Source organism: Lysinibacillus sphaericus OT4b.31 (assembly GCF_000392615.1).
In the GTDB taxonomy this organism is placed as follows: Bacteria; Bacillota; Bacilli; order Bacillales_A; family Planococcaceae; genus Lysinibacillus; species Lysinibacillus sphaericus_B.
On sequence record NZ_KB933398.1, the window covers coordinates 2,070,691 to 2,128,361 of the forward strand.

Genomic DNA, 57,671 nt, shown 5'->3' on the forward strand with positions numbered 1-57,671 from the left:
AAGAAGTGCATGCTTCTACAGCGCAAGTACTTGGTCTAAACAAAAACTAATCAAATAAAAAATAAAGAACCTTTCATCCGTCTTTGGATTGAAGGTTCTTTTTTACATTCATGGCAGGGGACTACTTATCTTGGGTCACCTGAACGATGGCTGGCACCACCCGAGCGTTCGCATGAGATACCAGAGCGAAAGTTGGCTTAACCTGAGCGTTCGCAGGGGTTACCCGAGGAGAAACCCAGATATGTTAGTGATTATATTTCTACAGGGATTATTGTGAGTTTAAAACACTGCAGTTGTAAACATTGTAGATATCCAGTATACTTTTTTCGGTATAGAAGAATTGAAATGATAGAGAAAAAGGATGAGTATAGATGACGTTTGAAGAGGTATTACCATGTTTAAAAGCGGGCGAAAAAGTAATTCGTGATGGTTGGGGCGGTGCTGAGTTGTATGTGAAGCTTGTTGGGCCAAGCGAACATAATGGCGAGAATTTGAATCCCTATTTTTTAATTAATGTACGTGGCGAGGGTTACACAATGTTCACACCAACTGTCTGCGATTTGTTAGCGGAAGATTGGATAATTGTAGGTTAATCGTTAGCGAAGTCATCTCAATAGTTAGTTGAGGTGGCTTCTTTCTGTTTCGTAAGCGTAGGCTAACGTGCTAGTTTTTGTTTACCGTATCCCGCAGTAACGTTCAGTAAGCCGCCGACCATGAGGAAGAGGTTGGCGAACAACTGCCCGTAACAGCCCGATTGGTTTAACTACCAATCAGTGGAGATGAAGATCCCTCACTGATTCGAGTTTCACTTTATAGATGAGGAGAGATGTTATGAAGTTTGAAGAATATGCAGGTAAGACAGTCTTTGTAACGGGCGCTGCCTCTGGTATCGGTCAGGCTCAAGCCATTGCATTTTTAGAGAATGGAGCGAATGTATTTGGCTTTGATTTGGATGAGCATGGGTTATTCAATTTACAACAACGATATCCCGAACGTTTTGCTTATAGGTCAGGTAGTGTCTGCAGTAAGGAAGACGTAGAGCAAGCGTGTGAACAAGCCGTTTCAACATATAAGCAAGTGGATATTTTATGTAATACTGCAGGCGTGTTAGATGGCTTCGCAAAAACACTCGATACGGATGAGGCGCTATGGGATAAAATTATGAATACCAATGTTAAAGGTACTTATTTTGTGACGAATACGCTATTACCACACATGTTAACGCGAAAATCAGGCATTATCGTAAATATGGCCTCTATTGCGGGGCTTGTTGCTGGCGGTGGAGGTGCGGCTTACACAGCCTCCAAACATGCGATTGTGGGGTATACAAAACAATTAGATTTAGATTATTGTCGTGAAGGGATTCGTGCCAATGCCATTGCACCTGGTGCCATCCAAACACCGATGAACAAAGCAGATTTTGAAGGGGATGGGGAAATGGCAAAATGGGTTGCCAATGAAACGCCTGCGGGTCGCTGGGCACAACCAAGCGAAGTGGCAAGTTTAACACTTTATTTGGCTAGTCAATCAGCTGATTATATGCATGGGGCCATCATACCGCTTGATGGCGGTTGGCTTACAAAATAACATTGTTCAATAGTAAATTCTTCTGTTATAATACGCAAGTAAGCAAAATTCAGCTTGCACTACGACACTTCAGATAGGGCGATAGGCTCTCTTCCTTTGGTCGTAGTTATGACTAAAATAGCGAATTAGCTATTTTACAAAGGAGAATAAAATTGAATAGTTCTATTTTAAAAGACTCATCCCGCACGTCTGTAAGTGAGCTTACAAAGACGGCACTTGTCGCGGCCCTTTATGTGGCTGTAACTGTTTTATTGTCAGTCATTAGTTTTGGGGCTGTACAGCTACGTTTGTCGGAAATGTTCAACTACCTGGCGTTATACAACAAGCGTTATGTAGTAGCAGTGACAATCGGCGTAATCTTGGCCAATTTTATGTCACCCACTTGGATTTTAGATGTACCCATCGGTGGGATTGCGACATTTCTTGTGTTACTTCTTTGCCGGAAAGTAACAAAAAATATATCAAATGATATAGTGAAAATGGTTGTGACCGCATTGATTTTTGCTTTATCAATGTTTACCGTTGCAGGTCAATTAACAATCCTCTATGATCTGCCGTTTTGGGCAACTTGGTTTACGGTTGGAGTTGGGGAGTTATTGTCCATGACTGTTGGTGGTGTGACGATTTATTTATTAAATAAAAAAATTGATTTATCGAAATAATATAAAGTACATTCGTAAGAGTGATAGTGTAAGACCGTAGTCAATCTCGAAAATATATCGAGATTGACTACGGTCTATTTCTTTTTCTAGCAATAGTTTGATGTAGTTTTATTCAACCGTAACGGAAAGCTCTTTCACAAGAAGGGATGAGGAGCCGTACCCGTTTGGAAGGAAATAAAGTTCTGTGCTGGTTTCTTCAATATTTTGCATGAAATCAAAGAAGTTCCCAGCGATTGTCATCTGCTTAACAGGTGAGACGATTTTGCCGTCTTTGATATGGAACCCTGTTGCTGCAACAGAAAAGTCGCCAGAGATGGTATTGGTACCAGAGTGAAGACCGGATAAGTCTGTAATAAGGAGTCCTTCCGAAATGGAAGCTATTAAGTCAAGTTGTGTTCGCTTGCCAGGTGTAACATATAAATTTTGAGGTGCAATTGTTAACGTACTTTTGTAAGAACTCTTATGCGCATGTCCGCTAGTTTCGCCGCCTTCTAGTTTTGCTGTTTTTCGGTTATGAAGAAGCGTTTGCAAAATTCCATTTAAAATAATCGCTTGTTGTTTTGTCGCAACACCTTCCCCGTCAAAATTTGACCCAGTCAAAGCACATGGATGAAATGGGTCATTAAACAATGTGAAAGCATCGGAAGCCACTTTCTGTCCAACTTTACCTTTTAATAAAGATTGATTCTTTTGGGCATTTTCAGCTGAGAATATAGGCATAAAGGTTGCAAGTAAAGAAGCTGTTGCGTCGTTGCGCAAAATAATTGGATATTTACCAGAAGGGATAGATTTCTCCCCAAGATTAGCAAGTGCTTCCTCGGCTGCTTCTTGTGCAATTTCATCGACATCTAAAGCATAAAAATCACGTGTCATTTTCAAGTAGCCAGCAGTTTTCAATTCGTCACCATCTTTGACAACTGTTGAAATAAAGATAACTAAGCCATTCTCTTTTTGCGATAAAGACAGGTGCTTACTATTTACTAAAGACCGTTCAGTTGAAAACTCTTGCAGTAAACAGTAATCAAGCGTGACCACTCGTGGATCATACGACCGTATTTTATCTTCAATAGCTTGTAGTAGTGCGATTTTATCTGAAAATTCGATTTGCGCTAGTTCTTCACTGTAGAATTGGTGACGTGCATATTCGCTACTCCCTTCGAAAATATCGATGCCTTCATCCTCTTCAAGTATATCTGCATTTGCTTTGGCACTATCGATTAAAAATGGAATGGAGTCTTCATCAAGTTTTTCTGTATAGGAATAGCCCATTTTCCCGTTAAAAAGCCCTCGTAGACTAAGACCCCCATCTTCAGATGTTTCGTAGCTATCAATTTGTCCTTCATAAAGCTTACATGCAAATGATTTCTTTCGTTCAAAATAGACTTCCGCTTCTTTAAAATCAGCGTCTATCGCTTGTTGTAGCAGTTTGTCTTGGAATTCAGCGATTCTCATAAATTATTCCCCCTTTGTTCCACCAACTGTAATTTCACTAACACGAATCATCGGTTGACCGACATTCACTGGAAGACTGCCACTGACTGATCCACACATGCCTGCACCATGCGCAAGATTATTTCTGACACGATCAACTCGTTGTAATGTTTTTGCACCATTTCCAATAAGTGTTGCACCGCGTACAGGACGATCAATTTTACCATCTTTTACGGTATAGGCTTCCATGACCGCGAAGTTATAGTCACCAGTAGACGGATTTACTTGTCCGCCACCCATATATTTTGCATATATACCATATTCGGTTGCAGCAATAATTTCTTCTGGTGTGGATGTACCTGGTGCAATATATGTGTTAGTCATACGCGATGTTGGACTGAAACGGTAAGATTGGCGACGTGAAGAGCCAGTGGATGCAGTATTCATGCGACGGGCATTAAATTTATCAATTAGATAACCTTTCAAAATACCCTTGTCGATTAAGATGTTTTTTTGCGATTTTTCCCCTTCATCATCAATATTGAGAGAACCCCATTCATTAGGAAGAGTGCCATCATCAATATATGTAACAATATCGGGTGCCACTTTTTCACCAATTCGATTGGCGAAAACGGAATTGTTTTTTGCGACTGCTGTAGCTTCAAGCCCATGACCACAAGCTTCGTGGAAAATAACGCCCCCAAACTCATTATCAATGATGACGGGGAATTTGCCGCTTGGACATTCATCAGCATGAAGCATCGTGACTGCAATACGTGCTGCTTCTCCTGCATAGTGTTGAAGATCAAGGTTTTCAATAAACTCAAAACCAGCATGTGCACCAGGACCGTAGAACCCGGTTTGCATTTCGTTACCCTCGCAAGCAGTTGCCTGAATGGAGAGTCTACTATAAATACGTGTATCTTCAACAAATTTACCTTCCGAATTGGCAATTAAAATATGCTGTGCTTCATCTAAATAGCGAATACCAACCTGACTGATGCGTTCATCATAATTTCGCGCGATGTCATTTGTCTGGCGCATGATGGCAGCTTTTCTTGCATGTTCGACACTGTTTGGGATTTTTAAGATTTTGTGAATAGGGGTAATGAGTTCTTTTTGGAGCGGGTGAATGGTACCAGCAGCCCCCCCTTGGATAGCTAGTGCAGCCCTTTTTGCCGCTGCTAGTAGGCCTTCTTCAGAAATATCGTTTGTATAAGTATAAATGCTTTGGAGACCACAAAAAATACGAATGCCAATGCCGAAATCACGCCCAGAAATACTTTGCTCCATTTTGTTGTCCCGTAACATAAGTGAATTCACATACTTATCTTCAATGAATAATTCTGAAAAATCACCACCTGTAGTAAGAGCTGCTTCAAGTACATTTTCAATGACTGACTGTTTAATCATGTATCTTCCCCCTTTGCTTAATTATAGCGTACTTATTATAGATATTTACAGAATAATAGAAAGATTCCGCATTCTGGTTTTTTAATTATAGGATGTTAGAGAAATATTTCATGAAAGAAGAGAGGATTTAAATCTCCATGATATTGCCATGTGCTTCAAGAAGTTCGGAAAAAGAACAAATAGAATATTATATATTTTAAGTTACTAAACAGGTAGTGAAGGATTCAGGTTTTGGGATGTTCGGAAATTTTTTAATGCAAAATATTGCAAAAACTAATATGATTAGTTAAAATGTGAATAACCTTAGTTTTAGAAGGAGAGTAAACAATGAAAATTACAAAGATGGATACAATTTATCAATTATCATTTATGCCAAGATTATTTCCTGTAAATTGTTATTTCGTAGAAGAAGAAAACGGGCTTACACTTATCGATGCTGCCCTACCATATAGTGCAAAAAGTATATTAAATGCGGCTAAGAATAGCGGAAAGCCGATTACAAAAATCATTATTACACACGCGCATAATGATCATATAGGGGCACTAGATACGTTAAAAGAATTATTGCCTGATTGTCAGGTGTACATTTCTTCTAGAGATGCGCTGCTATTGGAAGGAAACGCTATGTTGCTACCACATGAAAAAAACGTAACTATTCGTGGCGGTCTTCCGAAAAAAATTATAACCAAACCAGATGTATTACTAGAAGAAGGTGATTGTGTTGGTTCATTAGAAGTAATTGCTACTCCAGGTCATACACCGGGGTCTATCTCACTTTTCGATACACGTAATAGAAGCTTAATTGCTGGTGATGCACTCATAACTAGAGGGAAGCTGGTAGTATCGGGCATGATGAATCCGCTGTTCCCGTTCCCTGCTCTAGCTACGTGGGATAAAAACACAGCTCTAGAAAGTGCCAAAAAATTAAGTGAATATAAACCAAACTTACTCGCTGTTGGTCATGGAAAGATGTTACAGCAACCACAGCAACTTTTGGATAGGGCTATCGCACAAGCAGAAATAGCATTTTTACAATCGAAATAGGAAGTGAAAATAACATGGCTCGACGTATAAAATTAGATTTATCGATTATTTTACAACAGGCAACAGTGTTAGTAGATGAATATGGGGTAGACCAACTTTCAATCGGGTTATTAGCTGAAAAATTGACAGTGCGACCACCTTCTTTATATAACCATTTAGATAGTTTAGATGGATTAAAGCAAAAACTAGCTATTCAAGGACTAAAAAAGCTCAATGAAACCATGCTTCAATCTGCGGTGGGACGCTCAGGTGATGATGCCATCCGTGCAATTAGTCAAGCGTATATACAATTTGTAAGAATGCATCCGGGGCTTTATGATGCTAGCACGCGTTTTCCAGATGCAGATGATCTTGAGTTACAGCAAGCCCAGGAAGCTGTTGTGCAACTTGTAGTTCAAGTACTAGATGCCTATAAATTGCAAGAAGAAATGGCGATTCATATGGTTAGAGGATTACGAAGTATTTTACATGGATTCACTTCCATTGAACAGATGGGCGGATTTGGGATGCCACTTGATATTAATAAAAGTTTTTCAATCCTCATAAATACCTTTATTGAAGGCATTCATGCAGTTGGATCCAACGAAGAAGGCTAAGATTGTTTTGGTATGCGTTGTATTGAGTACTGACCTTACCGTTTAATGGGAGAAAGCGATGTTCACTGTGAAAGTAGCTACTGTTAATCTAGTTCTTTAAGTCATGACATAATTCTACTCATCTTTAGCCAAACTAATGGAAATGACATGGGAAGGTGAGTACATGCACAACGACTATAATGCAGGAGACATTGTCTATATTTTTTATCGGAATCCACATATTCAGGATGTAGCGAATATACAGGAAGCTGCGGTGGTAAATAGTCCAGATAATCCAAATGAATTAGCGCTTTTTCTGTTTGAAACGTATTATCCTTTAACGAATGATCTTGTGGTATTTGCAAGTGAAATGGATGCGGAACAGGCGTATCATCAGTATTTTCATTGATGGAGGGCCCACATGAAAAAACCATTTACACCCCAGCTTGTTTATTTTGAGCCAGATGCACTAGATTATCCGCTTGGTCAAGAGCTGAAAGAGAAATTCGACAACATGGGCGTGGAAATTCGCTATACGACTTCTCATAATCAGGTACGCAATCTGCCAGGTGACAATGATTTGCAAAAGTACCGGATTGCTAAGTCCACCCTTGTTATCGGCATTCGAAAAACGTTGAAGTTTGATACATCCAAACCTTCAGCGGAATATGCCATTCCCTTTGCGACAGGGTGCATGGGGCATTGTCATTATTGTTATTTGCAAACAACGATGGGGAGTAAGCCGTATATCCGCACGTATGTCAATGTAGATGAAATTCTTCAGGCAGCTGATCACTATATGGCTGAGCGAGCTCCTGAAATTACACGATTTGAAGCATCGTGTACGTCTGATATTGTGGGGATTGATCACTTAACACATACGTTGAAAAGGGCGATTGAGCATTTTGGTCAAAGTGAATTAGGCCAATTGCGCTTTGTGACAAAATTTCATCATGTGGACCATTTACTAGATGCCAAGCATAATGGCAAAACTAGATTTCGTTTTAGTGTCAATGCCGATTATGTCATCAACAACTTTGAGCCAGGCACCTCACCATTAGACAAACGTATAGAAGCTGCGGGAAAAGTAGCGAGGGCTGGTTATCCACTTGGTTTTATCGTAGCGCCAATTTATCTTCATGAAGGTTGGGAACAAGGCTATTATCATATGTTTGAGCGGCTGGATGCGGAATTACCGCAAGATGCACGGGATGATATCACGTTCGAATTTATTCAGCATCGATTTACAAAGCCTGCTAAAAGAGTGATTGAAAAAAACTACCCCATGACAAAGTTAGAGTTGGATGAGACTGTGCGAAGGTATAAGTGGGGCAAGTATGGGATTGGTAAATATATCTATCAAAAAGAGGAAGAAGCAGACATAAAAGAGCATCTCTACGGCTATATGAAAAAATTTTTTCCTAATGCGAAATTAGAATATTTTACTTGATGTGCTCACACTGTAGACAAACTCGGCAAAAAAATTGAGTTTGCCTACAGTCTTTTTAAGTAAAAATAATCAGGTCCGGAATAGGCCAATCGCTTTTCGCGGATGTACCAGCGAGCCTCTTCCTTCGCTACGCTTCTTAGCTAGTCGTTTTTTCGCAGGAGTCTCGCAGTCTTACAAAATGAACACGATTAATCGCTAATCCCTTAGGTCACTGCAGATACGCTCGAATGGCGAGAAACACAAACGGCGTAATTGCTCATAAGAGACACTGACTTTACTTGACCAACACACATTTTGAACGAAAAACCTCAGAAAAATCAAAAGGTCTCGGGAGTGCCCAGCATTTCTGAAACCTTTTGTCTTTAATCTGGTGATGTGCTTTTTCGCGGATTGCTGCTACATGCACTGTATAATCCTATTGTCGATGGTAAGCCTAAATGGATAAGGTCAAAAAAGGGGAGATTACACTTGTACTCATTTCAACCAAACTGTTGGTCAGAGCACGAGGAGCTTGAGGTTGTAATGCTTTGTGCGCCCTCTAAATTGGATGTGCCAGATTTAAAAACCGCAGAACATGTGCAATGGAGCGCTTCTGTACATCATGCAAAAGCAATGGAGAATTTCATGGAATTTAAAGGTGCTTTACAACATGCAGGGGTGAAGGTCATCGATTATTCAAAGGAACTAACAGCGGATGTACAGCAACTAAGTGATCAGCTCCTGAATCGGTATTTTGTTCGTGATTTAGCCTGTGTATTTGGCAACATGATGTTACCGGGAGAAGCGGGCATTTCCATGAGACGCCCTGAGTATGTTCAAGCGCAAGCACTACTGGAAAATTGGTTTCCTAAAAGCTTTACACACATCAAAGACCCGCGAAAAGCATTGGAGTTTGGGGATGTACTGATTCTCAATAAAGACGCTGTGCTTATGAATATCGGTGTACGAACTACAATAGAAGGAGTGGAGCGTGTAAAGGAGAAAATCTTCGAAGCGGGTTTTGCTGAAATCGGCATTATTGATTTGCCTCGAAGCTCGGATACACTCCATTTAGATATGAACTGCAATGTGGCACATGAGGATCTCGTCATGGCCAAGAGCTTTATGCGGTATTTTCCTATCCATGTATTGACGGCACAATCATCACGTTTTGATATGACAGCGACATTTCTCAAGCACCACGGCTTTGATGTCTATTGGCTTGACAAATATAATACGATTCCTGATATTAACTTTCTGAACCTTGATCCAGAAACACTATTGATTAGTAAGAAAGCAACCAAGCAATTATTTAAAAATCATCCAAAATTACAAAAGAAAAATATTATTGAAATTGAAGTGACGGAACTCGAAAAAGGCGGCGGCGGTATTCGCTGTATGACCCTACCATTATTGCGGAAGAAGTAATTTATCTTACAGGCATCGGAGTGATTCTAATGGCATCAAAAACAAGCAAAGGTCGTATGTCCTGGTGGCAACTGTCACTTCTCGGAGTGGGTTGCACATTAGGGACAGGCTTTTTTCTTGGGACAAGTATGGCTATCGAGAAAAGTGGTCCAGCAGTGTTAATTCCTTTTTTAGTAGCGGCAATTGGCACCTACCTCGTCTATGAAGCACTTGTGAAGATGTCTGTCGACAATCCGGATAAGGGATCTTTCCGTACTTATGCCAAACAAGCATTTGGCAAGTGGGCTGGATTTAGCAATGGATGGGTTTATTTGATATCTGAAATGCTGATTATGGGAAGTCAGCTGATGGCATTAGGAATCTTTACACAGTTTTGGTTTCCGAGCCTGCCGTTATGGATTGCGACGTCCATTTATGCCGTACTTGGATTATTTGTCATTCTTACGGGTATGAAGGGTTTTGAAAATTTTCAAAATATCTTTGGTGTGCTGAAAACCGCTGCCATTGTCGTGTTTATTGTTGTAGCTGTCATGCTCGTGATAAAAGGGTTCAACAGTGAACCAAGACAACTAGATGCTTTCATGGAAAACTATCAGAGCTTCTTTTCAGAGGGTGTCAAAGGAATATGGCTTGGATTATTGTATGCATTTTATGCTTTTGGTGGAATCGAAGTGATGGGGCTATTAGTCATTGATTTAAAAGATCCCAAACAAGCGCCTAAAGCTGGAAAAGTGATGATTGTTGTACTAACTACGATTTATGTTATGGCGATTGCCTTTGCACTTACGCTTGTTCCTTGGGGAGCGTTTCATGTGGATGAAAGTCCGTTTATTACGGCACTTGAAAATTATCACATTCCATATGTAACGGACATCATTAATGGCATTTTAATCATTGCAGGTTTCTCCACAATGGTGGCTTCCTTGTATGCTGTACTGACAATCATAACGACCCTTGCAGAAGATCAAGATGCACCAGCTTGTCTAGCCAAAAAAGGGAGAATGAATGTCCCGTTTCCTGCGTTTCTCTTTATAACAGGTGGTTTACTCTTCGCCATTGTCATCGGGTTTTTAATACCGGAAAAGATCTTTGAATATTTCATAACAGCTGCCGGCCTGATGCTGATTTATAATTGGCTCTTTATTTTAGTGACGTATGCAAAGCTTATGGATTTAACGACAGTGCAACACATGAAAAATGGCATAGGTATGGTATTGATAGTGGTCACTGTATCCGGCACGTTAGGCGAGAAAACAAGCAGACTCGGGTTTTTTGTGAGTCTGCTTTTCATAGTCATTATCGGAATCGCAACCATGTTCAAGATGAAAAAATGGCGAAATCATCAGCGTACTTGATGACGGCTGTTACTCCCGCGGTGGAAACTTGAGTTCCTGTTGCATCTTAAAAAATGGACATGTAGCTGGACTACGTTCATCATCACTGATAAAATATTGTTTCCATTCGTGATTGTCTGCTTGCCCATACCATTTTAAATCGGGATGACCTGGAATGGCATCATAGGCATCAATGCGCTTGCGTATTAATTTTTTTAATTTGCGTCCGAAGACAGTCGAGTCGTTCATGTCCGCAAACACCCAGCGTGGCTGAAATGCCATGAACAGAGTGGGAAAGGAACGGCTTTTACGTAATTGATGAGCCGGCGTAGCACAAAATACAAAATAAGGCTCACCGTTAAAGCAAAATTCCCATTCATAATGGGATGGGTCTGACGGAATATCTGCTGGCCAATCCTTGTCATCAAATGTGGTTAATCTGTTTAAAACAGACCAAAACAATTGTCGATAATCCTCTACCTCATAGCCTTTAAGTAGCTCTTCAGGTGTTTCAAAAAAAATAGCCAGTGAGGTAAATCTCCCTGAGGTTCGCGCGCATAGATCGTACGCCTTTAAGCAATCTGCTAATTCTTTTGCGCTATGAACCTCTCGTGGATCTCCAACAAAACCATATCGCAGCTCATTCGATAAATAGCCCTTTCTTGCTGGGATACAAGGGAACGTGTTGGCGTCATCAGCAATCATGGCAGAGAAGGCTTTATAAGCGGTCTGCTGCCATATGGGGAGGGTTTCCGAATGTTTGTCTAACCAATGCTTTTCTAAAACTGCACCCACTTGAGTCTCCTCCTTCTATACATCCTTAGACTATTAATGAAGAACTTATTGGGTGACGACTCACACGTAATTATTAAAAAAATAACTACATATGCTTGCTTATGGAAATCTTGAGCACAACACTACGCTCTACATTGCTTGTTTAACGAATGATTCAGTGATGTTAAAATTACACTAAGATGGTAGTAAATGATTATTTCGGTTTTACTTATCGTATCATGAACAGGGTAGAAGAAGGAATAATAGAAGAATAAAAGTTCAGGGTTACTCACTGGTTTGACAAAGTAAATAGCGAGATTGCTTGAAAGGGTGAAGGTAAAATTGACTCAATCGATTGTGAAAGTAACAAATCGTATGTTAAGCATCATGACAAGGGCAGAAAAGGAAGCGGAATTGTCAAAATATAAAATGTTACAACCGGTTCATTTACTGATTGCTTGTTTGGATGAAAAAGGCGGAGCACTTGGGGAAATTTCATTGAAGTGCACCTTAGAGGTAGCTTCTTTGAGGATTTTGGCAGATGAGCTGTGTAAGGATTCAAATCAAAATACCGCAAAATGTAACTTTTTCAATGTTCCAGTAACAGAAGAAGTGTTAACAGTCTTGGAAGTGGCTTTTCGATATATGAAGAGATATAAGCAAGTCTACATGAATGAAGGCCACTTACTCAAAGCATTAATGACGACTAACATGCTTGACCACCATTTTGTTTCAGAAGAAAACAAGAAATTACTATTAAGCCTTGGGGCGACCTCCAGAGATATGATTTCGCACCTTGGCAATTATACATTTCCACAAGTGAATTCGACCATAATTCGTAAAGTTAATCCGAACGATGCAAACGACCTTATTCATTTTGTGGAACATCAATTTTCAAAACAATGGTCAGAAACTATTAGAAATGCATTTTTGTTAGAAGAACCTTCTGTATATATAGCTTTCGATTGTAAAGGTGAAATAGTAGGGTTTGCTGCTTTTGATGTATTTGAAAATAGAAAATGTTATTTTGGTCCGATGGGTGTATCAGAATCTAATAGAGTTAAAGGAATCGGCTATTCTTTGCTGCATCATTGTTTAAAAGATATGCATGATATCGGCTATGAATATGCGATTATTGGAGGAGCAGGTCCGATAGAATTTTATGAAAAAGCGTGTAATGCAGTAGTAATACCTACAGCATAGTAAAGCCTGATAAAGTGAAACTTCAATCAGTGGGGGTTTTCTTCAGCCCCCACTGATTGTTAGTTGAACCAATCGGGCTTTTACGAACAGTTGATCGTCCACCTAGTTGACTCGTTCTCAACTTTCCACTTGATGTGGGCGTCTTACTGACCGTTAATTTTGGAAAAAGGTGATGAGTATTGATGATGAAAAAAGTTAATGCCGAGACAATTCCTCGGTCCATAAGCAACCTGCTATCTCTTGCGACCTCACATCATAAAGTTGAGCAAGAATATGAAAAATATGTAACTTCATCAAATCGAACATTATATAGTTTTGACATTGCAGGGGAAGTAGTGGGGTGTATCGGGATTGAACAAATAAGTTTAATTGCGTGCGAAATTAAACACATTGCAGTATTTGCCAATCGAAGAGGACATGGTATTGGCAGCAAAATGATACATTCTATTTCTGATAAATATTCACTGATTTCTGCAGAGACGGATCATGATGCCGTAGCATTCTATCGAAACTACGGTTTTACGATAACGAGTTTAGGAGAGAAGTATCCAGGTGTAGAACGATTTCTATGTGAATATAAAAAACCAATAATTATTACCTAGGAGGGTTGAGAATTTGAGAAAGACTGAAATTGTTCCTTGGACAAAAAATTGGGAAGAATCCTACAATCAAGAAGCGAAAATACTGAAAGAGATATTTCGCAATGAATTGCTTGAAATATTTCATATAGGTAGTACAGCAGTTCAATGCATTGGGTACGCAAAACCAATCATAGATATATTAATCGTAGTAAAAAAAATTGAAAATGTGGATGTATAAGCTGATAAAATGCAATCAATAGGGTATGTCGCAAGAGCGGAAAACGGAATAGCTGGTAGAAGATACTTCCCTAAAGGCCTAGATAAAAGGACGCATCATGTACATATTTATCAACAGGGGCATGAGAATATTGAAAAGCATCTAAACTTTAAAGCATACTTATTCAATAACCCTGACATAGCAAAAGAATACGATAATTTAAAAATTAAACTTGCCAATCAGTATCCGGAAGATACACATCTCTATCAGAAGGGCAAAGAAGATTTTGTCAATCAGCTTGTTGCTCAATCATTTAGATGAAAAAAAAGGAATTAACTAAAAATAATGTGGTTTTAAGAAATGTAGCAAATAACGGAGGACAAACAATGACGATTAGAAACTCAGCCAAGGCTATTATCATTAGTGGAGAAGGTAAAATATTATTAACAAAAAATCAGGATAATGAGGGGTATTTTTATCTTTTTCCTGGGGGAGGACAAGAACATGGCGAAACCATTCCACAGGCATTAGTAAGAGAATGTGTGGAAGAAATAGGACAGGAAGTAGCAATGGGTGAGCTACTTCATATTCGGGATTATATAGGAAAAAACCACGAGCATGCTTCCTTTGATTTTGATGTGCACCAAGTTGAGTATTATTTTCTGTGCAACCTAATTGATGACAGGGACCATACCAAAATACCAACAAATCCAGATAGCCATCAGGTTGGGGTAGAATGGTTACCTATTCATGATTTACTGCAATATCGGATCTATCCTAAAGAACTAAGAAAGTGCATAATACAGCATGTTAATAATCAAAAGTCTCCGATTTATTTAGGCGATGTAAATTAAGAAGCTGTTTTGTCATCAAGGCATCTGACCGTAAAAGTATTGTGAATTCGATACGATAGATCTGGATGTTTTGTATTGAGTGATATGTACGTAGTCAGTGGATTGGAACGGAAGGGGCAACGCTTCCGAATCCTATTGGCTACGAAAGCGTGAGTGGAACGTAGCGGGTAGAGCGGGACAGTTGAGTCCTGGACTGAGCAAAATGATGGAAGCGGCTTGGTTCCACCCGCAGTGAACATCAATGGTCTTATTCAACGATAACATAAAAGAATCCACTTTGATTTTTCAAAATGGATTCTTTTAATTTTTTTTAACGATAATTTTGAGGCATTGTGGTCTATTTTTGACGATTGAATACCTTACTTTGTAGTACATTTAATGCATGATGAATTTCCGCTAAATCTTCCTCCGAAACATTTTGCATAAGCTGTTGAAAACGTGCTTCAACACAGGCAAAAGCCTCATTCATCATATTTTCTCCATCATTCGTAAGACAAATATATTGTTTTCTGCGGTCCTCGGTATCAGTAATTTTTTGGATTAGATTTTTTTCTAGTAGTTTCTTGAGCTCACGGCTTGTATTAGGCAACGACATATGCTGGCAATCACTGATTTCAGTAGGCGTGACAGGCTGGCTTACTTTTATATATTCCAGAATTTTATATTGAACCGGCGTAACGGTGTCGATGTTAACGTTTTGTGTTAAATCATGTGTTACTTCATGAACGGCAGTTGTAAACGTGACAAATTGATTGAATAATGATTTCTTGTCCATAGTACTCACCTCTTATTGACAAGATAACAAATAACTTATCCTAAAACAATTATCATTTGACAACTAAATAAAAGGAGGGTATTATTTAGTTATCAAATGATAAGTAATGGAGGATGTTATGAAAACATTAATTATTTACACGTATCCCAATCATAAAAGCTTGAACTTCGCCTTTTTACAGGAGGTTATCAAAGGCTGTAACGAAAATCCGTACATAACCGAATTACAGGTCCTAGATTTATATGAAGAAAATTTTAATCCAATCTTAGAATTTAATGAACACAAGCGTCGCCGTGATATGTATCGTGATCCTAAGCTAGAAAAATATAGAGAACAACTTACGTGGGCCGACAAAATTGTCTTTGTGTATCCGATATGGTGGGGAAGACCCCCAGCAATGCTTCTGGGCTATATTGATCAATTATTTGCGGCCAATTTTGCTTACAGAGATAAGAAGGGACTATTACCAGAGGGGCTGCTAAAGGGAAAATCAGTCGTCTGCGTATCTACTATGAAGGGTCCTGCAAAATATCCGCTTTTATGGCTGAATAATGCCCATAAAGTTTTGATGAGAAAGGCTTTATTTAATTTCGTAGGGATTAAGAAAGTGAAGTTCTTTGAATTTGGCAATATGGAGAGTAAAAAAGGAGGTCAACACAAAAAATTAGAAAAAATCTATCAGTATTTTAGAAAAGTAGCTTCCTAGTAAGTGATGATAAAAGCAGACGATGCCAAAAGAATGTCGCAACGTCTGCTTTCATGTTCATTTTATACCTTCCAGGGGCAGTGTAATAGTAAATGTTGTATGTTCGGCAAGCTTACTTTGAACCGTGATGTTACCGTGATGCATATCGAGTATTTTTTTTACAATGGATAATCCGAGGCCGCTGCCGCCATTTGTAGCAACCCGCGATTGATCTGCTTTATAAAAACGTTCAAAAATATGCTTTTGTTGTTCTTCGGTCAGTCCGATACCATTATCCGCAATCATAACGGTCACAGTATTATTTTGAGAAGTCATTGAAATGTTAATCTGGCCATCATTCGGTGTGAATTTTATGCTATTGGTAAGCAAATTCATCCATACTTGATTCATCAAGTCCTCATCCGCCATAATCGATACGTTTTTCAATTGAATAGCCATGGTAATATTTTTGCCTAACCAACTGGGTTCAAGAGATAACACAACATTTCGGAGTTGCTTATCTAGCCGATAAAGCTTAGGTTCGAATGGGGGATGTTGAGATTCTAGTGACGTGAGCTTTAGTAAATTATCACTAATCTTCGATAACCGATGACTTTCCATTTCGATGATTTCTAAATAGTGATGCCGTTTGTCCTCCGATAAGTTCATGTTTTTCAATGCCTTGGCAAAGCCATTTATAGAGGTGAGGGGTGATTGAATTTCATGGGAAACATTCGAGATAAATTCTTGCCGCATTCGTTCTAATTCACCTAACTCTACAGCCATATTGTTAATACCACTAATGAGTTGGCCAAAATGATCATTATCCTCATCTGACTTGATATCTAATTGAACACTAAAATCCCCTTTGGCAATGCGCCCGATGGCATCGACAATAGTATCCCAATAATTACGCTGTTTTTTTAACCCCAGTAAAAAAATGACGGCAGCTGAGCAGGCGAAGAGCACAAATACAGCAATTACGGTATTTAACTGCAGCCAAAATCCCTGAGGGTGTTTTCCGAACCAACTGTAGATCCAAGAAGTGATATGAAAGGCCATAAACGCAAATAATATATTGGCCAATAGAAAAACAGTCAGTACCATGATCAGCTTGAGGACGAATTTCCAATATTTCATGATTGCAGTTCCAATCGATAACCGAGTCCACGAATCGTCTGTATGGCGAATCCACTTGTTTCTTCGGGAAAGCGTTCGCGCAGTCTTTTGATGTGAACGTCCACTGTCCGTTCATCACCCTCATAGTCAAATCCCCAAATCTCTTCTATTAACTGGTCTCGGGAGAATGTCTTCCCAGCATAACTTGCTAACGTAAATAAAAGGTCGAATTCCTTTAAGCGCAGTGTAATATGCTCGCCATCATACACGAGTTCGTACGTATTACGATTCATTTTAACGTTGCCAATTTCCACAGTTTGCGATAAGGAAATATGATAGCGCTTTAGAATGGATTTTACGCGAACGATTAACTCAGCTGGTTCAAATGGCTTAACAAGATAATCATCTGAGCCGAGGTTGAATCCTTTTACTTTTTGAGCGGTTTCGCCCTTTGCTGTCAACATTAAGATGGGTAAGTCGTTGTTATCGTGCCGTATTTCCTTGCATAGCTCCCAGCCGTCCATATTCGGCATCATAATGTCCATAATAACCATATCCACTTTTTCCGTTTCAAGCTTGGACAGTGCGTCTACACCGTCCACAGCTTCTACTATTTCTAAGCCTTCATTTTGTAAAAATACTTTGACTAATTCTCTAATGTGATTATCATCATCCACAACTAATAGTTTTGTCATGATAACAAATCCCTTCGTCTTTACTCTTTTATACGTAATTGCTGTTTGGCAAACTCTCTGTACATGTCGTGTGTTTTAAATAACGATTCATGGGTGCCACTACCGGTAATATGTCCTTTCTCAACAAATAGTATTTGATCGGCATCTACTACGGTAGAAAGGCGGTGCGCAATGACAACAGTCGTTCTGCCTTGCATTAAATTATCCAATGCTTTTTGAACATAAATTTCTGACTTACTATCAAGACTAGAGGTTGCTTCATCTAACATTAAAATTTGCGGATCACGCAGTAATGCGCGTGCTATGGCAATCCGTTGTCGTTGTCCACCGGATAGTTTAATGCCACGTTCGCCGACTTCTGTTTCATATTTATCGGGTAGTTCATCAATAAACTGATCGGCATAAGCCATTGTTATCACTTTCTGAAGTTCATCATCTGGAATGTCTCTGCCGATGCCATAGCAAATATTTTCGCGAATTGTTCCAGAAATCAGTGCACTTTCTTGTGCGACATAGCCAATCAGGCTTCTCCAAGAATGTAAGGAGAATGTTTCAATCGGTGTATCTCCAAGTGTAATGATTCCTTTAGTAGGGCGATAATATCGTTCTAATAGGGAGAAAGTCGTCGTCTTTCCTCCGCCACTAGGCCCAACAATAGCTGTTACTTTACCTGGCTCAATGGTGAAATTGATAGCAGATAATATGGCTTCCTCACCATAAGCAAAGTCTACATTTTTCACATGAATCGGGTCCTTGACTGTCGCTAATTGTTGCCCCTCATAAATATCTTCTTCTTCGTGTTCAAGTAAGGCACTGATGCGTTCTGTGGCACCCATCGCTTTTTGCAATTGTGTGAAGAACATTGTTAATTGCGTCATTGGCATGATGATTTGAATTAAATATAAAATAAACGCTACCATGTCGCCAGCTGTGAGCTCACCAGAAGAAACACGCACACCACCATAGCCGATTATCGCAACGAGTACAGACATCAGTACAAAGGAAATTAACGGTGAAATCAGTGCATGGATTTTTGCTTCTTTTAAGCCAAAGTTAAATAAATTGGTAATGCCTTTTTTACCACGTTCGTATTCAATGGTTTCGGCATTAGAAGCCTTCACTAAGCGTGTTTCTGGCAATACTTGATTTAATACCGCTGTAAACTTCGCCGTTTCGTCTTGCATACCTTTTGAAATCACAAACATGCGCTTCCCTAATAACATCAAAATAACCATTGCTACAGGAACAGCTATTAGCATGACTAATGTCATTTTCCAATCTAAAAATAATAGGATAATCACGGAACCAACAATAGAAATAACACCTGTTAAACAGTTGGCAAGATGTTCAGTAATGAGCTCCTTAACCACTGCTGTATCATTCGTTACGCGACTCAACGTTTCACCTGTATCATTATTATCATAATAAGGGATTGGTAAGTGCAGTAACTTTCGCCATAACTGATCTCTCAATTTCGCAACAACTTGGTGACCAACACGGTTTAAAAAATAGATAGAAAGTCCACTCGCGATGGCCTGTGTGATAAATGCGACACCTAATAAAATAATTTGCCAATAATTAAGGGACTCTAATGAAAAGCCATCCACCAGTTTTTTGGTGAATAATGGAACGATAAAGCCAACACCAGTAGTCGCTAAACTCATACATAAGGCAATGATTAAAAGCAGCTTGGGGGGTTCTGCTTGTTTTATAAGACGTATAAATCGTCGCCAATCTGTTGATTTAGCTTCCTTTTTTGTTTCTTTCATGATTCAAAATCCTCCTCGGTTTTCCTAAAGCAAACGTTTAGTACTGCTATGTTCATTACTATAACACTTGATTATGAACTGAATATGAAATGAAAAAGGAAAAAGCCACTCGCTTTCCGTGGGGGGCAGCTAGCTCGGTCCGCCACAGGAATCTCACAACTTTTCCCTCTCGATACGCAAATCAGGGGTATGTGGTGCAATTATGGTGAAAAACTTACAGAAAAATAGACTAACTCGCATTTGAACAAAAAATCAAAAGGTTTCGGAAATGTCCAGCATTCCCGAAACCTTTTGTCTTCAATCTGAGGCAAAACTAAATAATAATTTTTGCCTTTCATGTTGTAAATAATTGATACTAATTGTTAATAGCCATCATCAAGTAAAAATCCTAGTACGCCAAAGCCGACTATTAAGACTATGTATAAAGCAATCGCAATCAGCGCCCAAACTAAAGCTGATTTCGCCGCTTTAGGCTTATTGTCCTTCCATAAAAAATACATAATAAACCCTATAAGTGGGGTACAACAAACGGAAAGGATGTTAATCGCAACATTGGCTTCGTCAACTTCTGGTTGTGTTTTATGTACACGAACACCACATTTTGGACAAATTTCTGCTTGTACTGCAATTTCCTCACCACAGTGTGGACAAAACATAATTATTCCTCCTAAAGATAATTAAAAAAACTGCCATTTTCCTACTAGTTTTCCCTCGTAGTGCTTTTTCCCGACTAAATAAGCATCAATTATTATTAGTAAACCAACGATAACGAGTCCAATTCCAAATGGAATAAAAACTGAAAGTGCAAAAATAATCAAAAGAAGAAATCCTTTTCCTACTTGCTTATTAATGATTTGACCAACCCCAGGTATTAATAATGTAAGTAATGTAGGAATCATGGGATGAAAGTTCTCTGTAGATTTTCTGGTATTTTTTAAAATAATTCCACATGTAGTACACATTTCTTGAATAGCATTAGTGTCACTACCACAGTTATGACAGTGATTATGTACTGTGAAATTTCGAACACCACATGTTGGACAAATTTCTAATTGGTCTGATAGAGTAGCTGCACAGTATGTACAATACATTTTGATTGCTCCTTAACTAAAAAATAATGAACCTATATATTTTCCTATGTTGTAAAAATAAATTGTTAGATCCCAAAATAATAGAACGCCATGTATAAAGATATATACGATGCCTATACCACCGAGTATACCTGTCAAAAGACGCCGAAGATTATTGCTAATCCACTTTCTAAATAATTGTCCTGTCCCATCAATAATCATTGGAATTGTTAAGATAAGGGCATATACAAAAGGGGGAAGGGAGTAGAAACCTACGATGAAAATGCCAATGATATATCCTACATAAATTCCCGTACAGCGAGCACAGATAGGAAATTGAACCCCTTTATAAAAAAAGGAGCGACTAGGAATCCTATGGCAAAAGAACAGATATTGAAAATTTTGTTTCATGCAATCACCTAATTTAATCAATTTATTCAACAAAAGGAAACAAAATATATAATATACCAAAAAAAGAACAAATGGTAGTATTTTCAATGAAGAAGAGGTATTTATATGTATATATTGTTTAGGTAATAGAGATTTATACTTATAAAAAGTACTTGTATAGAATGAGTAAATGATATTTTATTGATAGGTTAGATATATTTATTACATTTAATGAAATTAAGGTTCTTATTTTGGAGCGTTTCATATAAAGCCATTTACTAATAAACCTAAATATTTTTGATAGCATCCTTTTATTAGCTTATTTAGCAAAAATCGTGAGTAGTCATCAGCAAATGAGCCACTGAATTGATGATGAGTGTTGCGGAATTATTTCTTCATGGCATCAGGCAGCCAATTACATAGAATCACCATTTGCCGAGTTCTTATTAACAACCCTGTGATTCTCTTTGGCGATGAGCTAACCGGTGCTTTAAATACAAAAGCAACAATTGACGTGATGAATATTTTAACAGATATCAATCAGTTAGGAACGACCATTATGCTGGTGACACAGGCTGCAAAGTTACTGTTAAAACAGAGGGTAGCCTTATGGCATTAAGCACATCAAAAAACCACCTTATATAGTAGTAGTGAAAGTATTCTACACTAAATAAAGGTGGTTGTTATTTGTTTGTAATGAAAAAAATCGTATTTTCTGTTATTAACGTCGTCTTCTGCGCCTTCTATTGGGCCTCGGACGAGGACGGTGCCTGTTGGACGGGAACATCGGTTGGGTTAGAGGACGAACCTGATCATCTTCTTGAGCATCCGTATCTTGCACGTCATCTTCATGTAGGACATCATCGTCTTGCATTGCAGAATGCTCTTCAGCAGAGTGTTGTGTTTGTTTGGTTGAGGACGCGATGTTGTGCGTATTATTTAATAGTGGGGTTGTTTGCTGGGGGGTGTTTGTGACAGTAGTCGTGCTTTGATGTTGTTCCGAAGTATGCTGTGTTTCGGCATGGGGCTGTTGAACAGAGTGAACATCTTTCATGACAAGTATTGGACGCATCATATCGTGATCTTCGTGCTCAAGGAAATGGCAATGCCACATGTAATTCCCGATATGATCTTTCCAGTGCATAATAATTTTTGTAACTTTGCCGGCGTCAGCCTTGACGGTATCTTTCCATCCTTGCTCATAGTCATGAGGCTCTTCGGGTGGCCCTGTAAATTCGAGTTTACCCTCGTTTTGATAGAGTTCAACATCAAATGGTCGTCGTTCTAGAATTTTAAATTGAATTAGATGAATATGGATTGGGTGGATGAAGGGCGTGGTATTAATAAAATTCCATACTTCTATACTGTCCAGAGCCGGTTTTTCAGTTGCTGGGTCGTGGAACATTCGATCGTTTAATAGTAACATCGGTCTGCCAAAATCATCTGTAGAAGCGCTAAGTGGCAGATTGCGCTCGATATGCGCATGATGAGGGTGCAAATCCATTGATACAGCGAGCCTCTCTGGTATATCACTGGTATCCTCACATTGCAGTGGTCGATTAACTTTAAATTGCATAATCATGTTAGTATGCTCATCAATAAAATCAGTATCGGCATTCAGTAACGTAATTTCCTGACCTGCACAATCTGAAAAATCAATGACGACATCTGTTCTTTCAGCAGGCAATAACGCAACGGATTGAATTTCACGAGGGGCTGTTAAAAAGCCGCCATCCGTACCTAGTTGAATCATCGGTTGGTCATTTGAAAGACTGACGACATAGCCTCTTCTATTGGAGCCATTTAGTAAACGGAATCTGTATTTTCGAGGCTCGACATTTAAGTAAGGCCATACCTTGCCATTGACAACGATGGTATTACCGACAAATCCTGGTGTAATGGAAGGGTGAACGGGCACAGGGAATGACGGCGCATCGGGATAGAAGAGCGAGCCATCCTGATTAAAGGATTTATCCTGTATCAATAGCGGGATTTCATAATCCCCACATGGTAAGTTTGAGCGTTCTTCAATAGTATCTCGAAGCAAGTAGAAACCGGCAAGACCAGCGTAAACGTTTAATCGTGTTAAAGCCATTGCGTGGTCGTGATACCACAATGTCGTTCCGGGTTGATGATTGGTATATTCATGGATTTCTTTATTGAATTTCGGTCCTGTGTGTATAAAATCTTTCGTGTACCATGCTTCGGGGTGCCCATCGCTTTCCCAATCTACATTTGCCCCGTGGAGATGCGTAACGGTTCTTACCTCCTGTGAGTCATTTGCGGCGTGAAGGGTGAAGTCCACCGGTAAAAAGTGTTTGTATGGCAGTTGGTTTTTATATTTGACGTATATGGTTTTATCTTTTGAAGCTTCGATGGTTGGTCCCGGATAGAGCCCATTGTATCCCCAAATAGTTGACAGTGGAAAACGCTTATGGAAACGATGCTCGGCTTCCATCATCTGTAATTCATAATATTCTCTTCTCGGTTGGCCACTACAGTATTTCGGCTTTGCGGTAACTGGCTTCGGTAGTTCATCTACAAATTTAGGAATAGTAGCTGGATCAGAAGGATTCACTTTTTTGTACAAATCATCACGTCCCTTAAGTTTTTACATAAAAAATACGCAAGCTACTACAGTATATGGGTGAAAATAATAAGAAACTAGGACAATAATGGAAGTAATTGTGCTACGATATAAAAAAATCGAAGTGCAAAAATTCTTGAAAATAGCGTAGGGAACTATTTATCTAGTTGAAACGTTTCTTTCGTACTAAAGAAGGGGTGTGCAATAAACAAATAATTTTTCATATATCGGCAAGATGAGAACATAGTGTCTTTTCATGTGGGAAATCAGATTGAGGAGGCAATTTTTTTGCATGTACAAAGCTTTGATGCCCTACACACTAATGTATTTCAGTACATATAGCGGAAACTGTGCCGTGCTATTATGGTGACTGCTCATGAAATTCCTATTACAAATGCGGCATGCGCGGAAAAATAGTGATGCTCCTGGTATCGTCACCTAGCTGTTTGTTAAATGGCAGCTAAAAAAGGCTACCGCGAAGGCAATTGCACGTGCGATGAGGGACGTGGATGAGCGTTTTCTTTCGGGCAGTGTTTAGACACGATTTGGAGAGGCAACGAGTTTACAAGTGGCATATGAAGCGGTTATTGATCGTACCTATACGGTAACAGGTTCTTTAACACCATGGCGAAAATGAAATTCAGCTTTAATGATTACTTTGCACAAGGAGCTTGCCAGTACGAGCGAACTAGTACCCTTACAGGCAGATACACTTTGCTTGCATAGTGATAACCAGCGCCTTATCCATAACGAGTTAAACGAGCAGGAAATCGAAATTTGAGCTATAACTAAGTCGTAATATGGTAAAGTTTTAGCGGTAATTTATGGGAAGTTTTAGAAAAGAAGGACGAGGCTAGGGGTCTTGGCTTATAATTGACATATAGTTTATCTGCTACGCTGAGGTGTGTATCGAATCTAAAGTAAATTCCGGGCATAGAGAAGTGGTGATTAGTTGGAATTAGCAGTAGATGAGTTAAATAAAACGATCCTGGAAATGCGCACGAAAGGGCTTTTGACAGAAGCCTTAGTGCTTGCTGAGCAAGGATTATTGGTCGCATTAGAGAACGGCAATTATAGGCATGGATTGGATTTATACTATCAAAAAATATTAATTCATCATGCTTTTGGTGACACATTAAGCATGGTGAAGCTAATTCAAGAATACGAAGCATGTTGTCAAAAGTATGGCACCACAAAAGACATCATGCATTTTTACCTTGTGATGTCCTTAATATATGATTTGGTTGGCGTCAGAGAAAAGACGGTAGAAATGACCAAAAAATCAATTGCGTATGCAACGGAGCTCAAGGATAGTATCATTCTTGTACGCTGTTATAGTAACCTATGTTATCTTGAAGTGGAAAAGGGAAGTTATGCGGAAGCTATGCAAGCGGGATTATTAGCAAAAGAATACAATAAAGTGCTTGTTAAGACACAGCCAGAGTTGGCGAAATTACATGAAATTCGCATCAATAACAATATAGCGGACGTTTATATACTAGAAGGGGAATTTGAGACTGCCCAAGCTTTGCTAGATAGTACGTTAAATTCAGAGCTTGTACAGAATCATAAACGTGAAAAGGTAGCCGCTTTGTTTGGTTACGGTTTTTTATATGAAAAACAGCAAAAACTTGATGAGGCAGTGACATATTATAAGCAGGCGATAGACCTTGCACAATCTTATGGAGATAATCCCATTAAAAAGAAAGTAATGCGCATGCTTTTAAATGTACTCTATGAATTGGATTGTCGTGATGAAATTTTTGAAGTGCAGCGAGCTTATATCGAGCTTACGGAAAAAATGAGTGCAGATAATTTGCTACAACAGGTGATGTATTTAGAATTTAATCAACAAAAGGAAAAGCTTGAGAAAAAGGCTCTATATGATCCGCTGACAGGTGTACTAAACCGTCACTTTATAGACTCAGACCTAAAGGAATGGATGCGGAGAGCGCAAAATTGTCAACTTTTCGTGGGAGTCATTGTGCTCGATATAGACTATTTTAAAACGTACAATGATCGACATGGTCACTTATTTGGCGATATGATTTTACAGCTACTTGCTGGGGGCCTAAGAGAATTTTTACGTAAACAGGACGCCGAAATTATTCGCTATGGTGGTGATGAATTCATCATCTGCGTTCGCAACAAAGACGGGGTGTCCATAAACAAGCTTGTGATGGATTTGCACGCTTACATTTTGACACTAACGCTTGCACACGAAAATGATAATTATCCAATCAAGGTTAGTATGGGTGCCTGTATTAATGATCAAAAAAATTATGACTTTAAAAAACTATTTGAGCAGGCCGATCGTAGCTTATATAGAGCTAAAAATGATGGACGTGCGAACTATGTTATTAGTGAGCTCTAATAATATTCATTTGACTGCTGGTTATTTATGTTAAGTTCCTATTTGCAAAGGTGAATAGGAATTTTTCATGTGTAAGGGCTGTCTTTTTTCGTGAAAAAGAAAAAAATGAAATTCATTGCTCGAATCATTTGAAAACGTTGGTCTATCAACGTACAATATATGAAATTAGGAAACACGACAGCGTAAAATTGGTGTATAATGTTGTGGTATGAGGAAAGAAAGCAGGTTGACAAAAATGGTAAGCAAAATGAAAGTAAATGCAGTTATAGAAACGCACAAACATCATGCACTCTTAGTGAGGAATATACTAGGTGTGGGACATAAGGTGAATACATGAAAAACTGGCTGATTTTCATTTCTGTCTTTATGGTTTCCTTGTCACTTGTTATAAGTATTTTAGTACTCTGGAAAGCCGAGGCTCCGTTCCGGTCAATTGAAGAGCAGGCTGAACAGTTGGCACTCGATGCCAAATCCCTTGCAGTTGTTTCGGAGTCCTACACATATAATGGCAAAAATTCGTATGTCACTGTGTTCGGGGTAGACGAATATGGTGAAAAAAAAGCTGTCTTTGTTCCGACGAATCTAGAAGAAGATTCAATTCAGGAAGTGTTTTTGAAAGATGGTATTACGGAAAAGCAAGCATTATCGGTTTTTAAAAATGAAGGAAATGTACAAAAGGTTCTACATATGAAATTAGGCTATGAAGAGCCCGGGGTTGTTTGGGAGATTACGTACGTCAACGATCACGATAATCTTAACTATGTCTATATTTTGTTTGAGAACGGCGACTGGGTGAAGCGCATCAAGAACTTATAAGAGGAGTAGATTCCGAATGAAAAAACTATTAGCAAACCGTGTAAATACTTTAACGCCATCTTCAACTTTAGCAATTACTGCGAAAGCTAAAGAATTAAAAGAACAAGGCATCGACGTTATTGGCTTAGGCGCTGGTGAACCAGATTTCAACACACCACGCAATATTTTAGATGCTGCTATTGATTCAATGGAAAAGGGCTTGACAAAATATACACCAGCTGGCGGTCTTCCGGTGCTTAAAAAAGCGATCATTGACAAACTACAACGCGACAACAGCCTTACATACAAACCGAACGAAGTCATCGTAGGCGTTGGTGCAAAACATATTCTGTACACTTTGTTCCAAGTTATTTTAAACGAAGGCGATGAAGTTATTATCCCAATTCCATACTGGGTTTCTTACCCTGAGCAAGTCAAATTAGCAGGCGGTGTACCAGTTTATGTTGAAGGTACTCGTGAACAAGGCTATAAAATTACTGCAGCTCAATTACGTGCGGCTGTAACAGATAAAACAAAAGCGGTCATCATTAACTCACCAAGCAATCCATCTGGTATGATTTATTCACGTGAAGAGCTAGCAGAATTAGCTGCTGTTGCAGAAGAAAAAGATATTTTAATCGTGTCAGATGAAATTTATGAGAAGCTTGTATACAATGGTATAGAGCATTTTTCTATTGCTGAAGTTTCTGATGCAGTGAAAGCACGTACAATCGTAGTAAACGGTGTAGCAAAATCACACTCTATGACAGGGTGGCGTATCGGGTATGCAGCAGGTGATGCAGACATTATTAAACCAATGACTGACCTTGCTTCGCATTCTACTTCAAACGCAACAACAACTGCACAATATGCAACTGTGGAAGCTTATAATGGACCTCAGGACACGGTGGAAGAAATGCGTCAAGCATTCGAAGCACGTCTTGAGAAGATCTATCCACAGCTTAGTGCAATTCCTGGCTTCAATGTCTTAAAGCCACAAGGAGCGTTCTACTTATTACCAGATGTAGCAGAAGCTATGGCTCATACTGGCTATGATTCAGTAGATGCATTCGCTGCGGATATTTTAACAGAAGCAAACGTAGCGGTAATTCCAGGCTCTGGTTTTGGTGCACCAACTACAATGCGATTATCTTATGCTACATCTTTAGAATTATTAGAAGAGGCAGTCCGTCGAATTGATGCATTTGTAAAATCAAAATGGCAAGACTAATCCTTCTAACCAACTTTGGAGGATACCTATGAAAAAAATTATGATTCAGGATATGCCACAGCATATCGGCGAAACAGTCAAGCTAGGTGCTTGGTTATCTAACAAACGATCAAGTGGGAAAATTGCTTTCCTACAATTACGCGATGGCTCAGGCTTTGTACAGGGCGTAGTTGTCAAGGAAGAGGTAGGCGAAGAACTTTTTGCGATAGCAAAAGGAATGACACAAGAAACGTCGATGTACATTACGGGTGAGGTTAAAGCAGATGAGCGTTCAAGCTTTGGCTGTGAGCTTGTTGTAACAGGCATTGAAGTTTTGCATGCGGCGACCGATTTCCCAATCACGCCAAAAGAGCACGGTCCGGAGTTTTTAATGGATAACCGTCACTTGTGGTTACGTTCTCGTAAGCAACATGCAGTGATGAAAATCCGTAACGAAATCATTCGTGCAACATACGAATTTTTCAACAACAATGGCTTCACAAAAATGGACCCACCAATTTTGACAGGCTCAGCTCCTGAAGGTACTTCTGAGCTCTTTGCTACAAAGTATTTCGATGAAGATGCATACCTATCTCAATCGGGTCAGCTTTATATGGAAGCGGCTGCGATGGCGTTAGGAAAAGTATTCTCATTCGGTCCTACGTTCCGTGCTGAAAAGTCTAAAACACGTCGCCACTTAATTGAGTTTTGGATGATCGAGCCGGAAATGGCGTTTGTGGAATTTGAAGAAAACTTAGAAGTACAAGAGCAATACGTTGAACATATTGTGCAATCTGTTCTGGCAAACTGCAAATTAGAATTAGAGCGACTTGGCCGTGATACATCAACACTTGAAAATATCAAAGCGCCTTTCCCTCGTATTTCTTATGATGATGCCATTAAGCTATTACATGAACAAGGTTTTGACGATATTGAATGGGGTGATGACTTTGGTGCACCACATGAAACAGCCATTGCCAATTCTTTTGACAAACCTGTATTCATCACATGCTACCCAGTAGGCATCAAACCGTTCTATATGCAGCCACACCCAGAGCGTGACGACGTCGTATTATGTGCAGATTTAATCGCACCTGAAGGCTACGGTGAAATCATCGGCGGTTCAGAGCGTATCCATGATTACGATTTATTAAAATCTCGACTTGAAGAACATAATTTATCATTAGATGCTTATGCTTGGTACTTAGAGCTTCGTAAACAAGGTTCTGTGCCACACTCAGGCTTTGGTCTAGGATTAGAAAGAACAGTGGCATGGATTTCAGGTACAGAGCATATCCGTGAAACAATTCCATTCCCACGTTTATTAAACCGTTTATATCCATAACCGTTTGGTAACAAACTTAAAACAATTAAAAAGTCGCGTAGTGAAATTTCTACGCGGCTTTTCTACTTAACTAGAAAGAAGGAGTCATGTCTACATGAGCACAAATAATAATCGACTCCGTACGTGGACTGAGCAGAGAACGATTCAAATTCCTCAGCTATTTTTTCAGTTTTATAAGGAGTTAAACATAGAGGATGAAGAGGCCCTGATTGTGGTGCATTTACTTGCTTTTCATATCGAGGGCAATGAATTTCCTACACCCAATGATTTGATGAGCCGCCTAACAATGCCTAGTGATGCCATTTCATCACGCCTACAGCGCTTGATGCAGAAGGGCTTCCTCGAAATTACACGTGATGTTGATGCAGGTGGCAAAATATACGAAAAATATTCTGTTTACCCACTGTGGGAGCGCATCATGCAAATCATTGAAATGAAGGAACAAAAAAAATCGGCAACTACCCTTCGACAAGAAGAAGGCGAATTATTCCGTTTGTTTGAAGAGGAAATGGGGCGTCTTTTATCTCCTTTAGAGCTTGAAAAAATCGGTTTTTGGCTAGATGAAGATAAACACAGCCCAGCACTTATTAAAGAGGCGCTCAAAGAAGCTGTGTTTGCTGGCAAACTGAGTATTCGCTATATTGACCGTATTTTATTGGAGTGGAAAAAGAAAAATATTATCACACCTCAGGCAGCGCAAAAGCAAGGTGAACAGTTCCGTGAAAAGCAGAGTTTTAACAGACCACCAGCCCGTACAACACAGAAAGAAACCCAGTCGACAAACAAAGTAGCTTTTTATAATTGGTTAGAAGAAAGAGAATAGGGGGGCTTCGAGGCATGTTAACGAAAAAACAATGGGAGCATTGTCTAGCAGAGATGGACCGAATGTTTCCCGATGCACATTGTGAGCTTGTTCATGACAATCCATTTGAGCTAACAATTGCTACATTATTATCCGCACAGTGTACGGATGTGCTCGTCAATAAAGTAACGAAAACATTATTTCAAAAATATAAAAAACCAGAGGATTATTTAGCCGTACCTTTAGAGGAGCTGCAGCAGGATATTCGTTCCATCGGCTTATATCGTAATAAGGCAAAGAATATTCAAGCACTATGTGAACGCTTGCTTGTTGAATACGGTGGGGAAATTCCTGCAAGCCGAGAAGCATTAGTGACATTGCCTGGAGTAGGACGTAAAACAGCCAATGTTGTGTTATCTGTTGCCTTCGATGTCCCTGCACTCGCTGTGGATACGCATGTAGAGCGTGTTTCTAAGCGATTAGGATTATGCCGCTGGAAGGATTCCGTGCTAGAGGTGGAGGAAACCATCATGAAAAAAACGCCTATGGATAAATGGTCGAAAACCCATCATCAGCTTATTTTCTTTGGTCGTTATCATTGTAAAGCACAAAATCCAGGCTGCCATACATGCCCGTTACTGGGGGATTGCCGGGAAGGACAAAAACGTTTGAAAAAAGGGCTGGTGAAGGAAGCATGAATGTAGAGGCAATAGCAAAGGATAAAATCGATACATGGTTTACTGAGTGGACGGAGCTAGAAGGCCGAATACATGGTGCGCATGATTCCCGTAACGGCTCAGCACAGGGCTTGATGGAGCAAGGGATTGCTTTGTTTCAGCGTTTAGTGCAGGAAGCCGGTGAAGAAGTCATGCCGATAAATGGCATGGAGCGCTTAGCCTTTATCCAAGCAAAACCAGGCCAATACGCATGTTATCGGCAATTAGACGAATTATTTAAAGAAACAAAAAAACGAACAGCCCGCTTACGGCTACAGGCAGCAAAAGGTTAGTGTAGACGGATAAAAGTGATAGAGTGGCGGATAGAAGTCTCGAAATGACGGATAGAAGTGTCAAAGTGACGGATAAAACGCGCCGAGTGACGGATAGAACCAAACAACCCAAACAAACCGAACAACTCCATAGCATGAAAAAAAGCAGAGAAGCGTATGAGCTTCTCTGCTTTTTATATTATTCAGTGCTTTCGTCTTCACCATCGGGCGCTGTAGGTTCGGTTGGCGGTGTAGGTGGTTGACCACCGTTATTGTTGCCGTTATTGCCATTTCCGTTCCCATTCCCGTTGCCGTTATTGCCGTTATTGCCATTATTCCCGCCGTTATTGCCGTTGTTTCCATCGTTGCCGTTGCCATTGCCATTATTGTCACCTTGATCTGGTGGCGTTGGGTTCTCGATGTCTGGTTCGTCTGGATTTTCAGTCTCTAAATCCTCTTCAGGCATACTTGTCACTTGGAAGGATGTGGTACCGGGCTCACTTTGTGTACCATCAAAAATGGCTACTACAGAAATGACGTAATTGCCATCAGCTAATGTGTTGCTGACTGTTAAACCTTTACTCTCAGTAGCACCAAGATCAAATGTTTCTCCACCTTCCAGTGTGGCAGTTACTTTAAATGTAGTCGGCAGTGGCTCGTTTGTTTCTGGATCTAACAATGCGTCATGTTCCCAGCCGATATTGATAGATTGACCACCCAAGTCTAAGCTTGCACTTACATTGTAAGGTGTTGATAGTTCAGGTGCCTCGTATTCATTCGAAACCACTGTAGGTTCAGTACCTCGAACGAATAATTCCGTTTGACGTAGTTCATTCGGTGTGAAGTCACTCGCTAATTTTAGTGGGTTTGAGCCAACTTCAATTGTCGCTTCTACTACAGAGCTCGGTTTCGTGAAACGAGCTGTCTCAACATTTGCTGAAAGGTCTTTCATAATATTTTTAAATAACTCTTGTGGTAATCGACGTTCATCCCATGTCGTAATTGGATCAGAACGTTTTTCATAACCACTCCAAATAGCGATAGAGTAATTGGTTGTGTACCCTGCAAACCAAGAATCCGGCACGCTCGTATTTGGTAAATTATATTTGTTAAATTCATCGTTAGAATAGTTTGTTGTACCTGTTTTACCAGCAATATCTAAGCCTGGAACATTGGCAGCTTTACCTGAAGCATCAGGCTTGTTGCCCACAACGTCACGTAGCATATCAGTGACCATATAAGCTGTATAATCACTCATTGCAACTTTCGGTTCCGGTGTATAGTTTTTCGAAGTTTTGCCATCACGGTAAACAATTTTTGTAATCGCGTAAGGGTCTGTATACACACCGTTATTGCCAAATGCTGCATAAGAGGCTGCCATTTGGATAGGGGACATGGTAATATCACCACCACCGATTGCATCGGCCTCATAAACATTTTTGGCATCGATACCTAAGCGACCGATAAATTCTTTCGCCTTATCTGCGCCTACTTCTTGCAATGTTTTTACTGCGGGCACGTTACGAGAAGCATATAAAGCCTTACGTGCCGTCATTGTACCCATATATTTGCCATCCCAGTTCGTGATGGTTTGTTTTGTACCTGTATAATTCATGCGCTCATCGACAAGCGTTTGACCTGTTGACCATTTTAAATATTCGATTGCAGGACCGTAATCAAGGAGTGGCTTCATCGTAGAACCTGGATGATTCATTGTTAAGTCATCTGCAAAGTTGAAACCACGTTCAGCACCGTAGTTACGTCCACCGCCAACTGCTTGAATTTGACCAGTTTTTGTGTCAACGACAGCTATACCTGACTCAATGTTTTCGGTAGGGAAGTTAGCGTCATCATTCATAATGTTTTCTACTGTTTGCTGTGCATTCGGGTCAAGTGTTGTATAAACTTTAATGCCCTCTGCCATGGCAGTGCCATCACCGTTATTCTCAAGTTCATTAATGACGATATCTAAGAAGGCATCATATTTAGAGCCTGCAAATGATTGACGTGTTGCATCATCAGCTAGACCGGCTGTCACTTCCACTGCTTTGGCTTCGTCCATCTCAGCCTTTGTAATTTTACCGTGTTGTAACATTAAACCTAACACTATATTACGACGTTTCTCAGCAAGTTCTGGATTTTTCAATGGATTGTAGGCATTTGGACGTTGCACCATACCTGCAAGTAATGCTTCTTCATCTAGCGATAATTCACTTAGCTCTTTACCATAAAAATATTGGGATGCTGTTCCAAAGCCGTAGATACGACCAGACATCAGCATTTTGTTAAAGTACATTTCAAAAATTTCTTCTTTTGAATATTTACGCTCAAGCTGGAAGGCAAGCCAAGCTTCTTGAGCCTTACGTTTTAATTTTTTCTCGTTTTGTAAAAATGAGTTTTTGACAACTTGTTGTGTTAATGTCGATGCACCTTGTGCGCCAAAGCCATCACGGAAGTTGGCAAGAATGGCCCCACCGAGACGATAAAAATCCATCCCATGATGTTGGAAGAAGCGAACATCTTCTGTGGCAAGAATGGCATTGACCATATCCTCAGGAATATCTTTATATTTTACATATTTTCGGTTTTCTGCACCGATTGTCGCAAAAATTTCACCGTTTTTATCGTAGAATTCGGAAGAAACCGGGTCCTTCAATAATTCTTCATTTAGTTCAGGTGCGGTGCTGGCGTAATAGGCAAATAATCCGGCGCCCCCGATAAATCCTACAACTCCAATGGCTACCAAGGTTAGGAAAATGCGCTTGAACCAGGTTTTCACCGATGATGTTGATGTTGATTTTGGTGCTTTCTTTTTATTTTTTTGAGAGCGAGCTTTTTGATGCTCACCGCGTGTTTGACGACGTTCAGTCATTCTACTATCTCCTCACTTTCAAAGCCATGACTTTTTGCACCGATGAGCTGCTGGAGAACGGGTAAATAATCGATACGTGGATAATAGCTTGTTGGAATTTCATAGGCTACTTTTTCGATTGTCGAAAAGGGTATCGATTTGCGTTCACCATTGGCCATCGCTTGCCAGGCCTTTTGTAAAACTTCGTATGGCACCATAAAGTAACGTTCAAAAGCTGAAAAACGAATAATTATAAATGCCACACCATTTTGTTCCGTCACTTGCTGCATATGAGTCATTTGATGTGTGTGAATATTTTTTAATGGAAAACTGGATTTTGAGGCAGTTTCCTTTGCATCAAAATCAATATAATGCCCATTCCAGACACCATTATAGTCTGTTGTAGAGGGCGTTCGAAAATAAGCTTCTTTAATAACTGCAGCGCTTCGCGATGGATACTCTACTTTGACGATTTGTACGGGAACAGGTTTCTTGTGAATGATGGCAAGCCGCCTTTCTAAATAATAGTCGTTTGCTTCATTAATTTCATCCTCTAGTGTCTTACCTCGATTACTATAGGAGAAATCTTTCGTTTTTCCCTGTTTCTCTACTTTAGTGACAGATGAAGCAGGGGTATACAATTTCCCATTTGGATAACGAATTGTCATTTAGATCACCCTCTATAATACTGCTATTATACACAATAGTTTACCATGATTCAGTAGAAGTTCTCCACTGCTGTTAATATAGAGGATGAAGCTGTTTTTACATGCCAATTAGTGGTCAATCAGCCATCAATTACATAAAGAAGGCTGCGTGTCAGAATGTGAAGCCCTGTGGAAAAATCTCTGTGTAGTGGCTTCCGCTATAGAAGGTAAAATCGCCGTTAGAAGTCGAAAATGCGCTTTGTATAGTAGCTAATTTTCGCTAATATATCCGTCAACATTTCCGATAAATCTCCAGTTTCATCGGTGGAGAACCATGCAATTGCCCTGTGGAATTGGTACTATTTTGAAGCAAAGTTTTTCATTGTCATTGATCGTTAAAAATATTTATCGAAATACTTCTTCTTTCAGCTAACTTACGCTTATTTTGTCACGCATGAAGGTAATTTTATACATGCGAGGAATACATAAGTATAGTAAAAGGAGGCGTTGTATTGAATAAGATAAAACAATTAGTTGCGCAGCTGGATCTAGTCAATCAATTACTTTTAACGAGAGTGTCATTGGAAAACAATGCACATAGCCTGCAATTTTTTATGCAGCTCAAATCTGTAAGCCAGAAAGTAAGCTTAGCAGAAAAGAACTGGCAAGTAAAGAATGCTTGTTCGCCTATTAGTAGTGAAAACTGATAGACTTTGGTACACTATCCTCATAAGATTAAAATAAATGAGGTGCGAAATTGTTATTGATACAGCAAACTTCCATATTAATAGATGAATGTGACAAATGTGTTTCACGCTTTTGGCAAATGCGTGAGGAGGATCGTGCGCCAGATTTTTTTGCAGAGGTTAAGCCACATGCTGATGAAATCCATCAATTATTGAAGGTTTGGCAGCAGGAAGCAAATGCCTGGATTGAAAAAAATCGGCCTAAATATATGCATACACAACAAATTGCTTCAGCGGTTGAATCGATGGAGCAATTTGTTGTGCAATCCTTTTATAAAGAAACCAGTAAAAAACGTTTTTTAGATGCAACCCATTCAGCTTCCTTCACACTGAAAAATTTTTATCGCTTAGTGAAGGAGGAGCATACAGATGCTATCGAAAAAACGGACCATTAGTGAACTCTTGAACGAATGGCGATATGATGATGAATTAAAAGAGCGTATCATACACTGGCAAACGTTAGAGGGGCGCGATGCAAAACTTGCTCCTTTCCCGGGAAATTTGCATCCTTCACTCGTCAAAGCGTTACATGCTCGTGGCATTCATCAATTGTATACCCATCAGCGTGAGGCATTTGACCTGGCAACGAGTGGGCAATCGTTTACCGCTGTTACACCAACGGCATCAGGTAAATCTTATTGCTATCATTTACCAGTCTTACAAAAGATTTTAGAGGACCGAAATGCACGTGCAATCTATTTGTTTCCGACCAAAGCTTTAGCACAGGATCAGAAAAATGATTTAAATGACTTGATAGAACAAAGCGGAGAGGACATTTTAAGCTACACGTATGATGGGGATACTGCACCTGGTATTCGTCAAAAAGTTCGTAAAGCAGGTCATATCGTAATGACGAATCCGGATATGCTGCATTCAGGTATTTTACCGCACCATACAAAATGGGTGGCACTCTTTGAAAATTTGCAGTATATCGTTATTGATGAGTTGCATACATATAAGGGTGTATTTGGTTCACATGTTGCGCATGTTATTCGAAGACTCAAACGTATTTGTGCATTTTATGGGAGCAATCCTGTCTTTATTTGTACGTCTGCGACCATTAAAAATCCACAAGAGCTAGCAGAAAATTTAACGAATGATACACATAGCTTAATCGCCGATTCTGGAGCACCGGTTGGCAAAAAAACTTTCTTGTTTTACAATCCACCCATTGTCCATAAAACTTTTGGTGTGCGTCGCAGTGCGGTATTGGAAGTAAGTGATGTGGCAAAAAGGCTCTATACAGCAGGCATTCAAACCATCATTTTTGCTAAAAGCCGAGTGCGTGTGGAAATGATTGTTACCTATTTAAAGGAACTGACGCGTGATAAGTTGCTGGATGAATCAGTTCGTGGCTATCGAGGCGGCTATTTACCTTCGGAGCGACGTGTTATTGAACGTGGACTTCGTGATGGGACCATTCAAACCGTAGTTAGTACAAATGCGTTAGAACTAGGGGTAGATATTGGTCAATTACAGGCCTGTATTATGACGGGTTACCCGGGAAATATTGCGAGTGCATGGCAACAAGCGGGACGTGCAGGGCGTCGACAGGATGAGGCGCTCATTATCTATGTGGCACAATCTACAGCACTCGATCAGTATGTCGTGAATCATCCGCTGTTTTTACTTGGCAGTGCACCTGAGGAGGCCCGAATTTATCCTGAAAATATGTTAATTTTGATGGACCATTTAAAATGTGCGGCCTTTGAACTGCCTTTTACCACACAAGATATGTACGGTGAATATGATATTCAAGAATTGCTCGACTATTTGGCGGATGAAGGCATTATCTTTAAAACTAGTGATAAGTGGCATTGGATGAGTGATCGTTTCCCAGCACATGATATTAGTCTTCGTTCGGCCTCGCAGGAAAATGTCGTCATTATTAATTTGACGGTACCTGCTCAGACAAAGGTTATTGGAGAAATGGACCGTCATAGCGCAATGACTTTGCTACATGAAGAAGCCATCTATTTGCATCAAGGGATTCAATTCCAAGTCGAGAAGCTTGATTGGGAGGAAAAGAAAGCGTTTGTGCGTGAGGTCGATGTTGATTACTATACAGATGCTAATCTAGCGGTAGAGATGAAAGTGTTGGAGGAGGATCGTAGCCGCACTTATGGTGGGGGTGCAATTAGTTTCGGTGATGTAGGCTTAGTAGCTCAAGCTACGATTTTTAAAAAAATTCGTTTTGGCACACACGACAACATTGGCTCAGGTCCCATTCATTTACCACCTGATGAAATGCATACAAGTTCGTCATGGTTATCGTTTGCAGCGCCAGAAAAATGGTCAGAGGAAGAATTAACAGATGCTATGACGGGAGCTGCCTATGCGATGAATGCGTTTATCCCGCTATTCATCCAATGTGATAGCAGTGATGTAGCAGTCGTGCCACAAGTAAAGGCAACCCATAACGAGCAACCGACGTTTTTTGTCTATGATAAGTACCCTGGTGGCATCGGTTTAAGTGAAAAGGTCTACGAATTGTGGGAAGAGCTTCTAGTAAAGACACAACATCATGTGGCAAATTGTCCTTGTGAATCAGGCTGTCCATCCTGTATAGGAGCGCAAGATTCTTTCGGTAATTTAAAACAAAAAGTAGTCAAGCTTCTTCATATTTAACACGAGATACCAAAGAGGGTTTGAGAGGAAAAGTCTAGGGCTAATCCTTCAAGCCCTCTTCTTTGATTAGTTTTTGAAGCATTTTACGGTTAATTCCTGTTAGTTTTTGAAGTTCATGTCCAGAAGCGACAGGGTGTTTCTTCAAAGCAGAACGAAGCAACTTCAGTCATTCTGTTCTCAGCTCGTTATTGCCCTTTGCTGGCACTATATTTTTAAATTCAGGCAGGTATTAAGAACATCTTCATCACTGAAACATATCGCTCACAAGCACGCCAAAATTATCTCTATGCACAAGGGCGAACTAGAGCAGGGCAGATTGTTACTTGGACATTGAATAGCAATCATAAATCTCGCTTAGCATGGGATATTGCTGTTGGCCCCCCACAATCTCTATATAATATGACTACATTAAACTGAGTAGGAGCTATAGCTAAAAAGTTAGGCATAGAATGGGGAGGTACTTGGACGAATGCTATTGACCGACCGCACCTTGAAGTGAAAACGAATTGGTTAATGCCGAAGGGCTACAAAGTAGAAGGACAAGTAATTGTACCAAGCAACAGTAAATATAAAGTTCAATTAATTGTGGATGACAAAAAGGAGGAAATTAAAGTGACAAGAATCCAGGTTCACCAGCTATGAAAACTGAAACAGAAAATTTTATTGCACAAGCTGTTAAGGATGGCATCATTAAGGAATCGCATTTGAAAGATTAAAAGAATGGTACTATGACAACTGATTGTTTAGTTGGACTGTACATTGCGATTCAGCAACGAAGAAGCAAATAGAAAAAGCGAAGACCAAGATAGCCTAATTGCCATCTTGGTCATTTTCTAATTCATGATTAAAAATTTATATAACTATCTTCATCTCTGTCCGGGTCATAATATTGAAAATCTTTTATTCCGTGTTTTTCCTGTAAGTATTCTTTTACTATTTCTATATCTTTACCGAAAGTAGGAAAAGGTGAGCTTCCGAATCTTATTAAATAGGGTCCTTCTTCAGATATAGAAGCGTATAGTATTTCTTTATCATCGTAGTGAAAATCGACATTCCATCCTCTATAACAAATCAAATAAGTTCCGTCGTCTCTTAGTCCGCATTTGTCTTCATAAGGAACGATGTTAACATTACATATTTTATCATTTATTAAAAATGAATTCATGTTGCCTTACTCCTTTATAAATTATATTTATACATTGCATTTTAATGGGAATTTTTGATTAAGTACATCATTATTTTAATCCAGAGATTGAACCTCCGTATATGGAACCGTAAGTACGGTAGTGGGAAAGGTCAGCTAGCCAAAATTAATGGCTAGCTTCATACTTGAATAGTTATGATAATTTTTCCATAACTTCTTGAATAAAAGAATTTCTATATTCAGATTCAAAAATAGAAACACTCAATTAGTAAACATGATGTATGTATCAAAAAATAGCAAAATCAATAAAAGGTGAGTCAAAATTATAAAAGTAGTTGGTGATTCATTTCAGGTACTTTGTTTTACAAGGCAAGCAAAGGGTACTTTTATTATCAGCAATGTTCTTGCAGTAACTTCAGTCCATCGACAGCGTGAGGTTATATGGGCTACGAGGATATGCCTAATCGTCCCATTATTTGATAAAAATCACCTCATTCTTTTGAGGTGATTTTTTTATTGAACATTTAAGTTAAAATTGATGACTATTTCTATAAGGTATGAGGGGGTAGTGATATGTTTAAGTTTATTAATAATAAAAGAGAACACGTTTTGAAACGCAATGTCTTACTTGTGAGAATATAGTAAATTTTCAAAATATTATAGACAAACCGAAATTTTCAGTTTATCTATAATATAAGTGTATATGAAATTATTGCTACCTTTTACTCCAAAGCTTTGGAAACAAAATTAAACATATAGGTGTTCATCTTAGGCCCACCATTTATAGGGTTCCCATTAATAACGAATGAACCTCTATGAACACCTACAATTTGATTGTCAGTGTTTATTAATGCTGAACCTGATTGACCTGGTGCAGTATCAATTGTATAAAAGGCTACAGATGCATCCTCTCTAGTAATATTTCCTCTCATACCGAATTGAGAAATTTCACCACTTGCCTGCATTAAATCTCCCGGATAACCATAAATATCGATATTTTGATTAAGAAGATTATTTACCTGTTTTATTCCGAGAGAACCTGCAACATCTCCCGCCTGTTTATTGTCTTTTGATACATCTAAAACAAGAACAGCGAAGTCTTCGGAACTAGAACCAGTTGAAGCCCAATTAGCAGCTACATAATAATCATTGACATTATAAGATCCAAACAATCCAACACTATTATTTACGCCAGGGTAAACCTTTGCACTAGTGATACTTTCTTTTGTTTCTGGCTTTATTACACAATGTCCATTTGTTAGAACCTTATTTTTTCCAATTAAAGTACCAGTACAAGAACCACCTGTCCCATCAGGCCACTGTATTTCAATATACGTAATTGCACTATATGGCAATTCTTTCGTATTCTCTACTTTTTTTCTACTATCTTCATCGATGACAATACGTGATGATATTTGTATTGGGTCATTAGAAATAAAGTCATTAATAATAACTGGTGGCGGTGTAAGATCGATATAGGAATGACTCTCTATGATGGAATCAATCTGAACGGGTGAAATTTCTCCTGTACCTTGAATACTTGGTATTTCATTGTTAAATTGCGAATTACTGTTTTCGAATTCTTCGTACTTAATTACCTCACCTTTTGAATTTACCATGTCATAAGGATGAGACGCTTGACTTGGATCAAAAGAGAAATTCCCTAAAGACCCTTCAGCAAAAACATTCATAGGAACTAATAAGAACATAAGCATAAAGAAAAACTTAAAAGTAATTTTTTTCATTTTATTCCTCCTTTTATTTTGATATTTACAGTTTAATGGAAACAAAATAAAAAATAAAGAAAAATTTTGAAAATTTTCAATTTAATAACTCTTCTAATAATTCGGAATGCATTTTTAATATTTCTATACGAATAACTTTCGTTTTTGCTCGGTTGGACTCTGAAATTTCAGTGTACCAAATTCTCACCCATTATTAATACCTTTCATGAGGTGTAGGGTGATAGATGAAATGCATACAAACTAATTGTGGTTATCGTTTGCAGCGCTAGAAAAATGGTCAGAGGAAGAATTAACAGATGCTATGACAGGCGCTGCCTATGCGATGAATGCGTTAATCCCATTATTCATCGTATAGGCAGCGATGTAGCAGTCGTGCCACAAGTAAAGGCAACCCGTTCCTCGAGTTCTAACCAAGTTTTTATTGTTAAAACTGGAGGGAAATCATTCCCTTCTGTCGAAATGATGTTAGATGAAAGGAGAAGTTTAAATGATTGAAATAATTTATGATACGGGTTCACTTGAAGGCTCTTGTTATATAGAGATTCTACCTGATAAATATAAAGGTGAATACTGGAATACTACTTCTATTTTCTTTACAGAAGACAACTTTGGTTACATTATGCCTGCCTTAGAGAAGTGCTACAAGAAATTTGATTACTATGCTTTCAATGAAATAGATATAGACACTTGGAGTTTAATTAATAAGGAACTCGAAAGAATGAAACAATACTTAGCTAGTAATCCAAATCCTAGTTCATTAAAAGATGTTTTAGGGTTTCCGTTCGTCTTTTCTGAGAAAGAGTTTATAGAGAACTATGATACAAATATCAAGCAACTTATTTTCATGATTACTGAATTGCAATCTTGGATAGAGCAAAAAAGTTTTTCAACTAAGTTCATTTCTGTTTTAGGAATCTAATTAATGAGGATCCAAGACTTTAGTTTTGAAGCCTTAAGAAAGTAAATAATCAACCTTTGAAAGATCAAATCAAAAATAATTTCGGCACGCTCAATTGATCTGACCCAAAAAAGTTAGACATATTTAGTTAAGCAACTTCTAAAACCTGAGTTCGGTACTCCACCGGGCTTAGGTCTTTTAATTTTGCCTTCATTCGTTTGTGATTGTAATAAAAAGAATGAACCAGAACCTATTGGTTTTGATAAACATTTCGCTCCAACTTGTGCACGAGAATATTCTTATCGCTATGACAGTTATGACGCTAAACATGAGACGCTAAAGTACACACGTCCTCATGAATGTAACGATTGTCCATTGGCTCACGATAGCTTATGTCAAAAGGTTTATAAAATGAAAATAACAAAAGATCTTAGACGATATACGGCTCCAGCAAGAGGCTCGAAAAAATGGAACCAACTCTATAAGGCGCGAAGTGCCGTTGAACGTGTAAATGCCTATCTAAAAGGCTACTTTCTATTGAATCAGATTTACCATTGTACAGGGAAAAAAGCTAAAGTTCATTTCGATTTAGTACACATTGCATACAATGCATCCAGACTAGCGATGGATAGACTTAGATATACTAATCTTCAAGAATCTACAGCATCATAAGGTATTTCATTCGTTTTTTTAAGTAATCATTCAATATTCTGCACGTCTATGATTTTTTAAAAATACGTATTATGAAATTGATTCAGTTAAAAACTTAAAAATTTTCATAATTTTAAAACTTTTTGAAATTAGACGATTCAGATTTTTGTCAATGGGCACAAGTCATGCAAGTGATAATTTATCAAACTCTAAAATAACAGATGGATCTCAAGTTAAAGTAAGTATTACAAATGATGAATCAGGTAAAACTACGTATTTAGAACCAATAGTCAATGATAATCTGAAGTGGAATATGTTTGGTGGGAAGATGGTAGTCCAAGAGCCTGGTCTAGTGTTAAAGTTCAAGTAACTGGGATGACTGGAACACAAACAGTCAAATTGGACATCACATTTCCAAATAAATAATTTAACTATGTATGATTATAAGTCTTAAGATAAAAAAATGGTCTTACCTCTGTCAAGTAGTCAATTTAAAATAGGATTATGCAGCCATCTGGCGTCGATGTTCAATCGGTGTCAGATGGCTGATTCGTTTTTGAAAACGTTGATAATTGTAAAAATAAATATATTCTTCCACAGCTTGTATCATTTCTTCGAAGGTTTTTAAATGAACTAGATAAGTTTTAGTAGTATTTATTAAGAAGTGATAGAAAGTTTTTCTATTATTTTTCTTAGATATGATTCTGGGTGAATATTCAATGATTCATAATTCTGAATATCTAATATATTGCATAAAAAGAACTAGCATTTTGATCGTTTTTTTGAAACGCGAATTTTTCTTTTATTAATCTAATCGCTGTTTCATGTAGTGAATTGTCTTTTTATTAAATGACTACTTTAATTGCTAAATTTTATTTTTTATCATATTTGTCCGAAATACGTAGCGAGGATGAGTTATACTGGTGGTAAGAAAACAGCCTATTTGAAATTGAAGATATGCATGTTACACGTATTTTATATAAGCTTCAATAACAATTGTTCGGGCACGCACGCTAACATTGAAATCAATACCCTCCAGATAATATATACAAGCTGTTCTTGGTTATCGTTGTCAGCACCGGAACGTATCATATTAGAGAACTGCGCTTGTGAGGCAGAGCAAGGATAGCTTGCAGCAGGCAAAGGGAAGCGTACTACAATAATTTAATAGGCAGAAAATGAGTGAAGTCGATGTCTTACGAAAATAAAATCTTACAAATGAAAAAAATGCTCGGTAAAAAAGCGCACAGACCAGTTAAAGTAGAAGAAAAACCAGTTTTTCAAAAGCCGGTCATTCCAAATTATACGCAACAGTGGGAGAATGCTGGATTGACACGTGTAAATAATGACTATGGCATTGTATTTAAACGCCAGGTACATTATCCATTTACCTACCAGCATGGCCATTATCAATTGCAGGCATTTTTTGACGCATTAACAAAATGGCAGACAGCTGAATTCGATCATCCCTATGCATTAGCAATGGACGAAAAGGTGTTATTTTTTGATACAGAAACGACGGGCTTAAAAGGCGTGGGCACACAAATTTTCCTGCTTGGCTTTCTAGAAGTTACCGACGAAGATTTTGTCTTAACGCAATATGTTCTTGCTGACCCAGCACATGAAGTCGCCTTGCTATTTGAGTCCAAGCTATGGCAAAAAACGGCGACCATGATTACTTATAATGGCAAGAGCTTTGATTGGCCACAGCTTGAAACGCGTTGGACGCTCAATCAAAAACAATTACCTAAATTACGTACGCAACGTCAAATTGATTTGCTGCATAGCTCGAAGCGTTTATGGAAAAATGATATGGAACGTATGAAATTGAAATCTGTAGAAGAAGAGAAGCTTGGATTTTTACGCGTCGGAGACATCCCGGGCTTTTTAGCGCCGATTATTTACTTAGATGCTGTGAAAAGTGGCGCGCCAGATGCCCTTATGAAGGTACTGCTGCATAACGAATGGGACTTACTTTCGCTCATTACCCTTTATGTTCATTCTACTAATTTATTATTTGAAGAGGCGAACGAGGAATCTGCAAAGACCTACACGAATATTGGGAAATGGTATGCGGATTTAAAGGAGAGCTCGCAAAGCGTGAAAGTTTTAGAAAAAGTAACCACACAATTCGATGCACTTGAAGCGGGAAATGCTCAATTTTACTTAGCCATGCAGCATAAAAAAAATAAAAATTATAATGAAGCGATTGCTGCCTTTGTGGCTGCACTTCATTTTATTGAGCCGAGGAAAAAATTACAGGCGTTAGAGCAACTAGCAATGATCTATGAGCATCAATTCAAAGATTACAAACAGGCCCTTATTTATACACTAGAAGGCATACAACTGATTAATAAGACAGAGGAATGGCGAGTTGAACAAAAGCAAAAATGGGAAATTTCTTGGGAAAAACGATTGCATAGATTAGGAAATAAGAAATAATTTCCCGGGTAAGCGCAAGAAACGACAAGTTTAGCCTTACAATTGAGGTATTCAGACGTTATAATGTTATGAAATATGCTATAATGAATTCGTGTATGTAGTGTGAGGAAGGGCGATGTGAATGGACATTAAATTAACTTCAAAAATGATTCTTGAAAAAGAATTTAAGAAAAACTTTAAAGGCTACAATGTAGAAGAAGTCGATTCATTTCTTGATGAAATTATTCAAGATTATGAAACGTTTGAAAAAGTAGTGGCCCAACTGAGAGAAGAGAATAGACAGCTTAAAGAAGAAATCGAAAATACACCAAAGAGACAACCGCAACCTGCAGTATCAGCAGCAGGTACGACAAACTTTGATATTTTAAAACGTCTTTCGAATTTAGAAAAACATGTATTTGGTAGTAAGTTATACGAATAAATTTTGCCAATTACATTGTATTTATCATAAAACTCTAGTATAATCTTTCGTATCATCATGAAATTCGAGTAATCGCTGCGGCGCTAGACGTCGTAGAGGAAAGTCCATGCTCACACGGTTCTGAGATGACCGTAGTGTTCGTGCTTACTGAAAAAATAAGGTAAGGCAGCTTAAGGCTGACGGCGGAAGGAAGACCTAAGTCTTTATGATATGGTTGAAACTTCCTGAAAGTGCCACAGTGACGAAGCTTGCTTGGAAACATGCAAGGTGGAACGAGGTAAACCCCACGAGTGAGAAACCCAAATTATGGTAGGGGCACTCTCTTGAAGGAATTGAACGGATAGAGGGACAGAGTTTATCTCTGTAGATAGATGATTACTGCCCGGCTGTACGAGGCGCAAGCTGTTTGAGTACTCGGGAACAAAACATGGCTTACTGAATTTTTTGATGTTTATCTCGAATAACAAGCGCTCTCCAATTTGGTGGAGAGCTTTTCTTTTGAACTTATTAAGAAAGTATAAACTTATGAATCACTGTTTAGTTATTTCCACCACCTGTTCAAGGACAAGCTAACAAGATGTTGGCTATGCCTTTGTCGCTCCACTATCGCACAAAAAATCTCTGAAGTCGTCGTAGCTCTTGCTACGTTCTCTGTAGATAAATTGTTGCTTGGAAATGACTTTTTGACAATGCGTGTGTGGGTGTGACTGCGCTTTACTTATGAAAATGAGGGTAGTATAGAGAGATAGGATGGAGCGGAAACATGAACGAAGTGAACAATTGGAATAGTCTGGAGAAGCTTAATTCGATTTCCAAATATCCTACTGCCTTAATTACGAAAATCTTCGAAAATGTATCTGAAGGCATCATGATCACGGATAAACATAAAAAAATAGAGATGGTAAATCCCGCATTTGAATTCGTTACAGGATATAAGCGAGATGAAGTTATAGGGAAAACACCGGCAGTATTACAGTCAGGTGTACATGAATTGCCTTTTTATTTAAATATGTGGGAAAAGATACGACAAGAAGGAATTTGGCAGGGTGAAATATGGAATCGCCGTAAAACTGGAGATGTCTATCCTGAATGGTTAACCATTTTAGGCGTCACTAATAATGAGGGAGAGATTTCAAATTACTGTGGCATTTTCACAGATTTGTCAGAAAGAAAAATAGTAGAAAATGAGCTTGAAAAACGGTTGTTAACAGACTCATTAACGGATGTATCAAATCGCTTTGCTTATATTGAGAGAATGGATAGTCTGCTAGAATCGACTTCTACTATTTCTCATTCAGTACAGCATGCAGTCTACTTTCTTGACCTGGATCGATTTAAACAAATTAATGATACATTAGGGCATGGAGTAGGAGATACAATCCTTGTAGAAGTGGCAACACGTCTGCAAACATTGCTGAAAAATAAAGACATCATTGCAAGGTACGGTGGCGATGAATTCATCATTACATTAACAAATGTGAAAAATGTTCGAGAAGCAGCAAAGTTTGCTGAGCAAATTATTCAGATTATTGAACAGCCGATGGACATCAACGGCCAAAATGTTTTTATCTCAACGAGCATTGGTATTAGCATGTATCCGGCTGATGGCGAAACAACCGAACAGCTTACGCACTGCGCAGATAAAGCGATGACGTATTCAAAAAAGAATGGGCATAATGGCTATTCCTTTTATTTTGATGAGTTGCAAACAGACTCACAGCGTGTATTATTGTTAGATTCAGAGTTACGTAGAGCGATAGACGAGCGTGAATTCGAGCTATATTTCCAACCGAAAATAGATATGGAAAATGAACAAATCCAAGGCTTAGAAGCACTCGTGCGTTGGAATAGTGAAAGCCTCGGGTTTGTATCGCCGGCAGAATTTATTCCATATGCAGAGGAAACGGGCTTAATCATTCCACTCAGTGAAATCATCTTAGAAAAAGCTTGTGAGGCAGTCGTAAAATTGCAGCAATTTGGTCTTAAAATTCCGATTGCGATTAATATTTCAAGCATCCATTTCAAACAGCGGAACTTTTTAGAGTCCGTGCAAGCAATTCTAGAACGTTATAACACGCCTGCCACAAATTTTGAGATTGAGGTGACGGAGCGTACTGTTATGAACAGTGCGACTGAAACGGTCAGCAAGTTAGTTCGTCTCAAACAGCTAGGCTTTAAAATCTCAATTGACGATTTTGGTACAGGCTATTCATCTTTAAGTTATTTAGTTCGATTCCCACTCGATTGTTTAAAAATTGATCGTAGCTTTATTCAGCACATATCCACACTCGATGAAAAACAAGCAGTCGTGGATGCGATTATTCAAATGTCGCATCGCTTAAAAATGAAAGTTGTCGCTGAAGGTGTAGAACAAGCACAACAAGTGGATATACTACGTAAGATGAACTGTGATATAATTCAAGGCTATTATTACAGTAAACCATTACCATTCCATGAGTTACTTGAATTTATTGAGTTTTGGGAAATTGAGCATCAGGGAAGGAAATAATGTATGGCAAATTATAAATTAGTAGCAACTTCAGCAATGGGCTTAGAGGCCATTGTTGCCCAAGAGGTACAGGCATTAGGATATGAAACGACAGTAGAAAATGGCAAAGTTTATTTCGAAGGCGACGAAACGGCCATTGCACGAACAAACTTATGGTTGCGCGTAGCAGATCGTGTGAAAATCGTTGTCGGTCAGTTTCCCGCAACCTCTTTTGAGCAATTGTTTGAAAGTGTTAAGGCTTTACCTTGGGAAAAATATTTACCAGTGGATGCGGCTTTTCCGGTTTCAGGGAAATCTGTAAAATCAAAATTATTTAGTGTGCCAGATTGTCAAGCCATTACAAAAAAAGCAATTGTTGAACGCATGAAACAGCACTATAAACGTCTTGGATTTTTAGATGAATCCGGTGCGACTTATAAAATTGAAGTTTCAATTTTGAAAGATGTGGCTACACTGACACTTGATACATCTGGCGCTGGCTTACATAAACGTGGCTACCGTCAAGTACAAGGGGAAGCACCGCTGAAAGAAACATTAGCAGCTGCTCTCGTACAAATTTCGAAATGGAACCCAAATCGTCCATTTGTCGATCCATTCTGCGGCTCTGGGACAATTACTTTAGAAGCTGCAATGTTTGGACAAAATATTGCACCAGGCTATAACCGTGAATTCATTTCAGAAGAGTGGTCATGGATGAAGGCAAAAATTTGGGATGCGGCACGTGATGAGGCGGATAGCTTAGCGAATTATGACCAACCACTTGAAATTATCGGTTCGGACATTGACCATCGCATGGTGAGCATTGCCCAAGAAAATGCACTAGAAGCAGGCTTTGGCGACATTATTACGTTCAAGCAAATGCAAGCACGTGATTTTACGACACAGCTAACAGACGGTGTTATGATTGGTAATCCACCATATGGAGAGCGTATTGGTGATGTTGAAGTTGTGGAACAGGTGATTCGCGATTTAGGTCAGGTCATGAAAAATTACCCAACTTGGTCTGTGTACATGTTGTCCTCAATGAAAAACTTTGAAGAATTATATGGTCGCCAAACGACGAAGAAACGTAAATTATTCAATGGCTTTATCGAAACGAATTTATATCAATTCTGGGGACAAAAGTCAAAAAAAGAGTGACTATGTAGGTAACGGAAGGTGAGATTTTTTCTTATCTTCCGTTTCGTCGCGTATAATAGGAGCAGATTGTAAGAGGGGGAACGTCAATTGCGTAAATCTTTACCATTTGTATTAACGAAGGATCGCTCATTTTTCGAGTCATTAGGTGACTGGATGGGAGACGTCCTTTACGATGAACTACCAGAAAAGGGCTTTGAATGCCGTGATGAGCAAATTTTCATGGCCTATCAAATTGAGCAGGCCCTAAAAGAGAAAAACGTGCTGTTTGCAGAAGCAGGAGTAGGGACAGGAAAAACAATTGCTTATTTACTGCCAGCCGTATCCTATGCACGCTATACAGGAAAACCCGCACTAATTGCCTGTGCAGATGAAACATTAATCGACCAGCTTGTTAAAGAGGGCGGCGATATTTATAAATTACAAAAAACACTCGGATTAGAAATCGATGTACGCTTAGCAAAATCCCGTGACCAATATTTGTGCTTAAAACGTTTTGAAGAAGCAGAAAAAGTGGAAACGGACGAGTGGATTGACGATATTGCGTTTTCTATTCCAGATGGTGTGTACGCGCAAGGCTCCATGATCGCTATACAGCCATATGGGGATCGCAGTAATTATTCAACGGTCAGTGACGAGGATTGGCAAAAGGTAAATTATAATTCCATTATGCAATGCTCGGTTTGTGACCAACGAAATCGTTGCGGTCAAACGCTTCACCGTGCGCACTATCGTAAATCAACGGATCTCATCATTTGCTCACAGGATTTCCTAATGGAGCACTTGGCAACAAAGGAATCGCGTGAACGTGAAGGACAGCTAGCATTACTGCCTGAAGTCTCCATGATGGTGCTGGATGAAGGCCATTTATTGGAGTATGCTGCCCAAAAAGCAATGACATACAAAGTGCAGGCGACGACAATTGTTCAGCTATTGGAACGTTTAATGGTTGATGGTGTGCGTGAGCGTACATTGTATGCTATGGAGAAATTACAAGACGATCACGAACTATTTTTCGACCAGCTTCGTGACGATATCGTGGCATCTGAAGAAGAGCGTAAACGTATCAATAAATCTGCGACACTGTTAACATACGGCAAGCAGCTTATTGCCGATGTAGAAGTCTTACTCGAGGAATTAGTCTTTGAATCAGAAATGTATATGATTCCAGAGTATGAGCTAAATATGGCGGAAGAATATCTAGAGCAATACGAAGCGTCTCTACGCATTTTTACTGCGCAGGGGGATGCAGTTGACTGGCTTGAGGAAACAGACGGGGAAGAAACACTTGTTATTATGCCACGTCTTATTACTGAAGTTTTAGAAGAAAAGCTATTCTCGAAGAAGTTACCCATCGTATTTTCATCTGCAACATTATCGGTGAATAAAGATTTTTCATATATTGCCTATAGTTTAGGTATTCGTAATTACCAATCATTCTCAGTTCCTTCACCTTTTGACTATGAAGAAGTGATGAAAATTTACCTGCATGAGTTATCCCAAAAGGAGAAAACAGCACGCGTGCAAAAGCTCTTAAAAGATGGCGAAAAAACGTTGATTCTCTTTAAGTCTAAGCAAGCAATGTTAGATTTTAAAGCGCAATTACCGATTATGGAGCGTATGTATGTAGCTTTTGAAGGGGATCGTGAGTTGTCTGCGATTGTCCGCGATTTCCAAGAAGGTGCGGTCAGAATATTATGCTCATATCATTTATGGGAAGGGTTAGATCTACCTGAGGAAGCACTAACACGCGTCATTATTTATGACTTGCCATTCCCGCCACACGACCCATTATTTGATGCCAAGCGTACCTTTGCAGAAAATGCCTTTGAAGAGGTCGAATTACCATTTATGCAACTACGACTACAGCAGGGAATGGGGCGTTTAATTCGTACGTCCAATGACCATGGAGATATTCATATTTTGCTGAATGAAGAAGAAGCAAAACAACGTGAAACATTTGAAAATATTTTAGCTGTAGTGCCAGAAATAAAATAACGAAAAAAGTGATTTTGTGAAGTTCACAGAATCACTTTTTTTATATTAGAATAATAAAATGTATCGAAAATATATGATAAATTTAAAAAAGTGTTGAATATTTCTCTTTTAAGCTATATAGTCCTTAGTAATGCATCTATTTTAGTAAAAGAAATTATTTTTCTATTGAAAATATTTTTGCAAAAGGTTTATAATAATGACAAGAAAATTTACAATAATCAAATTAAATGTTGGTTATTTTGGTGATAGGGGGTTCTAAACCTGTCGAACATTCAATCATTGTGTAGAAAATATACAAACTTATCGGCAACAGATATAGAGAAGTTAATAGAGATTGAAGCTACGCTAACGTATTATGCTGAATTGACAGATTGTTATATGTTCATAGATTGCATGATGGAAAATTTACCAAGTGCAATTGTCGTGGCAGAGGCCTACCCCAAGAAACAACATGGTTTATATGAAAAAACGGTTATTGGTAAGTTTGTTTTTGAAAGCTTTGAACCTGCTGTATTTTCTGCTTTTAAAAGTAGAGAAAAGTCATCTATTCCTCGCGCTATTACGCAGGAAGGTTTAACAGTTGAGCAAAACGTGGTCCCCATCTTCAATGAGCAACAGCAAGTGATTGCCGTGTTGATTCAAGAAAAACAGGTGGAAACGCTAACAAAACCAACAGACGATTTTCAAAATATGCCATTTGCATTAATAGAGCATATCGTAGCACCAAATTTGCAGCCTATTCCTGTTGTTTCCGATTTGTTAGTGGAATCGATTATTTTAACAAATCATGACAACAAAGTGATCTATACAAATCCTGCAGGCTATCGATTTATATCCGAGCTTTCAGGATTAGAATCCTTTGAACATATTGCGTTAGATAAGATCTTACCTTTTTTACAAGAGGTCTATGCTGAAGGTGATGATGTATTCTTTTTAGAAATTACCTTTGATCGTAAATCTTTTATCGTCAAAAAAATTCCAATCCGCAATCAAAACGACAAAGTCACACTACTCATCATTCAAGACCTTACTGAGCTTAAACTGAAAGAAAATGAATTGATGATGAAAACATTTGCGATTCGAGAAATTCACCACCGTGTGAAAAATAATTTGCAAACAGTGACGAGCTTATTGCGTTTGCAAATGCGCAATGAACTGTCAGCTTCAAATGTTACAGCTTTTCAAGAGGCATTAAATCGAATCTATAGCATTTCATCTGTCTATGAACTAATTTTAGAGAACGAAGATAATGCCGAAGAAAAAGTTGACGTTATTGCATTGTCTAAAAAGATTGGGTATAAAATGGTTGGCACATCGAATACACCATCCATTCAATTAGCTTTTCATCACGAAAATATTCCATTATTTTGCCATTCCAAAAAAGCAGTATCGCTTGCGCTCATTATTTGTGAGTTACTACAGAATGCACTAAAATATGCGTTTATTGGTCGTGAAGAAGGGATGATCGACATTCAATTTTCACACAACGAATCCACTATATCGCTTCATATTTCTGACAACGGCGTTGGAATGCATGAAGTGAAAGCATCGTTTGGAATGGAGATTATCACAAGGCTCGTTGAATATGATTTAGCAGGCTCATTTTCAATTATCCCTAGTGAAAGAGGTACACATACTCAAATTCAGTTTCCTGTAAGTGAGGAGGTATTTATCCTAAATGACTAGGAAAGTTATGATTGTCGAAGATGAATCACTTATTGCGATTGACTTGAAATTTATGCTAGAAGATAATGGCTATGAGGTGGTGGCTCAGGCAAATAATGGCGAGTCTGCGATAGAGTTGGCCTTTACCTACAAGCCTCATCTAATCTTAATGGATATTAAAATGCCGAAGCTGGATGGATTAAAGGCCAGTAAAATCATTGAACAGCAACTTGGTATACCGGTACTTTTTATATCAGCCTACAGTGAAAAAGAATTATTACTCTACATGAAACAAGACAATATCCTTGGCTATGTCATGAAACCATTTTCTGAGAAGAATGTACTTCCGGCGCTGGAGGTTGCTTTTCACCAAATTGAGAAATTCAACCGTTTAAACGGCGAATTGCTGCATATTCAAACCGAAATTGAAAAACGAAAAATTATCGAACGGGCAAAGGGCTTGCTGATGGAGGCAGAAAATATCAGTGAGGACGAGGCCTATAAGAAAATTCGTAATGAGAGTATGCAAACGCAACAGGAAATGGTACGCATTGCCGAGAGAATTATAAATACCCTACAAGTAAATAGTTAAAGCAAAGACGCTTAAAGAGATTTCTTCTTTAATGCGTCTTTTTTATATAGATAAAAAACAAAAGGGGTGGTTAGTTGGATGGCGATGATAGGAACGGTAATTGTATATATTATCATGATTTGTGCGGTTTTAGGTGCAATTGGCGCAATTCGGGATGCGGAGTATGGAATCGGTAAAGAGTTTATGAATGGCATCCATACGGTTGGTCACATTTTCGTGCCAGCTGCAGGAATCATGGCTGCAATTCCTTATTTAACTTGGTTTATTAGTCATTTTATAAGCCCAATTTTTGAATTGATTGGGGCAGATCCTGCCATTGCGGCAACAACTATTTTAGCTTCCGATATGGGGGGGTATCAGTTAGCCAGTGCCTTGAAAGAGTCCTATGAAGGTTGGGTTATGGCCTTAGTTGTTGGATTTATGTCAGGTGCAACCATTGTGTTCTCTATTCCAATGGGGCTAGCCATGTTGGACAAGCGTGATCATAAATATATGGCTCTAGGCATTATGGCTGGTGTTTTAACGATACCGATAGGTGCATTTATTTCTTCGATTATGATTGTGCTCTTTAATACAGAAGTCCGTGAAGTGATTAGTACAACAGAGGCGCCAACCTATGTTTTTGCCATTTCTGTTTTACAAATATTAATTAATTTATTGCCATTGTTTATTTTTGTTGTGTTAATTGCGCTTGGTCTAAAGCTTATTCCAAATGGCATGATTACTGGTTTCATGGTATTTGGACGTGTGATGGATGCGGCCATTAAATTAGTGTTAGTGTTCTCCATTGTAGAAATTTTTACAGGTATTTTTACCAAGGTTTTCGGGGCGTGGGGCTTTGATCCAATCATGGCAGATGAAATCGATCAATTCCGTGCATTAGAAACAGCGGGGTATATCGGCATTATGTTAGCTGGTGCCTTCCCGATGGTGTACTTAATTCGAAAATATGCTTCTGTTCCGCTAGAGGCTGCAGGTAAAAAATTAGGTTTATCTTCAGTAGGAAGTGCTGGTATTTTAGCGACCATTGCCAATATTTTGGCGATGTTCACACTCATCCGACATATGCCACCGAAAGATAAGGTGATTAATATTGCATTTGGTGTCTGTGCGGCTTTCCTGCTAGGGGATCATTTATCGTTTACGGCGAATTTCCAGCCAACGATTATTTTGCCCGTCATTACTGGGAAACTATTAGCGGGTATCATTGCCATTTATCTAGCTTATAAACTATCGGTTCCAACAGCCCTAAGGCTAGAACAAGAGGATCGACAAGCGGGCATTATTAAAGAAGATGAATACTTAACAGATCGAAAGTCCGAATAGGAAGAAGAAATGATGAAGAGGTGATGATGTATGAGTGAGGAAAAGAAACGTTTTATTCAAGAGTTCGTGCCAGGTAAACAGCTAACTTTGAGTCATCTCATTGCCAATCCTGATCCCGATATGTTTCAAAAGTTGGGCATTCAAGAAGCGGGAGCGCTGGGCATTATGACTTGTACACCGAGTGAAACGGTGATTATTGCTGGTGATTTAGCGACAAAGGCGGCAAATGTACGACTCGGATTTTTAGATCGTTTTACTGGCAGTCTGGTTATTGTGGGCAGCGTGTCCGAGGTTGAGATGGCGATGCTAGAGATTAACAGATTTTTATCGGAAAGCTTAGGGTATACGCCAGCAAAAATAACAAAGTCATAGGATGTGCCATATGAAAAATCGAGTAATGATCATAGGCGGCGTTCAGGCAGGGAAATCCACGCTCATGAATGCATTATTAGGGAAAGATCGACTGGCCCATAAAACACAGGCACTTGTGTATGATGATTGGATTGTCGATACACCAGGAGAATATATTGAAAATCCAATGTATTACAGAAATATAATGGCGACATCACTTGAAGTGACACATGTCATCTATTTACAAGATGCCACATCATCAAGGAGTGTTTTCCCACCGCAATTTAGCTTAGGCATTCCGAAAATACAAATCGGCGTGATTACGAAAATTGACGACCCCCTTGCAGATGTAGAACGCGCCACCGCATTATTAAAAAAAGTCATGACACATGGACCTATCGTAAAAACTTCCGCATGGCAAAAGCAAGGTATTGAGTACATTGCACCGCTGATTCAGCTCAATTGCGACGAAGAAATTCGCCAATTTGTGAACAATAGTGAAAGTCCTTATCTCATATACGCCAGTAGTAGATGGAAGGTGGAGTGAGTTGAAGACAGAGAAAATTTATAGTGCAGGCATTGACATTGGAACAAGTACAACCAAGATGGTTGTTAGCAGTTTTTTGTTAAAAAATGTTGCTGGGCTGACGCAAGTGCCACGGATAGAAATTATTGAAAAAACAATCTTACATCAAAGTCCCATTATTAAAACACCCTTTATCAACAAAGAAGTAATTGATATGGCAAAGATTGAGCAGTTTATTTTTCAGCAATATAAACAAGCAAATATTGCACCAGCCGATATTGCAACCGGAGCTATTATCATCACTGGTGAATCAGCAACAAAGCAAAATGCCAGCGAGGTTGTACATGCCATAGCAGATACTGCGGGGAATTTTTTGGTCGCTACAGCTGGTCCTGATTTAGAAGGGATAATTGCCGCAAAAGGTGCGGGTACTGTACAGCAATCAAAGAATTCTGCCAAAGTCATTGCCAACATTGATATCGGTGGAGGTACGGCAAATATAGCTGTTATGCAATTTGGAGAAGTGATTGGCACATGTACGCTACATATCGGTGGACGACTAATTGAATTTCATCACGGCGTTGTTCAGTCGATTTCATCACCGATTAACAGACTGATGGAAAAATGGGCAAATCCGTTAAGCGTTGGGGATGTTGCAGGGGATGTTCGTGTTACACAGTGTATTGAAGAGATGGTGGAAACTTTAGCAATGACGTTACGTGGGCAATTACAAGATGAACGGCATCCATTACTGTTAGGGCATTTGCCAAGCTGGGATAAACCGATAGATGCCATTATGTTTTCCGGTGGGGTCGCCGCTTGTATCTACGAAAATGATTGTTCAGAACGCCAGTATGATGATATTGGTGAAAAACTAGCGAAAATGCTGTTACAACATGAGCAGCTGCAATCATTTTTATGGCTAAAACCAGAAGAAACATCACGGGCAACGGTGACCGGAGCAGGGACACAAACAACTGAAATTAGTGGTGCAACAATACAAGTGAATGCTGATATTTTGCCATTAAAAAACGTGCCTGTTATTACTTGCCATATGGATACCCCGTTGAAAAAGTTTGACCAAGTGGTAGAAGCAGCCGTAGCAAGAGCAGACACACTGTTTTCAATTCAAGAGAACCGTGCACTCTTTGCCTTATATTTTAGTCAGTTACCTTATTTAAGTTTTCAAGATGTCCATCAATTATGCGAGGCCATCTTGCAGCAATTAGCAACAAGAAGTTCCAAAGAAATACCAATTATTATCGTTATGCAATCAGATTATGCAAAGGTCATAGGGCAAACAATACAAGCTCTTCATCGAACTGTACCAATTATTTGCATCGATCAAATCAAAGTAGAAACAGGTGATTATATCGACATAGGGGAGGTACTACCATCTGGTGTTGTCCCTGTTGTTGTCAAAACACTTGCATTCCACTCAAAGTAAAGGAGGATGAATGTGAAACTATCGATGATGTTTGGTGGAGAAAAATATAATTTTGATTCATTAAAAGATGTCATGGCCAAGGCCAATGAAGAAAAATCGGGTGACCGCTTAGCTGGAATAGCTGCCGAATCTGTACAACAACGAATTGCAGCGAAAGCCGTAATAAGTGAACTATTAGTAAAAGACATAAGAGAAAATCCATTAATTCCTCCAGAAAATGATGAGGTAACGCGCATCATCGAACAAGACGTCAATGAGCAAATCTATGGAGAAATTAAAAACTGGAGCATTGAGCAACTTCGAGAATACATCTTGTCAAATGAGACAGGGGATCGGGAGTTAAAGCGTTTAAGTAAGGGCATGAATTCGGAAATTATTGCAGCTGTTACGAAGCTCATGTCTAACTTAGACCTTGTGCATGCCGCTAATAAAGTAGAAATTTTATCGACCTGTAATACTACCATCGGGCAAAAGGGAACACTGGCCTCCAGATTACAGCCAAACCATCCGACAGATAATATCGACGGCATCATTGCCTCATTAAAAGAAGGCTTGTCCTATGGTATTGGCGATGCTGTCATCGGTATTAACCCCGTAGATGATTCAGTAGAAAGTGTGAAAAAAGTATTGCACGCGACAAAAGAGTTTATCGAAGACTGGTCGATTCCTACCCAAAACTGTGTATTGGCACATATTACAACACAGATGAAAGCCATTAAGCAGGGGGCACCAGCAGATATGATTTTTCAAAGTATTGCTGGGACAGAAATAGCCAATCGCTCGTTCGGTATTTCTGCTGACATGATAAGAG

At 39.0% G+C, this 57,671-nt stretch carries 55 protein-coding genes, 1 other RNA gene and 3 pseudogenes (1 of these 59 running past the window's edge); 42 read left to right on the forward strand and 17 right to left on the reverse strand.

Annotated features, from left to right (window positions below):
* Positions 1 to 371: 371 nt before the first annotated feature.
* The 3 genes from H131_RS09445 to H131_RS09455 all read left to right on the forward strand — a co-directional run bounded on the left by H131_RS09445 (position 372) and on the right by H131_RS09455 (position 2,249).
* Positions 372 to 593 (forward strand): DUF2829 domain-containing protein, encoded by a 222-nt coding sequence (locus tag H131_RS09445; RefSeq protein WP_010858887.1) that lies wholly within the window; start codon positions 372 to 374, stop codon positions 591 to 593.
* Between the two features lie 238 nt (positions 594 to 831).
* Positions 832 to 1,587 carry a 3-oxoacyl-ACP reductase gene (locus H131_RS09450; RefSeq protein WP_010858888.1) on the forward strand — a complete coding sequence of 252 codons (756 nt, stop codon included), beginning with the start codon at positions 832 to 834 and terminating at the stop codon, positions 1,585 to 1,587.
* A 152-nt stretch (positions 1,588 to 1,739) separates the two neighbouring features.
* Positions 1,740 to 2,249: a QueT transporter family protein gene (locus tag H131_RS09455; RefSeq protein WP_010858889.1), complete on the forward strand. Its 510-nt coding sequence runs from the start codon at positions 1,740 to 1,742 to the stop codon at positions 2,247 to 2,249.
* A 108-nt stretch (positions 2,250 to 2,357) separates the two neighbouring features.
* Here the strand turns inward: H131_RS09455 and H131_RS09460 are convergent, their stop codons facing one another.
* Together H131_RS09460 and H131_RS09465 are read right to left on the reverse strand one after the other, a co-directional pair.
* Complete coding sequence (locus H131_RS09460; RefSeq protein WP_010858890.1) at positions 2,358 to 3,701, reverse strand: TldD/PmbA family protein; 1,344 nt, start codon at positions 3,699 to 3,701, stop codon at positions 2,358 to 2,360.
* Between the two features lie 3 nt (positions 3,702 to 3,704).
* Entirely contained in the window at positions 3,705 to 5,093 is a 1,389-nt protein-coding gene (locus H131_RS09465; RefSeq protein ID WP_010858891.1) for a TldD/PmbA family protein, read from the reverse strand.
* A 327-nt stretch (positions 5,094 to 5,420) separates the two neighbouring features.
* On the opposite strand from H131_RS09465, the gene H131_RS09470 reads away from it, so the two are divergent.
* The 6 genes from H131_RS09470 to H131_RS09495 all read left to right on the forward strand — a co-directional run bounded on the left by H131_RS09470 (position 5,421) and on the right by H131_RS09495 (position 10,924).
* A complete protein-coding gene (locus H131_RS09470) occupies positions 5,421 to 6,137 on the forward strand; it encodes an MBL fold metallo-hydrolase (RefSeq protein WP_010858892.1) in 717 nt (238 codons plus the stop codon).
* A 14-nt stretch (positions 6,138 to 6,151) separates the two neighbouring features.
* On the forward strand, positions 6,152 to 6,733 hold the full coding sequence (locus H131_RS09475) for a TetR/AcrR family transcriptional regulator (RefSeq protein WP_010858893.1): 582 nt from the start codon (positions 6,152 to 6,154) through the stop codon (positions 6,731 to 6,733).
* 163 nt (positions 6,734 to 6,896) lie between these two features.
* Complete coding sequence (locus H131_RS09480; RefSeq protein ID WP_010858894.1) at positions 6,897 to 7,121, forward strand: transcriptional regulator SplA domain-containing protein; 225 nt, start codon at positions 6,897 to 6,899, stop codon at positions 7,119 to 7,121.
* 12 nt (positions 7,122 to 7,133) lie between these two features.
* Positions 7,134 to 8,162, forward strand: coding sequence for a spore photoproduct lyase (gene splB, locus H131_RS09485; protein WP_010858895.1), 1,029 nt, complete (start codon positions 7,134 to 7,136; stop codon positions 8,160 to 8,162).
* Between the two features lie 468 nt (positions 8,163 to 8,630).
* Entirely contained in the window at positions 8,631 to 9,569 is a 939-nt protein-coding gene (locus tag H131_RS09490; protein WP_010858896.1) for an arginine deiminase family protein, read from the forward strand.
* A 29-nt stretch (positions 9,570 to 9,598) separates the two neighbouring features.
* Positions 9,599 to 10,924, forward strand: coding sequence for an amino acid permease (locus H131_RS09495; RefSeq protein ID WP_010858897.1), 1,326 nt, complete (start codon positions 9,599 to 9,601; stop codon positions 10,922 to 10,924).
* Positions 10,925 to 10,933: 9 nt separating this feature from the next.
* Here the strand turns inward: H131_RS09495 and H131_RS09500 are convergent, their stop codons facing one another.
* A complete protein-coding gene (locus tag H131_RS09500) occupies positions 10,934 to 11,698 on the reverse strand; it encodes a YqcI/YcgG family protein (protein ID WP_010858898.1) in 765 nt (254 codons plus the stop codon).
* A 321-nt stretch (positions 11,699 to 12,019) separates the two neighbouring features.
* Here H131_RS09500 and H131_RS09505 point away from each other — a divergent pair, with 321 nt between their 5' ends.
* The 4 genes and pseudogenes from H131_RS09505 (at position 12,020) to H131_RS09520 (ending at position 14,532) form a co-directional block, all read left to right on the forward strand.
* Positions 12,020 to 12,880, forward strand: a complete 861-nt coding sequence (locus H131_RS09505; RefSeq protein WP_010858899.1) for a GNAT family N-acetyltransferase — start codon at positions 12,020 to 12,022, stop codon at positions 12,878 to 12,880.
* Positions 12,881 to 13,062: 182 nt separating this feature from the next.
* Positions 13,063 to 13,482 carry a GNAT family N-acetyltransferase gene (locus H131_RS09510; RefSeq protein WP_010858900.1) on the forward strand — a complete coding sequence of 140 codons (420 nt, stop codon included), beginning with the start codon at positions 13,063 to 13,065 and terminating at the stop codon, positions 13,480 to 13,482.
* 13 nt (positions 13,483 to 13,495) lie between these two features.
* Positions 13,496 to 13,999, forward strand: a pseudogene (locus H131_RS09515) (GrpB family protein).
* Positions 14,000 to 14,064: 65 nt separating this feature from the next.
* Positions 14,065 to 14,532 carry an NUDIX domain-containing protein gene (locus tag H131_RS09520; RefSeq protein WP_010858903.1) on the forward strand — a complete coding sequence of 156 codons (468 nt, stop codon included), beginning with the start codon at positions 14,065 to 14,067 and terminating at the stop codon, positions 14,530 to 14,532.
* A 337-nt stretch (positions 14,533 to 14,869) separates the two neighbouring features.
* Here the strand turns inward: H131_RS09520 and H131_RS09525 are convergent, their stop codons facing one another.
* Positions 14,870 to 15,307, reverse strand: a complete 438-nt coding sequence (locus H131_RS09525) for a MarR family winged helix-turn-helix transcriptional regulator (protein ID WP_010858904.1) — start codon at positions 15,305 to 15,307, stop codon at positions 14,870 to 14,872.
* 118 nt (positions 15,308 to 15,425) lie between these two features.
* Here H131_RS09525 and H131_RS09530 point away from each other — a divergent pair, with 118 nt between their 5' ends.
* Complete coding sequence (locus H131_RS09530; protein WP_010858905.1) at positions 15,426 to 16,013, forward strand: NAD(P)H-dependent oxidoreductase; 588 nt, start codon at positions 15,426 to 15,428, stop codon at positions 16,011 to 16,013.
* 57 nt (positions 16,014 to 16,070) lie between these two features.
* Here the strand turns inward: H131_RS09530 and H131_RS09535 are convergent, their stop codons facing one another.
* The 6 genes from H131_RS09535 to H131_RS26105 all read right to left on the reverse strand — a co-directional run bounded on the left by H131_RS09535 (position 16,071) and on the right by H131_RS26105 (position 21,056).
* On the reverse strand, positions 16,071 to 17,132 hold the full coding sequence (locus H131_RS09535; RefSeq protein WP_010858906.1) for a sensor histidine kinase: 1,062 nt from the start codon (positions 17,130 to 17,132) through the stop codon (positions 16,071 to 16,073).
* Positions 17,129 to 17,806 (reverse strand): response regulator transcription factor, encoded by a 678-nt coding sequence (locus tag H131_RS09540; RefSeq protein WP_010858907.1) that lies wholly within the window; start codon positions 17,804 to 17,806, stop codon positions 17,129 to 17,131. The genes H131_RS09535 and H131_RS09540 overlap by 4 nt, the downstream gene beginning before the upstream one ends.
* 20 nt (positions 17,807 to 17,826) lie before the next feature.
* Positions 17,827 to 19,575, reverse strand: coding sequence for an ABC transporter ATP-binding protein (locus tag H131_RS09545; protein WP_010858908.1), 1,749 nt, complete (start codon positions 19,573 to 19,575; stop codon positions 17,827 to 17,829).
* A gap of 362 nt (positions 19,576 to 19,937) precedes the next feature.
* Positions 19,938 to 20,231 carry a zinc-ribbon domain-containing protein gene (locus H131_RS09550; protein WP_010858909.1) on the reverse strand — a complete coding sequence of 98 codons (294 nt, stop codon included), beginning with the start codon at positions 20,229 to 20,231 and terminating at the stop codon, positions 19,938 to 19,940.
* A 21-nt stretch (positions 20,232 to 20,252) separates the two neighbouring features.
* Positions 20,253 to 20,666: a hypothetical protein gene (locus H131_RS09555; RefSeq protein ID WP_010858910.1), complete on the reverse strand. Its 414-nt coding sequence runs from the start codon at positions 20,664 to 20,666 to the stop codon at positions 20,253 to 20,255.
* A gap of 12 nt (positions 20,667 to 20,678) precedes the next feature.
* Positions 20,679 to 21,056, reverse strand: a complete 378-nt coding sequence (locus tag H131_RS26105; RefSeq protein WP_010858911.1) for a DUF2085 domain-containing protein — start codon at positions 21,054 to 21,056, stop codon at positions 20,679 to 20,681.
* Between the two features lie 376 nt (positions 21,057 to 21,432).
* Here H131_RS26105 and H131_RS23090 point away from each other — a divergent pair, with 376 nt between their 5' ends.
* Positions 21,433 to 21,654, forward strand: coding sequence for a P-loop NTPase family protein (locus H131_RS23090; protein ID WP_010858912.1), 222 nt, complete (start codon positions 21,433 to 21,435; stop codon positions 21,652 to 21,654).
* Between the two features lie 102 nt (positions 21,655 to 21,756).
* On the opposite strand, the gene H131_RS09570 is transcribed toward H131_RS23090, so the two are convergent.
* The gene (locus H131_RS09570) at positions 21,757 to 23,625 is read right to left on the reverse strand and encodes a multicopper oxidase family protein (RefSeq protein ID WP_010858913.1); all 1,869 of its coding nucleotides are present in this window, start codon (positions 23,623 to 23,625) and stop codon (positions 21,757 to 21,759) included.
* Between the two features lie 949 nt (positions 23,626 to 24,574).
* On the opposite strand from H131_RS09570, the gene H131_RS09575 reads away from it, so the two are divergent.
* From H131_RS09575 to H131_RS09605, 7 genes are all read left to right on the forward strand, one after another.
* Positions 24,575 to 25,996, forward strand: coding sequence for a tetratricopeptide repeat-containing diguanylate cyclase (locus H131_RS09575; protein WP_010858914.1), 1,422 nt, complete (start codon positions 24,575 to 24,577; stop codon positions 25,994 to 25,996).
* A 333-nt stretch (positions 25,997 to 26,329) separates the two neighbouring features.
* The gene (locus tag H131_RS09580) at positions 26,330 to 26,812 is read left to right on the forward strand and encodes a cell wall elongation regulator TseB-like domain-containing protein (protein ID WP_010858915.1); all 483 of its coding nucleotides are present in this window, start codon (positions 26,330 to 26,332) and stop codon (positions 26,810 to 26,812) included.
* 16 nt (positions 26,813 to 26,828) lie between these two features.
* Complete coding sequence (locus tag H131_RS09585) at positions 26,829 to 28,022, forward strand: pyridoxal phosphate-dependent aminotransferase (protein ID WP_010858916.1); 1,194 nt, start codon at positions 26,829 to 26,831, stop codon at positions 28,020 to 28,022.
* Between the two features lie 28 nt (positions 28,023 to 28,050).
* A complete protein-coding gene (asnS, locus tag H131_RS09590) occupies positions 28,051 to 29,346 on the forward strand; it encodes an asparagine--tRNA ligase (protein WP_010858917.1) in 1,296 nt (431 codons plus the stop codon).
* A gap of 94 nt (positions 29,347 to 29,440) precedes the next feature.
* Positions 29,441 to 30,169: a DnaD domain-containing protein gene (locus tag H131_RS09595; RefSeq protein WP_010858918.1), complete on the forward strand. Its 729-nt coding sequence runs from the start codon at positions 29,441 to 29,443 to the stop codon at positions 30,167 to 30,169.
* Positions 30,170 to 30,183: 14 nt separating this feature from the next.
* On the forward strand, positions 30,184 to 30,846 hold the full coding sequence (gene nth, locus H131_RS09600) for an endonuclease III (protein ID WP_010858919.1): 663 nt from the start codon (positions 30,184 to 30,186) through the stop codon (positions 30,844 to 30,846).
* Positions 30,843 to 31,157, forward strand: coding sequence for a YpoC family protein (locus H131_RS09605; protein ID WP_010858920.1), 315 nt, complete (start codon positions 30,843 to 30,845; stop codon positions 31,155 to 31,157). Before nth ends, H131_RS09605 begins: the two co-directional genes overlap by 4 nt.
* 178 nt (positions 31,158 to 31,335) lie before the next feature.
* On the opposite strand, the gene H131_RS09610 is transcribed toward H131_RS09605, so the two are convergent.
* Together H131_RS09610 and recU are read right to left on the reverse strand one after the other, a co-directional pair.
* Positions 31,336 to 34,008: a transglycosylase domain-containing protein gene (locus H131_RS09610; RefSeq protein ID WP_010858921.1), complete on the reverse strand. Its 2,673-nt coding sequence runs from the start codon at positions 34,006 to 34,008 to the stop codon at positions 31,336 to 31,338.
* Positions 34,005 to 34,655 (reverse strand): Holliday junction resolvase RecU, encoded by a 651-nt coding sequence (gene recU / locus H131_RS09615; RefSeq protein WP_010858922.1) that lies wholly within the window; start codon positions 34,653 to 34,655, stop codon positions 34,005 to 34,007. Before recU ends, H131_RS09610 begins: the two co-directional genes overlap by 4 nt.
* Positions 34,656 to 35,146: 491 nt before the next feature.
* Between recU and H131_RS09620 the strand changes: the two genes are divergently transcribed.
* From H131_RS09620 to H131_RS25310, 4 genes are all read left to right on the forward strand, one after another.
* Positions 35,147 to 35,341 carry a hypothetical protein gene (locus H131_RS09620; RefSeq protein ID WP_010858923.1) on the forward strand — a complete coding sequence of 65 codons (195 nt, stop codon included), beginning with the start codon at positions 35,147 to 35,149 and terminating at the stop codon, positions 35,339 to 35,341.
* A gap of 50 nt (positions 35,342 to 35,391) precedes the next feature.
* Positions 35,392 to 35,775, forward strand: a complete 384-nt coding sequence (locus H131_RS09625) for a YppE family protein (protein ID WP_036130042.1) — start codon at positions 35,392 to 35,394, stop codon at positions 35,773 to 35,775.
* Positions 35,750 to 38,008 carry a DEAD/DEAH box helicase gene (locus H131_RS09630; RefSeq protein ID WP_010858925.1) on the forward strand — a complete coding sequence of 753 codons (2,259 nt, stop codon included), beginning with the start codon at positions 35,750 to 35,752 and terminating at the stop codon, positions 38,006 to 38,008. The genes H131_RS09625 and H131_RS09630 overlap by 26 nt, the downstream gene beginning before the upstream one ends.
* Before the next feature lie 444 nt (positions 38,009 to 38,452).
* Positions 38,453 to 38,650, forward strand: a complete 198-nt coding sequence (locus H131_RS25310; RefSeq protein WP_230491891.1) for a hypothetical protein — start codon at positions 38,453 to 38,455, stop codon at positions 38,648 to 38,650.
* 202 nt (positions 38,651 to 38,852) lie between these two features.
* Here the strand turns inward: H131_RS25310 and H131_RS09635 are convergent, their stop codons facing one another.
* Positions 38,853 to 39,173 carry a hypothetical protein gene (locus H131_RS09635; protein WP_010858926.1) on the reverse strand — a complete coding sequence of 107 codons (321 nt, stop codon included), beginning with the start codon at positions 39,171 to 39,173 and terminating at the stop codon, positions 38,853 to 38,855.
* Positions 39,174 to 39,874: 701 nt separating this feature from the next.
* Positions 39,875 to 40,897 carry a trypsin-like serine peptidase gene (locus H131_RS09640; protein WP_010858927.1) on the reverse strand — a complete coding sequence of 341 codons (1,023 nt, stop codon included), beginning with the start codon at positions 40,895 to 40,897 and terminating at the stop codon, positions 39,875 to 39,877.
* 487 nt (positions 40,898 to 41,384) lie between these two features.
* Between H131_RS09640 and H131_RS09645 the strand changes: the two genes are divergently transcribed.
* Positions 41,385 to 41,816 (forward strand): hypothetical protein, encoded by a 432-nt coding sequence (locus tag H131_RS09645; RefSeq protein ID WP_010858929.1) that lies wholly within the window; start codon positions 41,385 to 41,387, stop codon positions 41,814 to 41,816.
* A gap of 127 nt (positions 41,817 to 41,943) precedes the next feature.
* Here the strand turns inward: H131_RS09645 and H131_RS25315 are convergent.
* A pseudogene (locus H131_RS25315) lies at positions 41,944 to 42,027 on the reverse strand (IS3 family transposase); the annotation flags it as partial.
* Between H131_RS25315 and H131_RS09650 the strand changes: the two are divergent.
* Both H131_RS09650 and H131_RS09655 read left to right on the forward strand, forming a co-directional pair.
* Positions 42,024 to 42,467, forward strand: a pseudogene (locus H131_RS09650) (transposase); the annotation flags it as partial. The pseudogenes H131_RS25315 and H131_RS09650 overlap by 4 nt on opposite strands.
* Positions 42,468 to 42,618: 151 nt before the next feature.
* A complete protein-coding gene (locus H131_RS09655) occupies positions 42,619 to 42,816 on the forward strand; it encodes a hypothetical protein (RefSeq protein ID WP_036130048.1) in 198 nt (65 codons plus the stop codon).
* Positions 42,817 to 42,948: 132 nt separating this feature from the next.
* Here H131_RS09655 and H131_RS26110 read toward each other — a convergent pair whose 3' ends face one another.
* Positions 42,949 to 43,170, reverse strand: a complete 222-nt coding sequence (locus tag H131_RS26110) for an IS3 family transposase (protein ID WP_419185162.1) — start codon at positions 43,168 to 43,170, stop codon at positions 42,949 to 42,951.
* Between the two features lie 467 nt (positions 43,171 to 43,637).
* Here H131_RS26110 and H131_RS09660 point away from each other — a divergent pair, with 467 nt between their 5' ends.
* The 13 genes from H131_RS09660 to H131_RS09715 all read left to right on the forward strand — a co-directional run.
* On the forward strand, positions 43,638 to 44,888 hold the full coding sequence (locus H131_RS09660; protein ID WP_010858932.1) for a ribonuclease H-like domain-containing protein: 1,251 nt from the start codon (positions 43,638 to 43,640) through the stop codon (positions 44,886 to 44,888).
* 121 nt (positions 44,889 to 45,009) lie between these two features.
* The gene (gene gpsB / locus H131_RS09665; RefSeq protein ID WP_010858933.1) at positions 45,010 to 45,309 is read left to right on the forward strand and encodes a cell division regulator GpsB; all 300 of its coding nucleotides are present in this window, start codon (positions 45,010 to 45,012) and stop codon (positions 45,307 to 45,309) included.
* Between the two features lie 60 nt (positions 45,310 to 45,369).
* Positions 45,370 to 45,749, forward strand: an RNA gene (rnpB, locus tag H131_RS23615) — RNase P RNA component class B.
* 323 nt (positions 45,750 to 46,072) lie between these two features.
* Complete coding sequence (locus tag H131_RS09670; RefSeq protein WP_010858934.1) at positions 46,073 to 47,818, forward strand: GGDEF domain-containing phosphodiesterase; 1,746 nt, start codon at positions 46,073 to 46,075, stop codon at positions 47,816 to 47,818.
* A gap of 3 nt (positions 47,819 to 47,821) precedes the next feature.
* Complete coding sequence (locus tag H131_RS09675; protein ID WP_010858935.1) at positions 47,822 to 48,958, forward strand: THUMP domain-containing class I SAM-dependent RNA methyltransferase; 1,137 nt, start codon at positions 47,822 to 47,824, stop codon at positions 48,956 to 48,958.
* Positions 48,959 to 49,045: 87 nt separating this feature from the next.
* On the forward strand, positions 49,046 to 50,953 hold the full coding sequence (locus H131_RS09680) for an ATP-dependent DNA helicase (RefSeq protein ID WP_010858936.1): 1,908 nt from the start codon (positions 49,046 to 49,048) through the stop codon (positions 50,951 to 50,953).
* Between the two features lie 279 nt (positions 50,954 to 51,232).
* A complete protein-coding gene (locus H131_RS09685) occupies positions 51,233 to 52,639 on the forward strand; it encodes a sensor histidine kinase (protein WP_010858937.1) in 1,407 nt (468 codons plus the stop codon).
* Positions 52,632 to 53,210 (forward strand): ANTAR domain-containing response regulator, encoded by a 579-nt coding sequence (locus H131_RS09690; RefSeq protein ID WP_010858938.1) that lies wholly within the window; start codon positions 52,632 to 52,634, stop codon positions 53,208 to 53,210. Before H131_RS09685 ends, H131_RS09690 begins: the two co-directional genes overlap by 8 nt.
* Before the next feature lie 78 nt (positions 53,211 to 53,288).
* A complete protein-coding gene (gene eutH / locus H131_RS09695) occupies positions 53,289 to 54,536 on the forward strand; it encodes an ethanolamine utilization protein EutH (protein WP_010858939.1) in 1,248 nt (415 codons plus the stop codon).
* Between the two features lie 30 nt (positions 54,537 to 54,566).
* Positions 54,567 to 54,908 (forward strand): ethanolamine utilization microcompartment protein EutS, encoded by a 342-nt coding sequence (gene eutS / locus H131_RS09700; RefSeq protein ID WP_010858940.1) that lies wholly within the window; start codon positions 54,567 to 54,569, stop codon positions 54,906 to 54,908.
* Between the two features lie 10 nt (positions 54,909 to 54,918).
* Entirely contained in the window at positions 54,919 to 55,434 is a 516-nt protein-coding gene (locus H131_RS09705; protein WP_010858941.1) for a EutP/PduV family microcompartment system protein, read from the forward strand.
* 1 nt (position 55,435) lies between these two features.
* A complete protein-coding gene (locus tag H131_RS09710) occupies positions 55,436 to 56,860 on the forward strand; it encodes an ethanolamine ammonia-lyase reactivating factor EutA (protein WP_010858942.1) in 1,425 nt (474 codons plus the stop codon).
* Between the two features lie 6 nt (positions 56,861 to 56,866).
* Positions 56,867 to 57,671 carry the 5' portion of an ethanolamine ammonia-lyase subunit EutB gene (locus H131_RS09715; RefSeq protein ID WP_051112144.1) on the forward strand. It continues 566 nt past the right edge of the window, so 805 of the gene's 1,371 nt are visible here — the first part of the coding sequence; its start codon is at positions 56,867 to 56,869; its stop codon lies off the right edge, out of view.

Excerpts from the sequence above, each read along its gene's own strand:
- H131_RS09445 (WP_010858887.1), top strand. The coding sequence starts at position 372 with ATGACGTTTGAAGAGGTATTACCATGTTTAAAAGCGGGCGAAAAAGTA.
- H131_RS09450 (WP_010858888.1), top strand. The coding sequence starts at position 832 with ATGAAGTTTGAAGAATATGCAGGTAAGACAGTCTTTGTAACGGGCGCT.
- H131_RS09460 (WP_010858890.1), bottom strand. The coding sequence starts at position 3,701 with ATGAGAATCGCTGAATTCCAAGACAAACTGCTACAACAAGCGATAGAC.
- H131_RS09465 (WP_010858891.1), bottom strand. The coding sequence starts at position 5,093 with ATGATTAAACAGTCAGTCATTGAAAATGTACTTGAAGCAGCTCTTACT.
- H131_RS09470 (WP_010858892.1), top strand. The coding sequence starts at position 5,421 with ATGAAAATTACAAAGATGGATACAATTTATCAATTATCATTTATGCCA.
- H131_RS09475 (WP_010858893.1), top strand. The coding sequence starts at position 6,152 with ATGGCTCGACGTATAAAATTAGATTTATCGATTATTTTACAACAGGCA.
- H131_RS09480 (WP_010858894.1), top strand. The coding sequence starts at position 6,897 with ATGCACAACGACTATAATGCAGGAGACATTGTCTATATTTTTTATCGG.
- splB (WP_010858895.1), top strand. The coding sequence starts at position 7,134 with ATGAAAAAACCATTTACACCCCAGCTTGTTTATTTTGAGCCAGATGCA.
- H131_RS09495 (WP_010858897.1), top strand. The coding sequence starts at position 9,599 with ATGGCATCAAAAACAAGCAAAGGTCGTATGTCCTGGTGGCAACTGTCA.
- H131_RS09510 (WP_010858900.1), top strand. The coding sequence starts at position 13,063 with ATGATGAAAAAAGTTAATGCCGAGACAATTCCTCGGTCCATAAGCAAC.
- H131_RS09520 (WP_010858903.1), top strand. The coding sequence starts at position 14,065 with ATGACGATTAGAAACTCAGCCAAGGCTATTATCATTAGTGGAGAAGGT.
- H131_RS09525 (WP_010858904.1), bottom strand. The coding sequence starts at position 15,307 with ATGGACAAGAAATCATTATTCAATCAATTTGTCACGTTTACAACTGCC.
- H131_RS09530 (WP_010858905.1), top strand. The coding sequence starts at position 15,426 with ATGAAAACATTAATTATTTACACGTATCCCAATCATAAAAGCTTGAAC.
- H131_RS09535 (WP_010858906.1), bottom strand. The coding sequence starts at position 17,132 with ATGAAATATTGGAAATTCGTCCTCAAGCTGATCATGGTACTGACTGTT.
- H131_RS09540 (WP_010858907.1), bottom strand. The coding sequence starts at position 17,806 with ATGACAAAACTATTAGTTGTGGATGATGATAATCACATTAGAGAATTA.
- H131_RS09545 (WP_010858908.1), bottom strand. The coding sequence starts at position 19,575 with ATGAAAGAAACAAAAAAGGAAGCTAAATCAACAGATTGGCGACGATTT.
- H131_RS09550 (WP_010858909.1), bottom strand. The coding sequence starts at position 20,231 with ATGTTTTGTCCACACTGTGGTGAGGAAATTGCAGTACAAGCAGAAATT.
- H131_RS09555 (WP_010858910.1), bottom strand. The coding sequence starts at position 20,666 with ATGTATTGTACATACTGTGCAGCTACTCTATCAGACCAATTAGAAATT.
- H131_RS26105 (WP_010858911.1), bottom strand. The coding sequence starts at position 21,056 with ATGAAACAAAATTTTCAATATCTGTTCTTTTGCCATAGGATTCCTAGT.
- H131_RS23090 (WP_010858912.1), top strand. The coding sequence starts at position 21,433 with ATGGCATCAGGCAGCCAATTACATAGAATCACCATTTGCCGAGTTCTT.
- H131_RS09580 (WP_010858915.1), top strand. The coding sequence starts at position 26,330 with ATGAAAAACTGGCTGATTTTCATTTCTGTCTTTATGGTTTCCTTGTCA.
- H131_RS09585 (WP_010858916.1), top strand. The coding sequence starts at position 26,829 with ATGAAAAAACTATTAGCAAACCGTGTAAATACTTTAACGCCATCTTCA.
- asnS (WP_010858917.1), top strand. The coding sequence starts at position 28,051 with ATGAAAAAAATTATGATTCAGGATATGCCACAGCATATCGGCGAAACA.
- H131_RS09595 (WP_010858918.1), top strand. The coding sequence starts at position 29,441 with ATGAGCACAAATAATAATCGACTCCGTACGTGGACTGAGCAGAGAACG.
- nth (WP_010858919.1), top strand. The coding sequence starts at position 30,184 with ATGTTAACGAAAAAACAATGGGAGCATTGTCTAGCAGAGATGGACCGA.
- H131_RS09605 (WP_010858920.1), top strand. The coding sequence starts at position 30,843 with ATGAATGTAGAGGCAATAGCAAAGGATAAAATCGATACATGGTTTACT.
- H131_RS09610 (WP_010858921.1), bottom strand. The coding sequence starts at position 34,008 with ATGACTGAACGTCGTCAAACACGCGGTGAGCATCAAAAAGCTCGCTCT.
- recU (WP_010858922.1), bottom strand. The coding sequence starts at position 34,655 with ATGACAATTCGTTATCCAAATGGGAAATTGTATACCCCTGCTTCATCT.
- H131_RS09630 (WP_010858925.1), top strand. The coding sequence starts at position 35,750 with ATGCTATCGAAAAAACGGACCATTAGTGAACTCTTGAACGAATGGCGA.
- H131_RS09635 (WP_010858926.1), bottom strand. The coding sequence starts at position 39,173 with ATGAATTCATTTTTAATAAATGATAAAATATGTAATGTTAACATCGTT.
- H131_RS09640 (WP_010858927.1), bottom strand. The coding sequence starts at position 40,897 with ATGAAAAAAATTACTTTTAAGTTTTTCTTTATGCTTATGTTCTTATTA.
- H131_RS09645 (WP_010858929.1), top strand. The coding sequence starts at position 41,385 with ATGATTGAAATAATTTATGATACGGGTTCACTTGAAGGCTCTTGTTAT.
- H131_RS09655 (WP_036130048.1), top strand. The coding sequence starts at position 42,619 with ATGGGCACAAGTCATGCAAGTGATAATTTATCAAACTCTAAAATAACA.
- H131_RS09660 (WP_010858932.1), top strand. The coding sequence starts at position 43,638 with ATGTCTTACGAAAATAAAATCTTACAAATGAAAAAAATGCTCGGTAAA.
- gpsB (WP_010858933.1), top strand. The coding sequence starts at position 45,010 with ATGGACATTAAATTAACTTCAAAAATGATTCTTGAAAAAGAATTTAAG.
- H131_RS09670 (WP_010858934.1), top strand. The coding sequence starts at position 46,073 with ATGAACGAAGTGAACAATTGGAATAGTCTGGAGAAGCTTAATTCGATT.
- H131_RS09675 (WP_010858935.1), top strand. The coding sequence starts at position 47,822 with ATGGCAAATTATAAATTAGTAGCAACTTCAGCAATGGGCTTAGAGGCC.
- H131_RS09690 (WP_010858938.1), top strand. The coding sequence starts at position 52,632 with ATGACTAGGAAAGTTATGATTGTCGAAGATGAATCACTTATTGCGATT.
- eutH (WP_010858939.1), top strand. The coding sequence starts at position 53,289 with ATGGCGATGATAGGAACGGTAATTGTATATATTATCATGATTTGTGCG.
- eutS (WP_010858940.1), top strand. The coding sequence starts at position 54,567 with ATGAGTGAGGAAAAGAAACGTTTTATTCAAGAGTTCGTGCCAGGTAAA.
- H131_RS09705 (WP_010858941.1), top strand. The coding sequence starts at position 54,919 with ATGAAAAATCGAGTAATGATCATAGGCGGCGTTCAGGCAGGGAAATCC.